53 protein-coding genes and 1 pseudogene (1 of these 54 only partly in view) are annotated in these 52396 nt (G+C 60.6%); 32 read left to right on the plus strand and 22 right to left on the minus strand.

Annotated elements, in window-relative coordinates:
• The 3 genes in view from AAEZ08_RS12965 to AAEZ08_RS12975 are tightly spaced (each overlapping or abutting the next) and all read right to left on the minus strand, a layout consistent with a single transcriptional unit that may run on beyond the window.
• Positions 1-1468: the 5' portion of a DUF4129 domain-containing protein gene (locus tag AAEZ08_RS12965; protein WP_500124429.1), read on the minus strand. It extends 86 nt beyond the left edge of the window; the window shows 1468 of its 1554 coding nt (coding positions 1-1468); the start codon lies at positions 1466-1468; its stop codon lies beyond the left edge, outside the window.
• Positions 1455-2435: a stage II sporulation protein M gene (locus tag AAEZ08_RS12970; protein WP_003285916.1), complete on the minus strand. Its 981-nt coding sequence runs from the start codon at positions 2433-2435 to the stop codon at positions 1455-1457. The genes AAEZ08_RS12965 and AAEZ08_RS12970 overlap by 14 nt, the downstream gene beginning before the upstream one ends.
• Positions 2432-3139: an RDD family protein gene (locus AAEZ08_RS12975; RefSeq protein WP_058063934.1), complete on the minus strand. Its 708-nt coding sequence runs from the start codon at positions 3137-3139 to the stop codon at positions 2432-2434. The genes AAEZ08_RS12970 and AAEZ08_RS12975 overlap by 4 nt, the downstream gene beginning before the upstream one ends.
• A 261-nt stretch (positions 3140-3400) precedes the next feature.
• Between AAEZ08_RS12975 and sbcB the strand changes: the two genes are divergently transcribed.
• Positions 3401-4837: an exodeoxyribonuclease I gene (gene sbcB, locus AAEZ08_RS12980; protein ID WP_003285919.1), complete on the plus strand. Its 1437-nt coding sequence runs from the start codon at positions 3401-3403 to the stop codon at positions 4835-4837.
• Between the two features lie 137 nt (positions 4838-4974).
• Here sbcB and mvaT read toward each other — a convergent pair whose 3' ends face one another.
• A complete protein-coding gene (mvaT, locus tag AAEZ08_RS12985) occupies positions 4975-5355 on the minus strand; it encodes a histone-like nucleoid-structuring protein MvaT (protein ID WP_003285920.1) in 381 nt (126 codons plus the stop codon).
• A 360-nt stretch (positions 5356-5715) separates the two neighbouring features.
• On the opposite strand from mvaT, the gene purU reads away from it, so the two are divergent.
• Genes purU through AAEZ08_RS13000 form a run of 3 tightly spaced genes read left to right on the plus strand, consistent with a single transcriptional unit; the run spans position 5716 to position 8300 of the window.
• On the plus strand, positions 5716-6567 hold the full coding sequence (gene purU / locus AAEZ08_RS12990; protein ID WP_500124431.1) for a formyltetrahydrofolate deformylase: 852 nt from the start codon (positions 5716-5718) through the stop codon (positions 6565-6567).
• Positions 6568-6582: 15 nt separating this feature from the next.
• A complete protein-coding gene (locus AAEZ08_RS12995; RefSeq protein ID WP_500124433.1) occupies positions 6583-6825 on the plus strand; it encodes a hypothetical protein in 243 nt (80 codons plus the stop codon).
• Positions 6825-8300, plus strand: coding sequence for a helicase HerA-like domain-containing protein (locus tag AAEZ08_RS13000; protein WP_003285924.1), 1476 nt, complete (start codon positions 6825-6827; stop codon positions 8298-8300). The genes AAEZ08_RS12995 and AAEZ08_RS13000 overlap by 1 nt, the downstream gene beginning before the upstream one ends.
• An 86-nt stretch (positions 8301-8386) precedes the next feature.
• Here AAEZ08_RS13000 and AAEZ08_RS13005 read toward each other — a convergent pair whose 3' ends face one another.
• From AAEZ08_RS13005 to yaaA, 3 genes are all read right to left on the minus strand, one after another.
• On the minus strand, positions 8387-8608 hold the full coding sequence (locus AAEZ08_RS13005) for a hypothetical protein (RefSeq protein WP_036992254.1): 222 nt from the start codon (positions 8606-8608) through the stop codon (positions 8387-8389).
• 317 nt (positions 8609-8925) lie between these two features.
• Positions 8926-10371 carry a mannose-1-phosphate guanylyltransferase/mannose-6-phosphate isomerase gene (locus AAEZ08_RS13010; protein WP_058063937.1) on the minus strand — a complete coding sequence of 482 codons (1446 nt, stop codon included), beginning with the start codon at positions 10369-10371 and terminating at the stop codon, positions 8926-8928.
• A gap of 794 nt (positions 10372-11165) precedes the next feature.
• Complete coding sequence (yaaA, locus tag AAEZ08_RS13015) at positions 11166-11945, minus strand: peroxide stress protein YaaA (RefSeq protein ID WP_003285927.1); 780 nt, start codon at positions 11943-11945, stop codon at positions 11166-11168.
• A 134-nt stretch (positions 11946-12079) separates the two neighbouring features.
• On the opposite strand from yaaA, the gene dmeF reads away from it, so the two are divergent.
• The 5 genes from dmeF to moaE all read left to right on the plus strand — a co-directional run bounded on the left by dmeF (position 12080) and on the right by moaE (position 15996).
• Entirely contained in the window at positions 12080-13072 is a 993-nt protein-coding gene (gene dmeF / locus AAEZ08_RS13020; RefSeq protein ID WP_427702775.1) for a CDF family Co(II)/Ni(II) efflux transporter DmeF, read from the plus strand.
• Between the two features lie 259 nt (positions 13073-13331).
• Entirely contained in the window at positions 13332-14720 is a 1389-nt protein-coding gene (locus tag AAEZ08_RS13025; RefSeq protein ID WP_102821204.1) for a PhoH family protein, read from the plus strand.
• Between the two features lie 99 nt (positions 14721-14819).
• On the plus strand, positions 14820-15290 hold the full coding sequence (moaC, locus tag AAEZ08_RS13030; RefSeq protein WP_427702774.1) for a cyclic pyranopterin monophosphate synthase MoaC: 471 nt from the start codon (positions 14820-14822) through the stop codon (positions 15288-15290).
• On the plus strand, positions 15287-15535 hold the full coding sequence (locus tag AAEZ08_RS13035) for a MoaD/ThiS family protein (RefSeq protein WP_003285933.1): 249 nt from the start codon (positions 15287-15289) through the stop codon (positions 15533-15535). The genes moaC and AAEZ08_RS13035 overlap by 4 nt, the downstream gene beginning before the upstream one ends.
• A 2-nt stretch (positions 15536-15537) precedes the next feature.
• Positions 15538-15996, plus strand: coding sequence for a molybdopterin synthase catalytic subunit MoaE (gene moaE / locus AAEZ08_RS13040; RefSeq protein ID WP_003285934.1), 459 nt, complete (start codon positions 15538-15540; stop codon positions 15994-15996).
• Positions 15997-16000: 4 nt separating this feature from the next.
• Here the strand turns inward: moaE and AAEZ08_RS13045 are convergent, their stop codons facing one another.
• From AAEZ08_RS13045 to AAEZ08_RS13055, 3 genes are all read right to left on the minus strand, one after another.
• Complete coding sequence (locus AAEZ08_RS13045) at positions 16001-16165, minus strand: hypothetical protein (protein WP_003285935.1); 165 nt, start codon at positions 16163-16165, stop codon at positions 16001-16003.
• Positions 16166-16301: 136 nt separating this feature from the next.
• Positions 16302-17738: an ATP-dependent RNA helicase RhlB gene (gene rhlB / locus AAEZ08_RS13050; RefSeq protein ID WP_003285936.1), complete on the minus strand. Its 1437-nt coding sequence runs from the start codon at positions 17736-17738 to the stop codon at positions 16302-16304.
• 292 nt (positions 17739-18030) lie between these two features.
• Positions 18031-18687, minus strand: a complete 657-nt coding sequence (locus tag AAEZ08_RS13055) for an alpha/beta hydrolase (protein ID WP_482695636.1) — start codon at positions 18685-18687, stop codon at positions 18031-18033.
• Between the two features lie 344 nt (positions 18688-19031).
• Here AAEZ08_RS13055 and AAEZ08_RS13060 point away from each other — a divergent pair, with 344 nt between their 5' ends.
• The 6 genes from AAEZ08_RS13060 to AAEZ08_RS13085 all read left to right on the plus strand — a co-directional run bounded on the left by AAEZ08_RS13060 (position 19032) and on the right by AAEZ08_RS13085 (position 27753).
• Positions 19032-20060 carry an amino acid ABC transporter substrate-binding protein gene (locus AAEZ08_RS13060; RefSeq protein WP_036992256.1) on the plus strand — a complete coding sequence of 343 codons (1029 nt, stop codon included), beginning with the start codon at positions 19032-19034 and terminating at the stop codon, positions 20058-20060.
• An 86-nt stretch (positions 20061-20146) separates the two neighbouring features.
• The gene (locus AAEZ08_RS13065; RefSeq protein WP_003285939.1) at positions 20147-21331 is read left to right on the plus strand and encodes an amino acid ABC transporter permease; all 1185 of its coding nucleotides are present in this window, start codon (positions 20147-20149) and stop codon (positions 21329-21331) included.
• A 4-nt stretch (positions 21332-21335) separates the two neighbouring features.
• Complete coding sequence (locus AAEZ08_RS13070) at positions 21336-22433, plus strand: amino acid ABC transporter permease (RefSeq protein ID WP_003285940.1); 1098 nt, start codon at positions 21336-21338, stop codon at positions 22431-22433.
• A 9-nt stretch (positions 22434-22442) separates the two neighbouring features.
• Positions 22443-23210 carry an amino acid ABC transporter ATP-binding protein gene (locus tag AAEZ08_RS13075; RefSeq protein ID WP_003285942.1) on the plus strand — a complete coding sequence of 256 codons (768 nt, stop codon included), beginning with the start codon at positions 22443-22445 and terminating at the stop codon, positions 23208-23210.
• 125 nt (positions 23211-23335) lie between these two features.
• Positions 23336-27232, plus strand: coding sequence for a phosphoribosylformylglycinamidine synthase (gene purL / locus AAEZ08_RS13080; protein WP_500124434.1), 3897 nt, complete (start codon positions 23336-23338; stop codon positions 27230-27232).
• A gap of 203 nt (positions 27233-27435) precedes the next feature.
• Positions 27436-27753: a YqfO family protein gene (locus tag AAEZ08_RS13085; protein WP_003282939.1), complete on the plus strand. Its 318-nt coding sequence runs from the start codon at positions 27436-27438 to the stop codon at positions 27751-27753.
• Between the two features lie 45 nt (positions 27754-27798).
• Here the strand turns inward: AAEZ08_RS13085 and AAEZ08_RS13090 are convergent, their stop codons facing one another.
• Both AAEZ08_RS13090 and AAEZ08_RS13095 read right to left on the minus strand, forming a co-directional pair.
• The gene (locus AAEZ08_RS13090; RefSeq protein WP_003282940.1) at positions 27799-28302 is read right to left on the minus strand and encodes a L,D-transpeptidase family protein; all 504 of its coding nucleotides are present in this window, start codon (positions 28300-28302) and stop codon (positions 27799-27801) included.
• A gap of 59 nt (positions 28303-28361) precedes the next feature.
• Complete coding sequence (locus tag AAEZ08_RS13095; protein ID WP_003282941.1) at positions 28362-28928, minus strand: NUDIX hydrolase; 567 nt, start codon at positions 28926-28928, stop codon at positions 28362-28364.
• Positions 28929-29143: 215 nt separating this feature from the next.
• Between AAEZ08_RS13095 and AAEZ08_RS13100 the strand changes: the two genes are divergently transcribed.
• From AAEZ08_RS13100 to purT, 4 genes are all read left to right on the plus strand, one after another.
• Positions 29144-29761: a CoA pyrophosphatase gene (locus AAEZ08_RS13100; RefSeq protein WP_003282943.1), complete on the plus strand. Its 618-nt coding sequence runs from the start codon at positions 29144-29146 to the stop codon at positions 29759-29761.
• A gap of 71 nt (positions 29762-29832) precedes the next feature.
• Complete coding sequence (locus AAEZ08_RS13105; protein WP_003282944.1) at positions 29833-30354, plus strand: gamma carbonic anhydrase family protein; 522 nt, start codon at positions 29833-29835, stop codon at positions 30352-30354.
• Positions 30351-30542 carry a DUF1289 domain-containing protein gene (locus AAEZ08_RS13110; protein ID WP_003282946.1) on the plus strand — a complete coding sequence of 64 codons (192 nt, stop codon included), beginning with the start codon at positions 30351-30353 and terminating at the stop codon, positions 30540-30542. The genes AAEZ08_RS13105 and AAEZ08_RS13110 overlap by 4 nt, the downstream gene beginning before the upstream one ends.
• Positions 30543-30586: 44 nt before the next feature.
• A complete protein-coding gene (gene purT / locus AAEZ08_RS13115) occupies positions 30587-31768 on the plus strand; it encodes a formate-dependent phosphoribosylglycinamide formyltransferase (RefSeq protein ID WP_003282947.1) in 1182 nt (393 codons plus the stop codon).
• A gap of 15 nt (positions 31769-31783) precedes the next feature.
• Here purT and AAEZ08_RS13120 read toward each other — a convergent pair whose 3' ends face one another.
• Together AAEZ08_RS13120 and AAEZ08_RS13125 are read right to left on the minus strand one after the other, a co-directional pair.
• Positions 31784-33070 carry an HlyC/CorC family transporter gene (locus AAEZ08_RS13120; RefSeq protein ID WP_003282949.1) on the minus strand — a complete coding sequence of 429 codons (1287 nt, stop codon included), beginning with the start codon at positions 33068-33070 and terminating at the stop codon, positions 31784-31786.
• Between the two features lie 17 nt (positions 33071-33087).
• Entirely contained in the window at positions 33088-33888 is an 801-nt protein-coding gene (locus AAEZ08_RS13125; RefSeq protein ID WP_003282950.1) for a cytochrome C assembly family protein, read from the minus strand.
• Between the two features lie 242 nt (positions 33889-34130).
• Between AAEZ08_RS13125 and ffh the strand changes: the two genes are divergently transcribed.
• From ffh to thrC, 10 genes are all read left to right on the plus strand, one after another.
• Entirely contained in the window at positions 34131-35507 is a 1377-nt protein-coding gene (ffh, locus tag AAEZ08_RS13130) for a signal recognition particle protein (protein WP_003282952.1), read from the plus strand.
• 210 nt (positions 35508-35717) lie between these two features.
• Entirely contained in the window at positions 35718-35969 is a 252-nt protein-coding gene (gene rpsP, locus AAEZ08_RS13135; protein ID WP_003282953.1) for a 30S ribosomal protein S16, read from the plus strand.
• 5 nt (positions 35970-35974) lie between these two features.
• Complete coding sequence (rimM, locus tag AAEZ08_RS13140; protein WP_058063949.1) at positions 35975-36511, plus strand: ribosome maturation factor RimM; 537 nt, start codon at positions 35975-35977, stop codon at positions 36509-36511.
• Positions 36512-36516: 5 nt separating this feature from the next.
• Positions 36517-37269: a tRNA (guanosine(37)-N1)-methyltransferase TrmD gene (gene trmD, locus AAEZ08_RS13145; RefSeq protein WP_181066252.1), complete on the plus strand. Its 753-nt coding sequence runs from the start codon at positions 36517-36519 to the stop codon at positions 37267-37269.
• Positions 37270-37311: 42 nt separating this feature from the next.
• Positions 37312-37662 (plus strand): 50S ribosomal protein L19, encoded by a 351-nt coding sequence (gene rplS, locus AAEZ08_RS13150; protein ID WP_003282957.1) that lies wholly within the window; start codon positions 37312-37314, stop codon positions 37660-37662.
• Positions 37663-37848: 186 nt separating this feature from the next.
• The gene (gene xerD, locus AAEZ08_RS13155) at positions 37849-38745 is read left to right on the plus strand and encodes a site-specific tyrosine recombinase XerD (RefSeq protein ID WP_500124440.1); all 897 of its coding nucleotides are present in this window, start codon (positions 37849-37851) and stop codon (positions 38743-38745) included.
• Positions 38746-38925: 180 nt separating this feature from the next.
• A complete protein-coding gene (locus AAEZ08_RS13160; protein ID WP_003282959.1) occupies positions 38926-39651 on the plus strand; it encodes a thioredoxin fold domain-containing protein in 726 nt (241 codons plus the stop codon).
• A gap of 101 nt (positions 39652-39752) precedes the next feature.
• Complete coding sequence (locus tag AAEZ08_RS13165; protein ID WP_181066171.1) at positions 39753-40253, plus strand: GFA family protein; 501 nt, start codon at positions 39753-39755, stop codon at positions 40251-40253.
• A gap of 103 nt (positions 40254-40356) precedes the next feature.
• Positions 40357-41661, plus strand: a complete 1305-nt coding sequence (locus AAEZ08_RS13170; RefSeq protein ID WP_003282962.1) for a homoserine dehydrogenase — start codon at positions 40357-40359, stop codon at positions 41659-41661.
• Positions 41662-41746: 85 nt separating this feature from the next.
• Entirely contained in the window at positions 41747-43156 is a 1410-nt protein-coding gene (thrC, locus tag AAEZ08_RS13175) for a threonine synthase (RefSeq protein ID WP_181066170.1), read from the plus strand.
• 109 nt (positions 43157-43265) lie between these two features.
• Here the strand turns inward: thrC and rnt are convergent, their stop codons facing one another.
• A complete protein-coding gene (gene rnt / locus AAEZ08_RS13180) occupies positions 43266-43946 on the minus strand; it encodes a ribonuclease T (RefSeq protein ID WP_058063954.1) in 681 nt (226 codons plus the stop codon).
• Positions 43943-44986 (minus strand): dihydroorotase, encoded by a 1044-nt coding sequence (pyrC, locus tag AAEZ08_RS13185; protein ID WP_500124444.1) that lies wholly within the window; start codon positions 44984-44986, stop codon positions 43943-43945. Before pyrC ends, rnt begins: the two co-directional genes overlap by 4 nt.
• 164 nt (positions 44987-45150) lie before the next feature.
• Between pyrC and AAEZ08_RS13190 the strand changes: the two genes are divergently transcribed.
• The 3 genes from AAEZ08_RS13190 (at position 45151) to gloA (ending at position 47837) form a co-directional block, all read left to right on the plus strand.
• Positions 45151-46044: a flagellar protein MotY gene (locus AAEZ08_RS13190; protein ID WP_500124446.1), complete on the plus strand. Its 894-nt coding sequence runs from the start codon at positions 45151-45153 to the stop codon at positions 46042-46044.
• An 87-nt stretch (positions 46045-46131) separates the two neighbouring features.
• Entirely contained in the window at positions 46132-47349 is a 1218-nt protein-coding gene (locus AAEZ08_RS13195) for an argininosuccinate synthase (RefSeq protein ID WP_003282967.1), read from the plus strand.
• 95 nt (positions 47350-47444) lie between these two features.
• Positions 47445-47837 carry a lactoylglutathione lyase gene (gloA, locus tag AAEZ08_RS13200; RefSeq protein ID WP_003282968.1) on the plus strand — a complete coding sequence of 131 codons (393 nt, stop codon included), beginning with the start codon at positions 47445-47447 and terminating at the stop codon, positions 47835-47837.
• A 40-nt stretch (positions 47838-47877) separates the two neighbouring features.
• On the opposite strand, the gene AAEZ08_RS13205 is transcribed toward gloA, so the two are convergent.
• The 6 genes and pseudogenes from AAEZ08_RS13205 to AAEZ08_RS13230 form a co-directional block, all read right to left on the minus strand.
• Positions 47878-48057, minus strand: a complete 180-nt coding sequence (locus AAEZ08_RS13205) for a PA3496 family putative envelope integrity protein (RefSeq protein WP_003282969.1) — start codon at positions 48055-48057, stop codon at positions 47878-47880.
• A gap of 108 nt (positions 48058-48165) precedes the next feature.
• A complete protein-coding gene (gene nth / locus AAEZ08_RS13210; protein ID WP_003282971.1) occupies positions 48166-48804 on the minus strand; it encodes an endonuclease III in 639 nt (212 codons plus the stop codon).
• A gap of 10 nt (positions 48805-48814) precedes the next feature.
• Positions 48815-49528 (minus strand): electron transport complex subunit E, encoded by a 714-nt coding sequence (locus AAEZ08_RS13215; RefSeq protein WP_058063958.1) that lies wholly within the window; start codon positions 49526-49528, stop codon positions 48815-48817.
• Complete coding sequence (gene rsxG / locus AAEZ08_RS13220; protein ID WP_058063959.1) at positions 49525-50298, minus strand: electron transport complex subunit RsxG; 774 nt, start codon at positions 50296-50298, stop codon at positions 49525-49527. Before rsxG ends, AAEZ08_RS13215 begins: the two co-directional genes overlap by 4 nt.
• 1 nt (position 50299) lies before the next feature.
• On the minus strand, positions 50300-51328 hold the full coding sequence (locus tag AAEZ08_RS13225) for an RnfABCDGE type electron transport complex subunit D (RefSeq protein WP_003282975.1): 1029 nt from the start codon (positions 51326-51328) through the stop codon (positions 50300-50302).
• Positions 51329-51445: 117 nt separating this feature from the next.
• Positions 51446-52396: pseudogene (locus tag AAEZ08_RS13230) on the minus strand (electron transport complex subunit RsxC); the annotation flags it as partial.

The raw sequence follows: 52396 nt of genomic DNA on the forward strand, positions 1-52396 counted from the left end.
AAGCTTGGGCCTGCCAGTGACGCGTGAGGTGCTCGGCAAAACGGGACAGCGCCTCATGCTGCAGCTGGTGTACGTGCTGAAGCACTTCGCCCTCGGTATACGCTGCTTTCAACGGCAGCTGGAAGTCATGCAGTAGGCGACTGAGCAAGCCGCGATAGAGCAGCGCCAGCGCTGCTCGTGGGTCGTGTTGCCAGAGTCGTTCGACCTCGCCGGGGATATCGGACGGCAGGCTTTCGGGCGCGACGTCGAGGCCGAATAGCTGTGTAGGTGATGGGCTGCGTCGCCTGCGCGGCAGCCGCACTCTGCCTCCGAAGGTCTGTAACCAATCGCGGTAACGCCACAGTACGAGCGCGACCAGCGCGGCCAGTACCGCCCACAGCAAGACTTCCAGTGCTTGCGCCAGGTTCTCCAAACCATGCCACAGCGACCCGCCTTGTAACAGGCGTTCGATCAGGCGCGCCAGCGCACCGGGTTGCTGAGCGTCGTCAGCGTCGCCAAGGCGCCAGCGGGTAACCGTTTCGCGGTGTTGAAAGGGTGGCTGGTCGAGCAGTTCCTTGATCTGTTGCCGCGACGCTTCGCTGGTCAGCGGCTGGAGGAGCAGACGTCCGTCATCTGGCCCAAGCTGCAGCTCATCGGGCTGCGATGTGGGTGCCGCCCAGGCAGCGTGGTCTGCAGGCCAAAGCAGCAGGCTGCATGCCAATAGCAACGCTGGTATTGCACCTAATAGACGCTGGCGCAATCTGCGGAAGGCCAGCTCGATGTCCCACGCTTCGAGATGAGTTCGGCGGTTGAGATAAAGGCTAAAGCCGCAGGCGACGTAGATCGGCTCCCAGACAATCAATACCAGTACATACAGCAGATTGGACAGGTGTTCGAACCAAAGCCATTCACCACTGAGACCGAGCAAATCTTCCCAGTTCCAGCGCTGCACCAATTGCGCCGGCAACAGGAAGTACAGCACTCCAAGCAGGCCGAGCCAGAGCGCCCCTTCGAGATGCACGCCAACTATGGTCAGCCAGCTTGCCGCGCGCCCGTTGCGCAGGTTCAGCGTTATCAGGCGTTGTCTGCGTGCCTTGCCGTCGAGCCCCTCGAGTTGCTGTACGGGCAGGTCGAAGCTGCGTGTCATGCTGAGACGGCGCCAGGTGAGGCTGGCGAACCACTGCGGACGCAGGAGTCTGGGAAAGGCCTTCAGGCTTTCCCGGAAGTCAGGTGTTTGGCCGAACAATGCCTTGGACAGAATGTGCAGCGGCATTCGCTCGTAAAGCGGCTTGAGCCACCAGAACAACAACAGGGCCAGGCTCGGGTGCTGCCAGAGCAGCAGGCTTATCAATCCGAAAACCGGCAGCGTGATGGCTGCCCAGCTGGCCATCAACAGCGGCGCATGGCGTCTGGCGAGCAGCGTACCAAGGTCCAGCGCCTCCCAGGGACTGCGCGGGCGGATAGAGACACTGGCATCACTCAGCTGCATGATGACCTCGCCCAGCCAGGGAGAAATAGGCTCCCACCAGCAGCCACAGAAAGGCGCCTACGACGTACTTGATTACGGGCGTGGTCAGGGTCATCGATGACCAATACGCCTCGACGAATGCCGCGATCAGCAGAAAAACGGTAGCACCGCAGACCAGTTGGATCCCACGCTTGGCTGCCTGGCGCAAGGCTTCAGTTCGGGGTAGCCGGCCTGGTGCCAATAACGCCGCGCCAAGCTGCAATCCTGCTGCGCCCGCGAGTGTGATGGCTGTCAGTTCGAAGGCGCCATGGCCGATGACGAACGACCAGAACGGCTGATGGTAGCCGATCCCGGTCAGGTGGCCTGCCACGGCGCCGATCATCAGACCGTTGAAGAGCAGAAAGAACAGGCTGCCAAGCCCCAGCAGCAGTCCGCTGGCAAATGTCTGGAAGGCGATGCCGATGTTGTTCATCACGTAATAGCCGAACATCAGCCAGTCGTCGCTGGCGCCTCGTTCGGCGAAGCGGCCCAGGCGGCGTGCCTCCGGGTCGTACATCTGTTCCATCTGCGTGACCTGATCGGGAGTCAGAAGGCTATAGACGAGATCCGGGAATGCGTACACCAGCACGCCCATGCCGATCAGGCTGCCGTAGAACAACAGGCTGGCGGCCAACACGTAGCGCCATTGAGCACGCACCGAGCTGGCGAAGCCGCCAATAACGAAACCCAGTAGCCGGCCGAGCAAGGGGCTGCGGTGCCGGTAGAACTGCTGATGGCCGCGCAGCGCCAGCAGATGTAGCTGTTCAATCAGCTGGCTGCTGTAACCGCGCGACTCGGCCAAGGCGAGCTGCTGACAGAGTCGTCGGTAGGCTGCGGGGAATGTTTCGGCTTGCCCCGGGCCTGGCTTGCCGCGCTCCAGTGCCTCCAGCTGGGCTGATAATGCCTGCCACTCGACGTGGTGTTGGCGCTCGAACAAGGCTTGCTTCATGGGGCGCCTACCAGAGTGCGCGCGATGCCGTGGATTTTCGCCTCGGCATGCTCGGCCGTGGTTGCCAGCGGCTCGGCGAGGATTGCCGCGAGTTCAAGACGCCGCTCGACGGAAAGACTGTCATGGCGCTCGGCAAACCCGATCAGCGCGCGTTGATCCTCGAGGGTCAGGCTGAGCGCGATCGCTGCGGCCTCCGCGTCGGGAAGCGCGGGGCGGGGTGTGGGCTTTTCCTGATAAACCACCAGGGTACCGGCAGCAAGGTCGCCTAGGCGTTTGAAGAGAGGGTGACCGAGGCAGCTCAGCGCGCCGAGAAAGTACCCGAACGGCAGCATATCGACGAACCGCAATAGGTTGCGGGTGAGCGAGGAGGTCCAGCCGACGGGTGTGCCGTCGTCGTGCACGACACGCAGTCCCAGCCAGTGCTTGCCGGGCGTACGGCCCTGATTAAACACCTCGAACAGCACCATATACCACCACTGCACGAGGAACAGCAGCAGAGCCCCCAAACCCATGCCGAACTTGCCCAGCAACCCGAAAGTAATGAACAGCGCCAGCAGGATAGCGGCGCGAATCGCCAGGTCGATGGCAAACGCGAGTGCGCGTGGCACCAGCCCGGCTGGGCGCAGCAGCAGGTCAATGCCTTCGGGCGTTTCTACGCGATGGCTATTGTCGAGCAGCGGTTGGCGATCGAGAGTGGAAGGCAAAGGTAAAATCGTCTGAGGCAGGCAAAGGTCGATGCTATGCGGCAACCCGCTGCTGCGGCAATGCATGAACGAGTCGAGCTGCACCTGATGGGCCGGTGGGGGCGCAATTATGGCGAAATGCCCGCTTCATTGCAGGATGTTGTTCGCAGACACGCCCGCTGGGTGGGTTGCGGCTGCAATGGTCAGGCCGTCGCCTGTCTGGAGACAACGGTTTCCCGGATCGGCTGATAGACTGCTGCGCTGATCGAGAAGGAATCTCCCGTGACTTCAAGCATCTTCTGGTATGACTTCGAAACCACAGGGGTGTCGCCCAGCCGTGATCGCCCATTGCAAGTTGCGGGTATCCGCACCAATGAGGCGCTCGAGGAAATCGGCGAACCGCTGAACATCTATTGCCGCCCTGGCGATGACATTCTTCCGCATCCAGCTGCTTGCCTGGTGACGGGGATCACCCCGGCAACCCTGCGGCAGAAGGGGCTATGCGAGGCTGAATTCATCCAACGGCTGCATCAGCAACTGTCGATGCCCGGCACGTGCGGGGCCGGCTACAACAGTCTGCGCTTCGATGACGAGGTGACCCGCTACAGTCTGTATCGCAATTTTTATGACCCTTACGCGCGTGAGTGGCAGGGCGGCAATAGCCGTTGGGATCTGATCGACCTCGTGCGCACGGCATACGCGTTGCGTCCGGAAGGATTGGTATGGCCGGAGGAGGAGGGGCGTGTCACGCTCAAACTCGAACGGCTGAGCGTAGCCAATGGACTGGAGCATCTGAATGCCCACGATGCGTTGTCCGACGTGCGTGCCACCATCGCCCTGGCTAGGCTCGTGCGCAGCTATCAGCCGAAGCTGTACGACTATCTATTCAATCTGCGCCGCAAGCAGGCGGTGCTTGAACAGATCAATTTGCTCGAGCCGCTGGTGCATGTGTCCGGTCGTTTTTCCGCCGCCCGGCATTTCCTCTCGGTTGTTCTGCCGCTGGCCTGGCATCCGCGCAATCGCAATGCGCTGATTGTCTGTGACTTGCAGGCCGAGACCGGGCCACTACTGCAGGAAAGCGCCGAAACGCTGCGCAGGCGTCTGTACACCCGTCATGACCAGCTTGCGGTGGGTGAGCTCCCGGTGCCCCTCAAGCTGATCCACGTCAATCGGTGCCCTGTAGTGGCGCCGCTCAAGGTGCTGCGCGCGCAGGATATCCAGCGTCTTGGCGTGGATATGTCGGTTTGCCTCGGGCGTGCAGCCGCTCTGCGTGATCAAAAGCACGTCTGGGGCGGTAAGCTCGATGATGTATATCGTGAGGAAGGTTTCGTCGGCAGCGATGATCCTGAGCAACAGCTATATGACGGTTTTCTTGGCGAACGGGATCGGCGCCTATGCGATCAGATTCGGAACTTGACCCCTGCCGAACTGGCGAGGCAGCAGTACCATTTCGATGATGCGCGCCTTGAAGAACTGCTATTTCGGTATCGTGCCCGTAACTTTCCCGAAGCGTTATCCGTCGAGGAAAAATCGCACTGGTACCGTTTCTGCCAGCAGCGCTTGAGCGAAGAGGCGTGTGGCGCGCCCAATACTCTTGGGCAGTTCGACACAGAGATACAACGGTTCATGGCCACTGCAACACCTGCTCAGCAACAACTGTTGCAGCAATGGCATGCGTATGGCAGCGAGATGCGTGAACGTTACGGATTAAACAACTAGTGCGTTGCAAGCGCGGCAGTCTATTCGTACGCGAAACCTGGTGCTGGGCTGGGCTGAGTGACCCACAATAAAAAACGCCGCGTCCCGACAAGGTTGTTAATGTCGGGACGCGGCGTTGGTTATAAAACCGGCGTTGCTTAGCCTAGAAGAGTGGCCCAGCTTTCAACGGTTTCAGAGCCCCACTGGGCTTTCCATTCTTTCAGCGTCTTGTGGTTGCCGCCCTTGGTTTCAATCACTTCGCCGCTGTGCGGGTTTTTGTACTGCTTGACGCGGCGAGCGCGCTTGCTGGTCGTCGGCGCTTTGGCAGTGCGCGGGCTCTTGCCGGCACGCGAGGCTTCCGGATCGAGCAGGGCGATGATGTCGCGCAGTGACTTCTGGTATTCGCCCATGAGTTCGCGCAGTTTGCCTTCGAACTCCAGTTCCTTTTTCAGTTTGTCATCTTCGGAGAGCGACTTCAGACGCTCCTGAAGTTCCTTGATGGCCTCTTCTGTGGCGCGATACTCATTGATCAGTGACATGTGACTTCCTTGGTATAGGTTTGAACGCAAGTGGCAGCAATCATAGTCCTGCGTAATGCGCAAGTAAATATGGAGGCGTAAAAAAGCGGGGCTACTATTTGAATGGATATTTCCTGAAGCGGCGAGTAGCTAATACCTGAACTGCACAAGCTTAAAACACCCGTGATCCTTGATTTATTGGACAGGTTTTTTCGATAGATTTTATGTGTTTGTTTACATGCATGCGCCGCGGGGCGACAGCCAGGCGGTCTGTCTGGATTTCTGGTAATTGGCTGAGGTGCTTCAGCGTTTATCGTGATGGCCGTGGTTTTGCCGGCTGAGCTAGAATGCCGCGTTTTCCTTTGAGTCGGAGTACCGTTAATGCGCACTTTCAGGCTGGTTATTGCCTGTCCCGATGGCGTTGGCATTGTTGCCAAGGTCAGTAACTTCCTCGCCACCTACAATGGCTGGATCACTGAAGCCAACCACCACTCCGACCATCAGAGCGGCTGGTTCTTCATGCGCCATGAGATTCGTGCGGACTCGCTGCCCTTCGATCTCGACGGATTCCGCCAAGCATTTGCGCCGATTGCTCGAGAGTTCTCAATGGAGTGGCGCATTACCGATTCGGAGCAGCGCAAGCGCGTGGTGCTGATGGCAAGTCGCGAGTCCCATTGCCTGGCTGACCTGTTGCACCGCTGGCACAGTGGGGAGCTGGATTGCGATATTCCGTGCGTGATCTCCAACCACAATGACCTGCGTAGCATGGTCGAGTGGCATGGCATTCCCTACGTACACGTGCCGGTCGATCCTGCCAACAAGCAGGAGGCCTTCGCCGAGGTGACTCGCCTTGTGCACGAACAGCGTGCCGACGTTATTGTGCTGGCCCGCTATATGCAGATTTTGCCCTCGGAGCTATGCGAAGAGTTCGCTCAGCGCGTGATCAATATCCATCACAGCTTTCTGCCGTCCTTCGTTGGTGCCAAGCCGTATCACCAGGCCTCGCTGCGCGGCGTGAAGCTGATCGGCGCCACCTGTCACTATGTCACCGAGGAGCTCGACGCCGGCCCAATTATCGAGCAGGACGTGGTGCGCGTCAGCCATCGCGACAGCATCGAGGACATGGTTCGGCTAGGCAAGGATGTGGAGAAGATGGTGCTTTCTCGCGGTCTGCGCTATCACTTGGAAGACCGCGTTCTGGTACACAGCAACAAGACCATGGTATTCAACTGACAGCCCGGAGTCACCGTGACCGACCCCCTCGAGCGAGCCGTAGCCAAGGCACCACCCATCATCGGTAGTGGCTGTACGCAGCGATACGACCCCGAAGCGCTGTCGTCCGAGCAGGGCGCCGACTTCGCTGAGGCTGCGGCGCTCTGGGTTCGCTTGCAGAGCGAGGAGGCCGGTCGGGATGCGGCACAGGCCAGGTCAGTGGCGGCGAGGGAGAACGGTCCATTCGGGCCGGGCGAACACGGCACGGAGGCGGGTTGATGAAGGCAGTGATTGATCGTCTGATACTGGGTGCAGATGCCTCGGGCGAGCCGAACGGTCAGTCCTTACGTCTGGCCAATAGGCACGGCTTGATCGCAGGAGCAACCGGCACTGGCAAGACAGTGACGTTGCAGCGCCTGGCTGAGCAGTTCAGTGACGCCGGGGTTGCGGTGTTCGCCGCTGACATCAAGGGGGATCTCAGCGGCCTGGGCGCAGCCGGCGTTCCGCAAGGCAAGATCGCCGAGCGGATCGCCAGCATGCCCTGGCTGGATCATCAGCCACAGGCATATCCGGTTACGCTGTGGGACGTGCATGGTCGAAGCGGGCTCCCTTTGCGCACCACTTTGAGCGAGATGGGCCCGCTATTGTTGGGCAATCTGCTGCAACTGACCGACAGCCAGCAGGCGGCGTTGTACGCCGCGTTCAAGGTAGCGGATCGCGAAGGTCTGCTATTGCTCGACTTGAAGGATCTCAAGGCGTTGCTCGCGCACCTCAAAGCTGAGCCTCAGGTGCTGGGCGAGGATAGTGCGCTGTTCACGGCAGCCTCGTCACAGGCCTTGCTCAGACGGCTAGCGACACTCGAGCAACAGGGTGTCGAGGCGTTGTTCGGTGAGCCAGCATTGCAGCTCGAGGATTTGCTGCGCCCGGCGCCGGATGGACGAGGCGTTATCCACTTACTCGATGCCAGCGTGCTGGTGCACGAAGCACCGAAAGTCTATGCAACGTTTCTGCTGTGGCTTCTCGCCGAATTGTTCGAGCAGCTGCCGGAGCGCGGCGATGCCGACAAGCCGATGCTGGCACTGTTCTTCGATGAGGCGCACCTGTTGTTTGGTGATACCCCAAAGGCGCTTCAGGAGCGGTTGGTGCAAGTAGTGCGGCTGATTCGTTCGAAGGGGGTGGGCGTCTATTTCGTTACCCAGTCCCCTGCCGACCTGCCTGATCAGGTGCTGGCGCAACTTGGCTTGCGTATTCAGCATGGCTTGCGGGCTTATACCGTCAAAGAGCAAAAAGCACTGCGCTCGGTGGCCGATGGTTTTCGCGCCAACCCAGACTTGGTGACGCTGGAGGTGCTCACTCAGCTGGGGATCGGCGAGGCGCTGGTTGGTGGGCTGGAAGAAAAGGGCACGCCGGCGATGGTGCAGCGGGTGGCGATTGCGCCGCCCCAGTCGCGTGTTGGGCCGCTGAGCGAGGCGGAGCGTGCGGGGCTTGTCGCTCAGTCTGGTCTGCGCAGTCGTTACGACAAGGTTTTTGATCGTGAATCGGCTTATGAGATGTTGAGTGCTCGCGCTATGCAGGCCCCTGAGCCACTCAGTGGTAAAGCCGAAAAGCCTCGGCGAGGTAAGAGCAATTCTGAAAGCGATATAGGCGATCTAGCTGGGCGAGTAGTCAAAAGCGCATTGAGTCAGGCCGCCAGTCAACTGGGGCGACAGTTGGCAAGAGGCTTATTAGGCTCTTTGTTGGGCGGTAAGCGCTAATATTTCGGCTTCGGGTCCAAGGCTGCTATCGCCAGTCAGCGTATAGGCTGCTCTGAAGGCTGTTTTCGACATGCCTGAAATCCGAATTACGCCTGTTCTGCCACATTACTCTCGTGGCCAGAACGTTTTTCCTGTTCAAGCTTCTGCAGCTCTTGCTGAAAAACCTGATCAAGAACAGTGGGTTTTTTTCGCCATGGCTTGCGCTCAGGTTCGCGTTCAGCAGCGTAAGTCGTAATTTCACCGCCGTAAACATTGGTAAAGCGCTGGGCCTGGCGCTCAAGTTCGGCGCGCAGTTCTTCTTTCGTCACGTAAGGATCCTATTGTTTAAATTTCAATTAAGACGCATCTGAAACGGAAAAGATGCAGCCTCGTTGTAACCGTAATTTTCCGGTGCGGGGGTGCGAGCTTATGTCTATGAGACCCAAGGGCAATAGAAAAGGTTTAAGTAACTACAGGCAAGCGACAGATTCGAGTAGTAGTTCAAAAAAGCGAGGCATACAGAGGCAGCAAAGTACGGCGCTGTGTTTTTGCTATGAGGGGAGTATGCCCGCGATGGAGTGTATAGAGCCAGAATTCGTAAAAGAAAAACCCGCCGAAGCGGGTTTTTCTTTTCTACCAGCAGGGATCAGCGGGCAACTTTTGCTTCACTGCTCTGCTCGGCGCGTCCATAAACGTCATCGAAGCGTTCGATGTCGTCTTCGCCCAGATAGCTACCGGACTGGACTTCGATGATCTCCAGTGGAATCTTTCCCGGGTTGGCGAGGCGGTGTACCGAGGTGATCGGAATGTAAGTCGACTGGTTCTCGGTCAACAGGAAAGTCTTGTCGTTACAGGTGACCTGAGCGGTACCGGAAACAACGATCCAATGCTCGGCACGGTGGTGGTGCATCTGCAGAGAAAGGCTGGCGCCGGGGTTCACGCAGATGCGCTTGACCTGGAAGCGGCCACCCATGTCCACCGAGTCGTACCAGCCCCACGGGCGGTAGACGGCGCAGTGGTTCTTGGTTTCGCTGCGGTCTTGGGCGTCGAGCTTGCTGACCAGCTTCTTGACGTCCTGCACCTTGTCCTTGTGGGCGACCATCATGGCGTCCTTGGTCTCCACTACCACGATGTTGTCCAAGCCCAGTACCGTGACCAGCTTGCCGTTGCCGTGAACCAGGCAGTTACGCGAATCCTCGGCAATCACATCGCCTTTGAGGACGTTGCCATTCTCGTCTTTCTGGTGCACATCCCAGATCGAGGACCACGAGCCGACATCGTTCCAACCGGCAGACATGGGGACCACGCACGCCAGTTGCGTTTTTTCCATCACTGCGTAGTCGATCGAGTTGTCCGGGCAGCAGGCAAAGGTGGCCGGATCGATCAATACTTCGTCGCCGTGCTTCACGCTGCGCTCGAGCGCCAGCGTGCAGGTGTCGTAGATGTCCGGGTCATGCTTCTTCAGCTCGTCCAGGAACACGCTGGCGCGGAACAGGAACATGCCGCTGTTCCAGAAGTAGTCACCCGACTCCAGATAGCTCTGGGCGCGCGCTTCATCAGGCTTTTCGACAAACTGAGCGACACGCTTGATGCCCTCTGGCAGGCCGTCGTTAGCATCCTGGCTACCTTTGATATAGCCAAAACCGGTTTCCGGGCGAGTCGGCGGAATGCCGAAAAGCACCATCTCGCCATTCTCGGCAGCATTGGTTGCCAGCGCCAGCGAGCGCTGGAATGCCTTCTGGTCTTCGATCACGTGGTCTGCCGGCAGGACCAGCAGCAGTTCGTCGCGGCCTTCCTCTACCAGCTTCATCGCTGCAATGCCGATAGCCGGAGCGGTGTTGCGGCCAAAGGGCTCAAGCAGCAAACCTTGTACGCCGAGTTTACGAGCAGCGAGCTGCTCCTTGACGATGAAGCGGTGATCTTTGTTGCACACCAGCAGGGGCTGCTGCATGCCTTCAAAGGCCAGGCGCTCAACGGTCTGTTGAAATAGCGTTTGTTCGCCTGTTAGCGCGAGGAATTGCTTGGGGAACGACTTGCGGGAAAGGGGCCACAGTCGGGAGCCGCTACCACCTGAAAGAATAACCGGGATCATATTGCTTCTCCTGAAAACGTTTCGAAGGTCGTTCTACTTGTCCGGTGACGCCAGCCTCATGGCAGCGCCTGGGGTTTCGTGTTCTTTAGCGCAAGCCCCCGGATGGCCGGAACGAGCCTCGCTGTATTCCAAGGCAATGCCTCAGGATCGGAAATCTGCTGTTTAGATAGATCGTCTATGGCCGCCAGGCCGACTATGTCTCATGCGAGGTGCCAGTCAGGGCGAACTGCGCAGGACGTGATGGCTGACCGATGGCGAGGTAATGAGCACCATCGTCGCGAGCAGAGCTGTGAATCCGCTGTTTTTCGGATTTGGATGGGGGCATTGCGTTTGCATGGCCGTAACCCTCTGTTCGTGCCTTGCTCGGCATATGTCGCAGCCAATGCCGTGCTGGCAATGGTCGACGCCTCGGCCGGTGGCCGTATGTTCAGCAGCTTTGCTGCCGGAGGTTGCGCTATCGCCGGAGCCGCGTCGCGGCTGGGGGCGTAGCGGTTTGCAAGACTAGTAACCCAATGCACGTTCATGTGCGACGTCCCTTTCCACCTGGAATTGTCGGTACGCGCTTATGATTGCCACCCGTGCTGGATAGTTCCCGAGCCAACTACCGTTGATCGGTGAGTTTTTTTGAACGGAATCACGGGTTCATCAGCAGCCTGGACGCTGCTCTTTGCGATTGGCTGGGGACAGAACAAGAGGTGCGCTAAGACAGGCCGAGTGCGCCACGCTGGACGTCGGCGTTCGTTTCACTGGTTCGGGACGGGCGGAACCGTAGTGGCTCCGCCGCTGGTTTCGCCTTACTCGTCGGCCGCATCGCGCAGGAATACCAGGCGATCGGCGGATGAATCAGCGGGACTGTATCGATACCCCTCGTAATCGAACCCGGACAGCTGGTTGGGGTCGCCAATACGCTCCTTGATCACCCAGCGGGCCATGAGCCCCCGAGCTTTCTTGGCGTAGAACGAGATGATCTTGTACTGGCCGTTCTTCATGTCCTTGAAGTCGACATTGATGACCCGTGCGTTCAACGCCTTGCGTTTGACCGCGCTGAAGTACTCGTTGGAGGCCAGGTTCAGCAAAACATCGTCACCCTGCTCGGCGAGCGCCTCGTTCAACCAGCCACTGATGCGCTCGCCCCAGAACGCGTAGAGATCCTTGCCGCGCGGATTGGTCAGTTTGGTGCCCATTTCCAGCCGATACGGCTGCATCAGGTCCAGCGGCCGTAACAGGCCGTAGAGCCCCGACAGCATGCGCAGATGCTCCTGTGCGAACAGCAGGTCGCTCTCGGTGAAATCCTCGACGCTCAGTCCGGTGTAGACATCGCCCTTGAAGGCGAGCAGGGCCTGTTTGGCATTCTCCGGCGTGAAGTCAGCCGACCAGCTGCCGTAGCGCGCGACGTTCAAGGCGGCCAGCTTGTCGGAAAGGTGCATGAGTTCGCTGATCTGCGCTGGTGAGTAATCGCGCAACTGGTCGATCAGCAGCTGCGAGTGCTCCAGGTATTGAGGCTGGGTGAAGCGTTCGGTTATCGGGGGTGTTTCGTAGTCGAGCGTCTTGGCGGGGGAAATCACCATCAGCATGTACGGGTCTCCTGTCTGATGGCGCGATTGTAGGGGTACGAGCGGAGCGGCTCCAGCTATAGCCGCCATAGGCAACGGTTGACCTTCCCTGCGTGGCAAGGCAAAAGCTAGAAGGCGTCAACCAAGGAGTTCGTATGTCTGGCTGCAATCATGCGCAATGGCAACCGCCCCACGACTACCGTCCGCTGGAGCGCAGCTCCGAGCGTCAGACCTGGGCGGTGGTTATTCTGACCGGCTTGACCATGGTGGTGGAAATCGTCGCCGGATACTGGTTCAACTCCATGGCCTTACTTGCGGACGGTTGGCATATGGCCTCGCACATGGTCGCCATCGGCCTGGCGGCGCTGGCGTATCTGCTGGCTCGGCGCTATGCGACGGACCAGCGTTTTGCGTTCGGAACCTGGAAGATCGAGGTCCTGGCCGGTTTCACCAGCGCCTTGCTGCTGGTCGTCGTGGCGCTGTTCATGATCGGCGAATCGCTGTCGCGGCTCTGGTCGCCGGTCGCGATCGGTTTCGATGCGGCGTTGATGGTCGCGGTGATCGGCTTGCTGGTGAATCTGCTGTCCGCCTGGTTGCTTCGGGATCAGCATGACCACGACCACGACCACGACCACGACCACGACCACGACCACGGTGACCACGGGCATGACCATTCGCATGAGCGCGCTTCGGGTGGCAAGGACCTGAATCGGCACGCCGCCTTCATCCATGTGCTGACCGATGCGCTGACGTCGGTGGCTGCGATCATCGCGCTGCTGGGCGGCAAGTTCTTCGGCTGGAGCTGGTTGGACCCGGTGATGGGTATCGTCGGTGCGCTGGTTATCCTTGTCTGGGCGCGCGGCCTGCTACGGGATACCGCCAAGGCACTGCTCGATCGGGAGATGGATGATCCGCTGGTGCACAGGGTTCGGGAGGCGCTGCAGGAGGTGCCGGATACCGAAGTCACCGATCTGCATCTGTGGCGGGTAGGGCGTGCGCAATACAGCTGCATCCTGAGCCTGGTGACGCATCAGGCGCACACCGCCGACCACTACAAGACTGTGCTGCACGACTTTCCACAGTTGGTGCACGTCACCGTGGAAGTGAATCGCTGCGACGAAAGCGCGCACCTTGATCATCGACAATAGCGCGGCCGAAACCCACGCGCCAAGGCCGTTTGGTCGATTGATAAAAAAAAGTCGAGTTCAACGGAAAAGACTTTTGTCTGTCATAACTTTTACGGTATTACCGAGTTCAGACCGCCGAACCCTGCGACACAGGTGGCGGCTCCTGGGCAGCCCCGAATCCACCGGCTTCCCTCGTCCGCTCACCTGAATCGCATGGCGGTCACTGTGCAGCGAAGCGCTTTCGGCTCTTCGTTTCTGGCCCCAGAAGAAGGTGATCGGTATGGATGACTACGGCAGATCTCGCGCGACCCAGCCCACGCTCTACGTCCTCGACACGAATGTACTGATCCACGATCCCAACGCTTTGCTGAACTTCCAGGAACATCAGGTCGCCATCCCGATGACCGTGCTGGAAGAGCTCGATCAACTCAAGGCCGGCAAGCACAGCGTGGCAGCCGAGTGCCGTCAGGCGATTCGTCTGATCGACAAGCTGCTCGGTGATGCAACGCCGGAAGAGGTCGAACTCGGCGTGCCGATCCAGCGTGGCAAGAGTGGGCCGTCCGGCAGCCTGTCGATTCTCATGAGCAAGCGTGGCGAGCCAAACGCATTACCGGAAGATCTGAATGACAACAAGATCATCAACCAGGTGGTCGAGCTGAGCAAACAGCGTCCCGGCGTGCCTGTAGTGCTGGTCACCAAGGACATCAACATGCGCCTGAAGGCGCGTGCCTGTGGCGTAGCGGCGGAGGATTACCATACCGATCAGCTAGTCGATGACGTCGGCCAGCTTTCTCCTGGCTATCACAGCGTCAGCGGCTCGTTTTGGGATCGCGTAAGCAAGGTCGAGACCCATCAGGGCCATGGGCGCACCTGGCACCGCGTACAGCTGACCGATAACCTGCCCGCGGTACACATCAACGAGTTCATCATCGACGAACAGGGCTTTGTCGGCTGGATCAAGGGCATCAAGGCCGATGAGCTACTGCTGCTTGACCTCCATCAGGAGCCGCTGCTGCATCAGGAAGCCTGGGGCTTGCGCCCGCGGGACATCCATCAGGCATTGGCGCTGTTCGCCTTGCTCGATCCGGACATCCATCTGGTCAACCTGTCCGGCGCGGCCGGTTCGGGCAAGACCATTCTCGCGCTGGCTGCCGCCATCGAGCAGACCGTGGTCAGCAAGCGCTACCGGCGCATCATCGCCACCCGCAGCGTCCAGGGGCTGGACGAGGATATCGGCTTTCTGCCCGGCACCGAGGCCGAGAAGATGGAGCCATGGCTGGGCGCGATTACCGATAACCTCGAAGCACTGCACATGGAGGACGAGAACACCCACGGCAGCATCGACTACATCCTGCAAAAGGTGCCGCTGCAGTTCAAATCGCTGAACTACATCCGCGGTCGCAGCTTCCAGCAGAGCCTGATCCTGATCGACGAATGCCAGAACCTCACGCCACACCAGATGAAAACCATCATCACCCGTGCGGGCAACGGCTCGAAGGTGGTCTGTCTGGGTAACCTGGCGCAGATCGACACGCCATATCTGTCGGCGACCAGTTCGGGGCTTACCTACCTGACCGAGCGCTTCAAGGACTTTTCCCACGGTGTTCACATCACCCTGCAGGGGGTGCCGCGTTCGGTGCTGGCCGAATACGCCGAAGCGCACATGTAGCGGAGAAGCGCGCGACGATGCCCGGTAGTACCTCTTACGGGGGCGGGTTCATCGTCGGCGGCTGCGGTAGACTCGTGATTTTCCGATCAGGAGCGCCGAATGCTCACCCATCTCGATTCCCAAGGCCGGGCCAGCATGGTCGACGTCACCGACAAGGCCGTGACCGCCCGTGAAGCGGTGGCCGAGGCCCGCGTCCGCATGCTGCCGGACACTCTGCAGATGATCCAGCAGGGTGGCCATCCCAAGGGCGACGTCTTCGCCGTGGCGCGCATCGCCGGCATCCAGGCGGCGAAGAAGACCTACGAACTGATTCCGCTGTGCCATCCACTACTGCTCACCAGTATCAAGGTCGAGCTGCAGGCGGATGGCGAAGACTGCGTGCTGATTCGCGCCGCCTGCAAGCTGGCCGGACAGACCGGTGTCGAGATGGAAGCCTTGACCGCTGCCAGCGTCGCTGCGCTGACGATCTACGACATGTGCAAGGCGGTGGATCGCGGCATGGTCATCGAAGGCGTGCGCCTGCTGGAAAAACTCGGCGGCAAGAGCGGTCACTGGCAGGTGCAGGCATGATTACGGTCCAGTTCTTTGCCCGCTATCGCGAAGCCCTTGGCAGTGATGGCGAGCGTCTGCAATGGGATGCCTCGCTTGCCTGCGTGGACGACCTGCGCCGGCAGCTGCTTGCGCGGGGCGGTGTCTGGGAGGTGCTTGCCGAGCAGAATCTGATGTGTGCCCGCAATCAGGAACTCTGCGGTCTCGACGAGCCAATCACCGATGGCGATGAAGTCGCTTTCTTTCCCACCGTGACCGGAGGCTGAGCATGGCGGTTCGTGTACAGACGGCAGCGTTCGACCCCGGTGCCGAACTCAATGCGCTGCATGCGGCCAACCTGGGGATTGGTGGGGTCGCCGGGTTCGTCGGGTACGTAAGGGATTTCAATGACGGCCAGGATGTGGCCGGGATGTTCCTCGAGCATGCGCCGGGGATGACCGAAAAGGCGCTGGAAAAGATCATCAGCGAGGCGGAGCAGCGCTGGCCCCTATTGCGGCTTGATGTACTGCACCGCGTTGGCGCGTTGGCGCCAGGCGAGCCAATCGTTTTCGTTGGTGCGGCGAGCGCCCATCGCGATGCCGCCTTCGATGCCTGTCGCTTCGTAATGGATTATCTGAAGACGCGGGCCCCATTCTGGAAAAAGGAAACTACGTCCTCCGGGCCGCGCTGGGTGGAAGGTCGCGCCAGCGATCAGGTTGCGGCCGAACGCTGGAGCGAGAAGGGCTGAGCTTTCAGTAAAAGGTGATGTACATCTTGAAGGCTAGGGTCGAAAACATGGCGAGCACTCCAAGCCCCAGCAAGCCCACGCCCCACTGCGTGTCCCGGTAAGCGAAGCCTACGCATAGCAGGATGAAGCCGATGACGATGAGCGTCAGAAGCCAGTGAATGCTGTCCATCGGTTATCTCCTTGCGTTCGGTGCTGTGTACAACTCTAGCCGCTGCGTAATGACTGAGGCTTGACTCAGGTCATCGCCAAGTCAGGGTAGGCATTGCAGGAGGAGGACGCGGTAACCGATACCGCGTCTGGCTGATTCAGCGAGAGTGGGGAACAGGGGCGAGCAGTTCTGCCGAGGGCATCTCGCACTGAATCTTGCGGCCGATCAACGCTTCGATGGGCGGCAGGGCAAAGGAGTCGTCTTCGCCAGCGAAGCTGATCGAGGTTCCGCTGGAGCCGGCACGACCGGTTCGTCCGATGCGGTGCACGTAGTCATCCGGATCCTCAGGCAGGGTGAAGTTGATCACGTGACTGATGCCATCGACATGAATGCCGCGACCAGCGACATCGGTCGCCACGAGCACGCGTATCTTGCCTTCACGGAAGCCTTCCAGTGTTCGGATGCGTTTGTGCTGCGGCACGTCGCCGGACATCTGCGCGGCGCTGATGCCGTCGCGGGTCAGGCGCTCTTCGATTCGCCGTACCTCGTCCTTGCGGTTGGCGAAGACCATCACCCGCGTCCAGTCATTCTGGGTGATCAGGTTGTACAGCAGCTTGTACTTGTCACTGCCGGCCACGGCGAATACGTGCTGTTCGACGGTGTCGCTGGCGACGTTCTCCGGCTCGATCTCGACCACGGCCGGGTTGGTCGTCCATTGCTGCGCCAGGTTCATTACGTCATCGGTGAACGTGGCGGAGAACAGCAGGGTCTGGCGCTCGCTCTTGGGTGGTGTCTGCCGGATGATCTGGCGAACCTGTGGGATGAAGCCCATGTCGAGCATGCGGTCGGCCTCGTCCAGCACCATCACCTCGACCATGTCCAGATGCACCTCGCCACGCTGGTTGAAGTCCAGCAGGCGACCGGGCGTGGCAACCAGGATGTCGCAGAACTTCGATTCCAGCAGCTTGAGCTGCTTGTCGAAATCCATGCCGCCAACGAAGCTCATCACGTTCAGGTTGGTGTACTTGGTCAGGTCCAGCGCGTCATTGGCAATCTGCACCACGAGCTCACGGGTCGGCGCGATGATCAGCGCGCGCGGCTCGCCCATGTAGCGATCTTTCGGCGGCGGTGTATCGAGCAGCTGCGTTATGGTGGAAATAAGGAAGGCGGCCGTCTTGCCGGTGCCGGTCTGGGCGCGGCCAATGGCGTCTCTTCCGGCGAGGGTGTAGCCGAGCACCTGGGCCTGGATCGGTGTGCAGTAAGGGAATCCCAGATCGTGAATCGCATGCATCAGCTCAGGCGCGAGCTTGAAGTCGTGGAAGCGGGTTTTGCCTTCGACGGCTTCGACGGCGAAATCTTCCAGCTTCCATGCAGGGGCGGCTGGCTTGGCTGGTTTGCTGCTGCGCTGACGTCGCGGTTTTTCCGCACTACGCTCCGGGGCCAGCTGCTTGGATGAAGTGTCGGTTGTTTCGACTGACTGCTGGGAGGGCGCGCTGTGCTGCTGCGCCTCGTTGCCGGCAGCCGGGGTGCTGTCGGCTACGCCGGCCCGCACATCCGGGGCCTTGCCAAAGATTTTCTTGAGTGCTTTGAGCACGGTCTTCTCGTCATTTATTAGGAAAGTGTCGCGCGCCAGTGTAATGCAAGACGCATTCGTGGCGAAGTCTCGCGCTCAGGATGGCCTGTCTTTCGACCAGCGCGCTGTTGCCAGCGTGGTCTTTGACGGTAGAGCGTCGATGGCTATCGGCCTTTCAGCGTATCGAGCGTGCTGATCAGTCTGGCCTTGGCCATTCCTGCAGGGGAGCGAGCTGATCGGATTGATGCAACCCTCTATCAACGACGCGTCCCTGCAGCGAAGTGCGCCTTAGTCTGAGCGCACGCTTTGTATATCAGGCGAGACGTGCAGCGAGCCATTCGCCAATGTCGCGGATCTCCTCGGGCAGCACCTCGTGCCCCATCGGATAGTCGCGCCAGGTTACTTTGATGCCTGCATCGTGCAGGCATTGATACGCGGCGCGGCCCATAGCCGAAGGCACCACATCGTCGCGACTGCCATGCAGGCATAGCACCGGGTAGTGCAGCGCTTCTGCGGAAAATGCCGGTGACTCGGTGAAAGTTGGCGCGTAGGTCGAAAGGGCAACGATGCCCCCCAGCGGCCCTCTCCAGCGTAGAAAGGCGGTATGCAGGACAACCGCGCCACCTTGGGAAAAGCCGGCCAGGACAATGCGCGCCGGGTCGATGCCCGCATCGCGCTGCGCTTCGATCAGCGTGATGATCTGCTGAGCTGAGGCTTCAAGTTCCTCGTGGTTGATAGCCCGAGCGGGGCTCATGGCAAGGATGTCGTACCAGCTCGGCATGCTCCAGCCGCCGTTGATGGTTACTGGACGCGTCGGTGCCTGGGGTAGAACGAAGCGCGTGCTGTGCAGGCGTTGCTGCAACGCCTCGGCCACCGGCAGAAAGTCATAGCGATCAGCGCCCAGGCCATGTAGCCAGATTACGCAGGCATCAGCTACTTCAGTGGGTTCGAGTATCAACGGTTCGCTCATGGATCGGCTCCAGTTGGGGGCAGGTCGCCTCGTCTTGGGGCAGTCAGGTGCTGCCGGCGAGGAAGTAACGCGAGGTTACCCGGTCCTGCGCGGCGATAGAACCGGTGCGAGAGCCTCTTGTTCACACCACGCAAAGAGCTGGTACGCGGCTTGCTTCGTCCTGCCCGCCCTGGCCGCAAGCGGCCTTTAAATACGGGGCGCGGCGATGAAATCAAACAACGTTGCCGATCATCCAAGGGCGACTAGACTCAGGTCAGGCTGCCGTCGCCTCGCTGTTGTCCGATAGGGGCGTCGAGGGACGTATGGCCGGAACCCGAGAATAAGAAAGCAAACTGGAGGTTTCGATGATTAGGGTGAAATCCACACTGGCTGCGCTGGGTGCAGCGTCGTTGCTGGGCGTCAGCGGGCTGGCGCAGGCAGGGGCGACCCTCGATGCGGTGCAGAAGAAAGGATTCGTGCAGTGCGGCATCAGTGACGGCCTTCCGGGCTTTTCTTACGCCGATGCCAAAGGGCAGTATCTGGGTATTGATGTCGATGTCTGTCGCGCAGTCGCTGCAGCAGTGTTCGGCGATGCCAGTAAGGTCAAGTACAGCCCGCTGACCGCCAAGGAGCGTTTCACTGCGCTGCAGTCGGGCGAAGTCGATGTGCTCTCGCGCAACACCACTTGGACCAGCTCGCGTGACGCAGCCATGGGGCTGAACTTTACCGGCGTGACCTACTACGATGGGCAAGGTTTTCTGGTGAACAAGGAGCTCGGCGTCAGCAGCGCCAAGGAGCTGGATGGCGCCACAGTGTGCATCCAGGCTGGAACCACCACCGAGCTGAACCTTTCCGACTATTTCCGCGCCAACAGCCTGAAATACACCCCCATTACCTACGACACGTCTGACGAAAGCGCCAAGTCGCTGGAGTCCGGTCGCTGCGACGTGCTGACCTCTGACCAGTCACAGCTCTATGCCCAGCGTATCAAGCTGGCCAATCCCGATCAGTATGTCGTGTTGCCCGAGGTGATCTCCAAGGAGCCGCTTGGCCCAGCAGTCCGCCAGGGTGATGAGGAGTGGTTCGATATCGTGCGCTGGACGCTGTTCGCCATGGTGAATGCCGAAGAGCTTGGCGTGACCGCTGCCAATGTCGAAGAGACCGCCAAAAGCACCAAGAACCCCGATGTGGCACGTCTGCTCGGCGCGGAAGGTGAGTACGGCAAGGATCTCAAATTGCCGAAAGACTGGGCGGTTCAGATCGTCAAGCAAGTGGGCAATTATGGTGAGATCTTCGATCGCAACGTAGGGGCTGGCAGCGAGCTGAAGATCGAGCGCGGCCTCAATGCCTTGTGGAACAACGGTGGCCTGCAATACGCACCGCCGGTGCGCTGAGCCCGCTGGCCGGCCTGGTGCCGGCCATGTTCATGGATGAGCACGGCCGGCCCGAAAGGGCCAGCCGTGCGGCATGAGGACTTTCAATGCGTTCGATCGCCAAAGGCACTGTGCCGCGACGTTCGTTGCTCACCGATCCACAAATACGCGCTTGGGTGTTCCAGGTATTAGCGGTTTTGGCGGTGGTAGCGTTCGGCTGGTACCTGTTTCATAACACGCAGACCAATCTTTCCCATCGCGGTATCACCTCCGGGTTCGGCTTCCTGAACAACGCCGCCGGCTTCGGTATCTCACAGCACCTGATCGATTACAGAGAGAGCGACACCTATGGTCGTGTCTTCTGGGTCGGATTGCTCAATACCCTGCTGGTCAGCGTCATAGGGATAATCCTGGCCACGGTCATGGGTTTCGTCCTCGGAGTGGGGCGACTCTCAAGCAACTGGCTGATGCGCCAGTTGGCAACGCTCTATATAGAGATCTTCCGCAACGTCCCGCCGTTGCTGCTGATCTTCTTCGTCTACTTCGCAGTGATCAGCCCGTTGCCTGGGCCACGTAACAGCCTGAGCTTGTGGGATGCGGTATTTATCAACAACCGCGGCGTGCAGATGCCGGCACCCAGCGCTGCGGATGGCTTCTGGGCGTTCTGGCTGGCACTGCTGGTCGCGCTGGTTGCGGTGGTCCTGCTCAATCGTTGGGCGCGCGCGCGGCGGCATGCCACCGGGAAAATGTTTCCGGTGTTCTGGACCAGCCTGGGGCTTTTCCTGGCGATTCCGTGGCTGGGGACATTCATTGCGGGCGCCCCTTTCACTTGGGAGGTACCCGAGCTACAGCGCTTCAATATCCGTGGTGGGTGGGTCGTGATACCCGAGCTGGTGTCGATTGTGGTGGCGTTGTCGGTGTACACCGCGGCGTTCATCGGCGAGACGGTGCGTTCGGGCATTCAGGCGGTCAGCCATGGCCAGAACGAAGCGGCGGCATCTCTTGGCTTGCGGCCGGGCCAGGTATTGCGGCTGGTGATCGTGCCACAAGCGTTGCGAGTAATCGTGCCGCCGCTGACCAGCCAGTACCTCAATCTGGCGAAGAACTCGTCCCTGGCGGCGGCCATCGGCTATCCGGACATGGTGTCGTTGTTCGCCGGTACGGTGCTCAACCAGACCGGGCAGGCCATCGAAACCATGGCCATCACCATGAGCGTCTATCTGGCCATCAGCATCAGCATTTCGCTGCTGATGAACTGGTACAACAAGCGCATTGCGCTGATCGAGCGGTGAGCGCATGACTATTCATACCTTCAAGCCCGACCTGCCACCACCGACGATCAGCATCGGTGCGCTCGGCTGGCTACGGGCCAATCTGTTCTCCAGCTGGATCAACACCCTGCTGACCCTCGTGGGGCTGTACCTCGTCTGGCTGATCGTGCCGCCGGTACTTGAGTGGGCCATCTTCAAGGCGGACTGGACCGGCGACACCCGCGCCGATTGCAGTCGCGAAGGTGCCTGCTGGGTGTTCATTCAGACCCGCTTTGGTCAGTTCATGTACGGCTTCTATCCCACGGAGCTGCGCTGGCGTGTCGATGCGGCAGCCTGGCTGGCTATCATCGGTGCGGCACCGCTGTTCCTGCGGCAGATGCCACACAAGTTGCGCTACGGGCTGGGCTATCTGCTGGTTTACCCGCTGCTGGCCTACTGGCTGCTGCATGGTGGCTTCCTCGGCCTGCAGACGGTGCCGACCAGCCAGTGGGGCGGGCTCATGCTAACGGTAGTGATCGCTGCAGTGGGCATTGCCGGTGCGTTGCCACTGGGCATTCTGCTGGCATTGGGACGGCGCTCGGATATGCCGGCTATTCGCGTGCTCTGCGTAACCTTCATCGAGTTCTGGCGCGGCGTGCCGTTGATCACCGTGCTGTTCATGTCCTCGGTCATGCTGCCGCTGTTCCTGCCCGAAGGCATGAGCCTCGACAAGCTGCTGCGGGCGATGCTGATGGTGGTGTTCTTCGAGGCCGCCTATATCGCCGAGGTGGTGCGCGGCGGCCTGCAGGCGATCCCCAAGGGGCAGTACGAGGCCGCGGCGGCCATGGGCCTTGGCTACTGGCGCAGCACGCTGCTGGTGATCCTGCCGCAGGCGCTGAAGCTGGTGATACCGGGCATCGTCAACACCTTCATTGCCCTGTTCAAGGACACCAGTCTGGTGATCATCATCGGCCTGTTCGACTTCCTCAACAGCATCAAGCGCGCCACCTCGGACCCGGCATGGCTGGGCATGTCCACCGAGGGCTACGTGTTCGCCGCGCTGGTGTACTGGATGTTCTGTTTCGGCATGTCCCGCTATTCGATGCGCCTGGAGCGCAAGCTGGACACTGGCCACAAGCATTAGGAGTGATATATGAGTGATTCAAACGCACAGGCCGAGCAGAGCAGCGAGCCGGTCATCCGCATGCAGGGCGTGCACAAATGGTTCGGTCAGTTCCATGTGCTCAAGGACATCAATCTCTCTGTGCGCCAGGGCGAGCGCATCGTGCTATGTGGTCCGTCCGGATCCGGCAAGTCCACCACCATCCGCTGCCTCAATCGCCTGGAAGAGCACCAGCAGGGGCGCATCGTCATCAATGGCGTGGAGCTAACCAGCGACCTCAAACAGATCGAGGCGATCCGCAGCGAAGTCGGCATGGTCTTTCAGCACTTCAACCTGTTCCCACACCTGACCGTGTTGCAGAACTGCACTCTGGCGCCAATGTGGGTGCGCAAGCTGCCACGCCGGCAGGCCGAGGAAATCGCCATGCATTATCTGGAGCGCGTGCGCATCCCGGAGCAGGCCAACAAATTTCCCGGCCAGCTCTCCGGAGGCCAGCAGCAGCGCGTGGCGATCGCTCGCGCGCTGTGCATGAAGCCGAAGATCATGCTGTTCGATGAGCCGACCTCGGCGCTCGATCCGGAAATGGTCAAGGAGGTGCTGGATACCATGGTCAGCCTCGCTGAAAGCGGCATGACTATGCTCTGCGTGACCCATGAGATGGGCTTCGCCCGCACCGTGGCGGACCGGGTGATCTTCATGGACAAGGGTGAGATAGTCGAACAGGCCGAGCCAGAGGTGTTCTTCACCAGTCCGGTCAATGACAGGACTAAGCTGTTTCTCAGCCAGATCCTGCACTGATCCGAGCCAGGCGGGGCGCGCCGTCGGAACACGCGGCGCCTGGCTGTGTTCAGCCTTAGCCTCGGCCGCCGTCATGGGCTAGAATACGCGCCCCGACTGCTCCCCCCTCCGAGGCTGTTCCGACGATGTTGATCCTGCGCGGCGCTCCCGCTCTTTCCGCCTTCCGTCATGGCAAGCTCCTGGCACAACTGACCGATAAGGTCCCCGCCGTCAGCGGGCTGTATGCCGAGTTCGCCCATTTCGCCGAGGTTTCCGGCACGCTTGGCGCGGATGAGCAGAACGTACTGACCCGCCTGCTGAAGTACGGCCCCAGCGTGCCGGTGCAGGAACCTGCCGGTCAGCTGTTTCTTGTGGTGCCGCGCTTCGGCACCATCTCGCCGTGGTCGAGCAAGGCGAGCGATATCGCCCACAACTGCGGCCTGGAGAAGATCCAGCGGCTGGAGCGGGGCATCGCCTATTACGTGCAGGGCGAGTTTTCCGATAGCGATACACAGCTGATTGCCGCGGCACTGCACGACCGCATGACGCAACTGGTGCTCGATCGCTTCGAAGAAGCCACCAACCTGTTCAGCCATGCCGAGCCTAAGCCGCTGACTGCAGTAGATATCCTCGGTGGCGGCCGCGCCGCGCTGGAAAAGGCCAATATCGAACTGGGCCTGGCCCTGGCCGAAGACGAAATCGATTATCTGGTCAGCGCCTTCCAGGGCCTCAAGCGCAACCCGCACGACATCGAGCTAATGATGTTCGCGCAGGCCAATTCCGAGCATTGCCGCCACAAGATCTTCAATGCCAGCTGGGACATCGACGGCGAAAGCCAGGACAAGTCGCTGTTCGGCATGATCAAGAACACCTACCAGATGCACAGCGAGAACGTGCTGTCCGCTTACAAGGACAACGCGTCGGTCATCGTTGGCCACACCGCAGGGCGTTTCTTCCCCAATCCTGAAACCCGCCAGTACGGCGCGGTGCAGGAGCCGGTGCACATCCTGATGAAGGTGGAAACCCACAACCACCCGACCGCCATCTCGCCGTTCTCCGGTGCTTCCACCGGTTCCGGTGGCGAAATTCGCGACGAGGGCGCCACCGGCCGCGGAGCCAAGCCCAAGGCAGGTCTGACTGGCTTCACCGTCTCCAACCTGAACATTCCCGGCTTCGAACAGCCGTGGGAACAGGCCTATGGCAAGCCGGAACGCATCGTCACGCCGCTGGACATCATGATCGAAGGCCCGCTGGGCGGCGCCGCGTTCAACAACGAGTTCGGCCGCCCGGCGCTGACCGGTTACTTCCGTACATTCGAGCAGTCGATCAACACGCCGCGCGGCGACGAGGTGCGTGGTTATCACAAGCCGATCATGCTCGCCGGTGGCATGGGCAACATCCGTGAAGATCACGTACAGAAAGCCGAGATTACCGTTGGCGCCAAGCTGATCGTGCTCGGCGGCCCGGCCATGCTGATCGGCCTGGGCGGAGGCGCCGCTTCCTCGGTCGCGACCGGTGCCAGCTCTGCCGATCTGGATTTCGCCTCGGTGCAGCGTGAGAACCCGGAAATGGAACGCCGTTGTCAGGAGGTCATCGACCGTTGCTGGCAGCTGGGCGACCAGAACCCCATCGCCTTCATCCATGACGTCGGCGCCGGTGGCATCTCCAACGCCTTCCCGGAGCTGGTCAACGATGGCGGCCGCGGTGGCCGCTTCGAACTGCGCAACGTGCCCAACGACGAGCCGGGCATGGCCCCGCACGAGATCTGGAGCAACGAGTCCCAGGAGCGCTACGTACTGGCCGTCAGCGCCGTCGATTTCGAGCGTTTCCAGGCCATCTGCGAACGAGAGCGCTGCCCGTTCGCCGTCGTCGGCGAGGCGACCGAAGAGCCACAACTGACCGTCACCGACAGCCATTTCGGCAACACCCCGGTGGATATGCCGCTCGAAGTGCTGCTCGGCAAGCCGCCGCGCATGCATCGCAGCGCCAGCCGCGAAGCGGAACTGGGCGATGACTTCGATGCGGCTACGGTTGATCTGAGCGAGGCGGTCACACGGGTGCTGCGCCACCCTGCGGTCGCCAGCAAGAGCTTCCTCATCACCATCGGTGACCGCAGCATCACCGGCCAGGTCGCTCGCGATCAGATGGTCGGCCCTTGGCAGGTGCCGGTCGCTGACTGCGCCGTCACGGCTACCAGCTACGATGTTTACACTGGCGAAGCCATGGCAATGGGCGAGCGCACGCCGCTGGCATTGCTGAACGCGCCGGCGTCAGGCCGCATGGCCATTGGCGAAACGCTGACCAACCTGGCAGCGGCGCGCATCGAGAAGATCTCCGACATCAAATTGTCCGCCAACTGGATGGCCGCCGCCGGCCATCCGGGCGAAGACGCACGGTTGTACGACACCGTTCGCGCCGTCGGCATGGAGCTGTGCCCGCAGCTGGGCCTGACCATTCCAGTGGGCAAGGACTCGATGTCGATGAAGACCCGCTGGAGCGAGGAGGGCGCCGAGAAAAGCGTGACCTCGCCGATGTCGCTGATCGTTTCCGGCTTTGCCCCGGTCACTGATATCCGCCAGACCCTGACCCCGCAGTTGCGCCTGGACAAGGGTGCTACGGACCTGATTCTGATCGATCTGGGGCGCGGGCAGAACCGCATGGGCGCTTCGATCCTCGCGCAGGTGTACGGGCAGCTTGGTCGTCAGGCACCTGACGTCGATGATGCCGAAGACCTGCAGGCGTTCTTCGCTGTGGTTCAGGGACTGAATGCCGACGGTCTGTTGCTTGCCTACCATGACCGTTCCGACGGTGGCCTGCTGACCACCGTGCTGGAAATGGCGTTTGCCGGTCACTGCGGCCTGAACCTCAATCTCGACGGTCTGCTGGAAAGCGCCGCAGATGTAGCACCCATGCTCTTCAACGAAGAGCTCGGTGCGGTGATCCAGGTGCGTCAGGGCGATACCGAAATCGTGCTGGCGCAGTTCAGTGCAGCCGGTCTGGGTGACTGCGTCGCTGTCATTGGTCAACCGGTCAACAATGGCCATGTGTCGATCAAGCACGGCGAGAGCGAAGTCTTCGCCGGTGAGCGCCGCCTGCTGCATCGGCAGTGGGCGGAAACCAGTTACCAGATCCAGCGTCTGCGCGATAACGCCGAGTGTGCCGATCAGGAGTTCGACGCGCTGCTCGAAGAGGACAGCCCAGGCCTTAGCGCCAAGCTGAGCTTCGACGTGAACGAAGACATCGCTGCGCCCTACATCAAGCGTGGCATTCGTCCGCAGATTGCGGTGCTGCGCGAGCAAGGCGTCAACGGCCAGGTAGAGATGGCGGCGGCGTTCGACCGTGCCGGTTTCGCCGCGGTCGACGTGCATATGAGTGACATCCTTTCCGGTCGTGTCAGCCTTGAGGAGTTCAAGGGCCTGGTCGCCTGCGGTGGCTTCTCCTACGGCGACGTGCTCGGCGCCGGTGAAGGCTGGGCCAAGTCGATTCTGTTCAACGCGCGTGCACGGGATGGCTTCCAGGCTTTCTTCGAGCGCAGGGACAGCTTCGCTCTGGGCGTGTGCAACGGTTGCCAGATGATGAGCAACCTGCACGAACTGATTCCGGGCACCGAGAACTGGCCGCACTTCGTGCGCAACCGCTCGGAGCAGTTCGAAGCGCGGGTGGCGATGGTTCAGATTCAGGATTCGCCGTCGATCTTCCTGCAGGGCATGGCCGGTTCACGCCTGCCGATCGCCATCGCTCACGGCGAAGGCCATGCGGAGTTCGAAAGCGAAGAGGCCATGCTGCAGGCCGATCTCTCCGGCACCGTTGCGCTGCGCTATGTAGACAGCCACGGCAAGGTCACCGAGCGCTATCCGGCCAACCCGAACGGTTCACCACGCGGTATCACCGGTCTTAGCAGCCGCGACGGCCGCGTGACCATCATGATGCCGCACCCTGAGCGAGTGTTCCGCGCAGTGACCAACTCCTGGCGTCCTGACGAGTGGCAGGAGGACGGTGGCTGGATGCGCATGTTCCGTAACGCACGGGTCTGGGTCGACTGACCGGTTGGGTCAATCCAGCCGCTCTCAAAAAGCCCGCCGATAACACATCGGCGGGCTTTTTCATTTGTGACGAAGGTCTATGAACCGGCAGCGCAAAGCGTCGTCTGAGCTATGACGCGACGCACTATTCTGCGTGCACACGGATGGCAGAATGCCAGTTCGCTCGGCCGGTCGAGGTTGGGCTCATCTACACGGAGAGGTCGATGTACAAGCTGTGTTTCTATGTTCCAGACAGTCATCTGGAGGCGGTCAAGAAAGCAGTATTCGCCGCGGGCGCGGGTCGCGTCGGTGCGTATGACAGCTGCTGCTGGCAAATGCTGGGGCAGGGGCAGTATCGGCCGCTGGACGGCAGCCAGCCATTTATCGGGCAGGTCGGCCAGGTGCAGCATGTGCCCGAGTGGAAGGTCGAAATGGTCGTGGCGGACGAGCTCATTCACGAAACAGTCAAAGCAATGAAGAAAGCCCATCCTTACGAGACGCCAGCCTTCGATGTCTGGCGCTTGTCCGATATGCAGTTCTGAGGCGGGCAACCCAGCCAGAATTGCCTTGATCTGGCCTGCCGGCTACTAGGGGCGAATCTCGATCAGCGTGCCATCCTTGACCAGCCCCCAGATCTCTCGCATGTCGCTGTTACTCAGCGCGATGCAGCCCTCGGTCCAGTCGAGGGTATGGAAGAACCACTCCGGATACTCCTCATCCAGCGGCGTGCCGTGAAGCATGATCATGCTTCCAGGCGGTACCCCCTCCTGTTGCGCGCGGGCCAGATCGCGGGCGTTGGGGTAGGAAATGTGCATCGACAGGTTGTACTTGTCGCTGGTCTTGCGCCAGTCGATCCAGTAGAAGCCTTCGGGTGTGCGCTTGTCGCCTTCGCGGACCTTCGCTCCGCTGGGCTGCTTGCCGAGCGAAACGCGATAGCTCTTGAGGGTCTGGCCAGCACTGACCAGATGGAGTTTGCGTTCCGACTTGATCACAAGGACCTTGTCGATGCGCGAGCCGTCCAGGCTGGGCGTCGCATTGGCGTGAGCGAGCGCGGTAAAAGTGAGGCAGAGCAAAGCGAGCAGCCAACGCATCGAGGCATTCCTGTCGAACTACATCAGACCTGTAAATGCGAGTCGGACCGGTAGGCCATTCAGTCTGATCTGGCCTGGTCCTGCTGGCGGTTGCGATAGCCTGTCACGGCTTCGTTGCGCACCGGGAAGGTCTGCTGAACCCGGTCGGCGAAATAGCATTCTAGGGTACGGCCTATGGTGGGAAAAGCCAGCTCGGACCAAGGGATGTCCTGTTGATGGAAGAGCCTGACTTCCAGGCTCTCATCCCCGGCGCAGAACTCCAGATCGACCAGTTGAGCGCGGAAGAACATGTACACCTGATTGATATGCGGCAGGTCGAACAGCGTATATAGCTGCAGGTCCCGAACCCTGGCGCAAGCTTCCTCTAACGTCTCGCGTTCTGCGGCCTGCTGCAGCGTTTCACCGTTTTCCATGAAGCCCGCCGGTAAAGTCCAGTAACCCCGCCTTGGCTCGATCGCGCGACGGCAGAGCAGCACACGGTCATCCCATACAGGCACGCAGCCGGCGACGATGCGCGGGTTCTGGTAGTGGACGGTCTGGCAGGCGTCGCAGACGAAGCGTGGGCGGTTGTCGCCATCGGGGATACGGACCAGCACCGGGTTGCCGCACTGGTTGCAGTACTTCATTGGTAAATTCCTGTTGGTTGCGGCAAATCTTGTTTCTTCCGCGCCGTTTGGACAAGGTAGTAACGTTGCGATCAGGTACGAAGATCGATCACGTTTCGCCGTTCAAACATTGACATCGCGGCGAGGCATTTGACGGCTGTGATTGGCGTCCCCAGGCCTTGGGCCGTTGCGCCTTTCATGCCATGATGCCGATCAAAGACGAAATGAGAAAATTCATGCTGGACACAATACTCCACCGGGTGCGCGCTCATTCCCCGCATCTCCTGGAGCCGGAAGGCCGCCTGCCCGAAGCGGCTGTATTGATGCCTATCACCCGCAGCGAATCGCCGGAGCTGGTGCTGACCCTTCGCGCCGCCGGTCTTTCCACCCATGGTGGAGAAGTGGCTTTCCCCGGCGGTCGCCGCGATCCGGAAGACCGCGATCTACTGCACACCGCGTTGCGTGAGGCCGAGGAAGAGGTTGGCCTGGCGCCAGGCATGGTCGAGGTTGTCGGTCCGCTCAGCAGCCTGGTGTCGGTGCATGGCATTCACGTCACGCCTTATGTTGGCTTGGTGCCGGATTACGTCGAATACCGCGCCAACGATGCGGAGATCGCCTCGGTCTTCTCGGTGCCGCTGGAATTCTTCTGCGAGGACCCTCGCGAGGTTACGCACCGCATCGATTACCAGGGACAGAGCTGGTACATCCCGTCCTACCGCTACGGCGAATACCAGATCTGGGGCCTCACGGCGATCATGATCGTCGAGCTGGTCAATGTGGTGTACGACGCCGGTATTGAAATGCGCCGCGCGCCTGCCGCATTCATCGACTTGTCCGGGCGCAGCGAACCCTGAGCGACGCCGACTCGGCGCCATATAGGAGCCCGGCCGGCGATCCATTCAAACTGATAAGAAAGAGGTGTGTCGTGAAATACCGTCTGGGAGAGTCGCGGGTCGATGCGCATCCGCAAAGCTGGGTAGCCCCCAATGCCACCTTGGTTGGGAAAATTCGGCTGGATGCCGGCGCCAGTGTCTGGTTCGGTGCCGTTCTGCGCGGCGATAACGAGCTGATCCATATCGGCGAAAACAGCAACGTCCAGGACGGCAGCGTCATGCACACCGATATGGGGCATCCGTTGACCCTGGGTACCGGTGTCACGGTTGGCCACAACGCCATGCTGCACGGCTGCACGGTGGGCGACTACAGCCTGATCGGCATCAATGCGGTGGTGCTCAACGGCGCCAAGATCGGCAGGCACTGCATCATCGGCGCCAACACGCTGATCGCCGAGGGCAAGGAAATTCCCGATGGCTCACTGGTGGTAGGCTCGCCGGGCAAGGTAGTGCGCGAGCTGAGCGACGAGCAGAAGAAGATGCTCGAAGCGAGCGCGGCCCATTACGTGCACAACGCTCAGCGCTATGCGCGTGAGTTGGAGCTCGATGAGTGAACACGCAGGAAAAGCCGGTTGCATCTCCCTGTGTCAGCCTTTGCGCACTGGATGAAGATGACTTGTGCGTCGGTTGCCAGCGCAGTGCAGACGAAATTCGCCGCTGGGGGTTGATGGGCAACGAGGAGCGCCGCGAGGTGCTTCAACGCTGCAGCGAGCGGCTTCGTCTCAGTGGGCAGCTGATGTAGGCGCGTGCCGGGTTCGTTTGTATTTCTAGAGTCGCGAGGATTCCATGCCAAGAATAGGCACACCATTGTCTTCCAGCGCTACGCGCGTCCTGCTGTGTGGCTGCGGCGAGCTTGGCAAGGAGCTGGTTATTGAGCTGCAACGCCTCGGCGTCGAAGTGATAGCCGTAGACCGCTACGCCAATGCGCCAGCGATGCAGGTCGCGCACCGCAGCCATGTGGTCGACATGCTCGACGGCGCCGCATTGCGCGCTGTGATCAAGCAGGAGCGTCCGCACTACATCGTGCCGGAGATCGAAGCCATCGCTACCGCCACGCTGGTTGAGCTGGAGCACGAAGGTTACACCGTGATTCCGACGGCCCGAGCCGCGCAACTGACGATGAATCGCGAAGGCATTCGTCGCCTGGCCGCAGAGGAGCTGGGACTGCCGACTTCACCCTACCGATTCGCGGATTCGCTGGAAGAGTGTCGCTCGGCGGCGATGGCTTTGGGCTTTCCCTGCCTGGTGAAGCCGGTTATGAGCTCGTCCGGCAAGGGGCAGTCGGTGTTGCGCAGCGAAGCTGATATCGATGCCGCCTGGGATTATGCGCAGGCAGGTGGTCGCGCAGGTCGCGGCCGGGTCATCGTCGAAGGCTTCATCGACTTCGATTACGAAATCACCTTGCTGACGGTGCGCCACGAGGGTGGCACTAGCTTCTGTGAGCCGGTCGGCCATCGCCAGGAGAAGGGTGACTATCAGGAGTCGTGGCAGCCACAGCCGATGGCGCCGGCGGCGCTGGCCGAGGCGAAGCGCATCGCACTGGCAGTAACCGAGGCGCTGGGCGGACGCGGCATCTTCGGCGTCGAGCTGTTCGTCAAAGGTGAACAGGTGTGGTTCTGCGAAATCTCTCCACGCCCTCACGATACCGGCCTTGTGACACTGGTTTCGCAGGATCTGTCCGAATTCGCGCTGCATGCGCGGGCCATTCTTGGGCTGCCGATTCCAAGTATCCGCCAGATGGGCCCTGCGGCTTCTGCAGTGATTTTGGTAGAGGGTGAATCCACCGAGGTGAGCTTCGGTAATCTCTCTGCCGTGCTCGCCGAGCCGGATACCGCGCTGCGCCTGTTTGGCAAGCCGGGCGTGAGTGGTCAGCGTCGTATGGGGGTGGCGCTGGCGCGTGATACGTCCATCGAAGCAGCGCGCGAAAAGGCGCTGCGAGCGGCAGGTGCGGTGAACGTCCAGTTATAAGCGTGGCGAGTGCTGCTATGCAGGTTCCTGCTCTGACGATGGCGAGGCGCTGATCGTCCAGGCCCTTACGCTCTTCACGCGATTATCTGCCGCCTGGAGGATTTCCAGGCGGTAGTCGCCAATCTGTAGGCAGATGCCGCTGTCGGGGATATGCTCCAGTGCTTCGGTGATCAGGCCGTTGAGCGTCTTGGGGCCGTCGCAGGGCAGCTGCCACTCCAGCGCTCGGTTCACCTCGCGGATATAGGCCGCGCCATCAATAACCAGGGTTCCGTCATCCTGCGGATGAATATCCGGGCTGCGCAGTACGTCCTGATTGCTGAATTCACCGACGATCTCTTCGAGGATGTCTTCTAGCGTGACGACGCCGCGTACATCGCCGTATTCGTCGACCACAATTCCGATTCGGCGCTTCTGCTTCTGGAAGTTCAGCAGCTGGGTGGACAGCGGCGTGTTCTCCGGTACGAAATAAGGCTCGTTGCAGGCTTCCAGCAGGCTTTCCTTGGTCAACTGGTCATGACTGAGTAGTCGGGCGATCTGTCGCATATGGACGATGCCTTCGATCTGGTTGATGTCGTTGCGAAAGACCGGCAGACGCGTGTGTGGCGTGGTGCGCAACAGTCCTATGATCGACTCCAGGTCATCGTCGAGATCAATGCCGGTGACCTCGTTGCGCGGGATCATGATGTCGTCGACGGTTACCCGTTCGAGGTCGAGGATGCCCAGCAGCATGCTTTGCCGATTCAGTGGCAGGTCGGCACCGGATTCACGTACGACACTGCGCAGTTCCTCGGTAGACAAGCTGTCGTTGCCCTTGTTGGATACGTCGACACCAAGCAGCTTGAGCAGCCCGTTGCTTACCCAGCCGAGCAACGCAACCAGCGGATACAGCACCTTTTGCAGCATCTTCAACGGCAGGCTGACCGGATAGGCGACGATCTCCGGGCGTAATGCGGCCAGCGTCTTGGGCGTGATTTCGCCGAAAATCAGCAGGATGATGGTCAGGCCGATGGTCGCGATGGCGATACCGGCCTCTCCCCAGAGCTGCATGGCCAGCACGGTGGCAATGGAGGAAGCGAGGATATTGACGAAGTTGTTGCCGACCAGAATCGTGCCAAGTAGGCGGTCGGGATGTGCGAGCAGTTCGCTGGCACGCAGTGCGCCTCGATGCCCCTCTTTGGCCTGATGCCTGAGGCGGTAGCGATTGAGGCTGAGCATGCCGGTTTCGGAGCTGGAGAAAAATGCCGAGCACAGCAACAGAAAGACCAGCAGTCCGACTAGAAAGCCAGGATGTAGATTTTCCACGAGTTAGCCTGTTTGCGTCAGATATGCAGGATGAATTCGCGGACCAGCTTGCTGCCGAAATACGCCAGCATCAGCAGGCAGAAACCGACCAGCGTCCAGCGGATGGCTTTGTAGCCGCGCCAGCCAAGTTGGTGGCGGCCCCACAGTAGCAAGCCAAAGACGACCCAGGCGACCACCGAGAGGAGTGTCTTATGGACCAGGTGCTGAGCTAAAAGGTCATCGAGAAACAGCCATCCGGATAGTAGTGAAGCGGACAGCAATACCCAGCCCGCCCAGAGAAAGCCGAACAGTAGGCTTTCCATTGTCTGCAACGGTGGAAAGTTGCGGATTAGACCGGAGGGGTGCTTGTGCTTGAGATGATGATCCTGCAGCAGCAACAGCAAGGACTGGAACACAGCAATGGTCAGCATGCCGTAGGCCAGAATCGACAGCAGGATGTGCGCGAGTATGCCGGGTTCCTCGGCGATCGCCGGTGCCGTGCCCGACGGCGCGAACTGTGCGAAGAGCACGGTCAAACAGCCCAGCGGAAAAAGCAATAGCAGCAGATTCTCTACCGGCATTCGGTACAGTGCCAGCAAGATCAGCAAGATGACTGCCGCAGCAATCAGGCTCGACGCGGTGAAAAAGTCGAGGTGCAAGCCACTCGGTGAGAGCAGTTGCATAAACAGGCTGGTGCCGTGGGCGAGCAGGGCGAGCAAGCCAATGGCAAGCAGCAGGCGTTTGTCCGGCGCGGCGCGTTGTGCCAGGCGCAAACTTTGATAACCCGTGACGCCGGCGTAAAGCGCAGCGGCGGCAAGGCTGGGTAGCAGAGGGTGCATAAGTTCCGGTAACGGGCTCGAAAGGTCGTGAGTGTGGCACAAAGACCCGAGGCGCAAAAGCCGGCGGCAGTGTACTGATCGTCACATCGGGCCCGGGTGCTAAGCGAGATTGGCTCTCAACGCCGTTATGCAAAAGCAAGTCAAGCCTTGGTAAAACCGAAAAGCGATGCAGTCGGGGTACCGGCCCGGCGCTTCCACCTTCTATAATCGCGCCCTTCAGCACATCCAGCGTGGAATGGCTCATGTTCGAAAACCTAACCGATCGCCTCTCACAAACGCTTCGCCATGTCACCGGCAAGGCCAAGCTGACTGAGGACAACATCAAGGACACACTGCGTGAAGTGCGGATGGCCCTACTTGAGGCCGACGTTGCACTGCCGGTGGTCAAGGAGTTCGTCAATCGGGTCAAGGAGCGCGCAGTCGGCACTGAGGTGTCGAAGAGTCTGACGCCGGGGCAGGCGTTCGTGAAAATCGTTCGTGCCGAGCTGGAAGAGTTGATGGGCGCGGCGAACGAGGATCTGGCGCTTCAGGTAACGCCGCCGGCAGTGGTGCTCATGGCTGGTCTGCAGGGGGCGGGTAAGACCACCACCGTGGGCAAGCTGGCGCGCTTTCTCAAGGAGCGTAAGAAGAAGACGGTGCTGGTGGTGTCTGCGGACGTGTATCGCCCGGCAGCCATCAAGCAGCTCGAGACGCTGGCGGCTGAAGTTGGTGTCACCTTCTTCCCGTCCGATATCAGCCAGAAGCCAGTGGATATCGCCCAGGCAGCGATTCGCGAAGCTAAGCTCAAATTCATCGATGTGGTGCTGGTGGATACCGCTGGGCGATTGGCGATCGACGCCGAGATGATGGCTGAGATCCAGGCAGTTCATGCCGCGATCAATCCAGCCGAGACGCTATTCGTCGTAGATGCCATGACCGGCCAGGACGCGGCGAATACCGCACGTGCGTTCGGCGAGGCGTTGCCGCTGACTGGTGTCGTGCTCACCAAGGTCGACGGTGACGCCCGTGGCGGCGCGGCGCTGTCGGTGCGCCATGTGACTGGCAAGCCGATCAAGTTCCTTGGTATGGGCGAAAAGAGCGACGCCCTGGAGCCTTTCCATCCGGATCGTATTGCGTCGCGCATCCTCGGTATGGGCGATGTCCTCAGCCTCATCGAGCAGGCCGAGCAAACCCTTGATCGTGAAAAGGCCGAGAAGCTCACCAAGAAGCTCAAGAAGGGCAAGGGCTTCGACCTTGAAGACTTCCGCGACCAGCTGCAGCAAATGAAGAACATGGGTGGTCTTGGCGGACTGATGGACAAGTTGCCATCGATCGGTGGCGTCAATCTGTCGCAGATGGGGCATGCCCAGGGTGCGGCGGAGAAGCAGTTCAAGCAGATGGAGGCGATCATCAACTCGATGACCCCCGCCGAGCGGCGTAATCCCGATATCATCAGCGGCTCGCGCAAGCGTCGAATTGCTATGGGCTCCGGCACTCAGGTGCAGGACATCGGTCGTCTCATCAAGCAGCACAAGCAGATGCAGAAGATGATGAAGAAAGTCACCGGCAAGGGCGGCATGGCCAAGATGATGCGCGGCATGGGCGGAATGCTACCAGGCGGTGGTATGCCGAAATTCTAGAGTGCCGCAGCGAATGGTCATGGGCCTGGGTAGGGGTGAAAAGACTTCCTCTTGCCTGCGGTCCGGTGTTGCGCTGGTCTGCCTGACGCCATTAGTAAAAGAGTTTGCAAAATCCCCGGCATTCCTTAAAATGTGCGGCCTTTCGGGCCTAGGCCCATTTTAAGTAAGTGTGTGCCTTAAGTTAGCACCGACTACAGGAACGATGTTCACATGGTAACTATTCGTCTCGCCCGTGGCGGCTCCAAGAAGCGCCCTTTCTACCACCTGACCGTGACCAACAGCCGCAACCCGCGCGATGGTCGCTTCGTCGAGCGCATCGGTTTCTTCAACCCGATCGCTTCCGGTGCGGAAGTGAAGCTTTCTGTAAACCAGGAGCGCGCTACTTACTGGCTGAGCCAGGGCGCACAGCCGTCTGAGCGCGTTGCTCAGCTGCTGAAGGAAGCTGCTAAGGCCGCTGCCTGAATCACATGAATGCAACGTCTGCTCCGGCCGATGACCTGGTCGTCATAGGCAAGATCGTTTCGGTGCATGGCGTGCGCGGTGACGTAAAGGTCTATTCCTTTACCGATCCGATCGACAATCTGCTGGGCTATCGCCGCTGGACGCTGAGGCGAGGTGACGAGGTCAAGCAGATCGAGTTGATCAAGGGGCGCCTCCAGGGAAAGATTCTGGTGGCAACGCTCAAGGGCTTGGATGACCGCGAAGTTGCGCGTACCTACGCTGACTTCGAGATCTGTGTCCCGCGTAGCGAACTGCCCGACTTGGACGACGGTGAGTACTACTGGTATCAGCTCTTGGGTTTGAAGGTGTTTAACCAGGCCGCGCAATTGCTCGGTGTGGTAGACCACCTGCTCGAAACTGGAGCTAACGACGTTCTTGTCGTCCAGCCTTGTGCTGGCAGCCTGGATGATCGTGAGCGACTGCTGCCTTACACCGATCAGTGTGTGTTGAAGATCGATTTGGAAGCAGGCGAGATGCAGGTCGATTGGGACGCGGATTTCTGAACGGCATGGCCGCTTTGCGCGTTGAAGTCATCAGCCTGTTCCCTGAAATGTTCGCAGCTATATGCGACTACGGGATTACCAGTCGTGCAGTAAAGCAGGGGTTGTTGCAGCTGAGCTGCTGGAACCCTAGAAGCTACACCGAAGACCGCCACCAGACCGTGGACGACCGACCATTTGGCGGCGGCCCGGGCATGGTGATGAAGATCAAGCCGCTCGAGCTTGCGTTGGCTGATGCCAAACAAGCCGCGGGCGAGACGGCGAGGGTGATTTACCTTTCGCCGCAGGGGCGCCAGCTGAAGCAGGCTGATGTCCGCGAAATGGCGAACGAGGATGCACTCATCCTTATAGCTGGTCGTTACGAAGGTATCGACGAGCGCTTCATCGAAGCGCACGTGGATGAGGAATGGTCGATCGGTGATTACGTATTGTCCGGTGGCGAGCTGCCGGCAATGGTGCTGATCGATGCGGTGACCAGGTTGCTTCCGGGCGCCCTTGGTCATGCTGGTTCCGCCGAGGAGGATTCGTTTACCGACGGCCTGCTCGACTGTCCGCACTACACGCGACCTGAGGTGTATGCGGATAAATGTGTTCCTGAGGTGCTGCTTAGCGGCAACCATGAACACATCCGGCGTTGGCGCTTGCAGCAGTCCCTTGGAAGGACCTGGGAGCGACGCGCTGATCTTCTGGATAGCCGCTCGCTTTCTGGAGAAGAACAGAAGCTGCTGGCGGAATACATCCGCCAGCGGGACGATAGTTAACGTATCGATGGCAGCCCACCGGGTTGACCTTAGGAGCACAGCATGACCAACAAGATCATTCAGCAGCTCGAAGCCGAGCAGATGACCAAAGAAATCCCGCCGTTCGCGCCGGGTGACACCGTGATCGTTCAGGTGAAGGTGAAGGAAGGCGACCGTCAGCGTCTGCAGGCTTTCGAAGGCGTAGTGATTGGCAAGCGTAACCGCGGCCTGAACAGTGCTTTCACCGTTCGTAAGATCTCCAACGGTGTGGGCGTCGAGCGTACCTTCCAGAGCTACAGCCCGATGGTCGAAAGCATCAGCGTCAAGCGCCGCGGTGACGTGCGCAAAGCCAAGCTGTACTACCTCCGCGCGCTGTCCGGCAAGGCCGCACGCATCAAGGAAAAGCTGGTTTAATACCGCTTCTTCCAATAAAAAGCAGCCTACGGGCTGCTTTTTTCGTTTATGCCCTTTCGTTAATGAGGCGCTTATCCCGGTCAGCTGGGCGGAGGTGCCCGGTGGTATGGATGCGCGCGGGCTGTGCTCTGGCAGTGGCGAGCCGCGTATGGAAAACTGTCACGCCTTACTTTCATTGAAGCTTTCATGCCCGCTCTCGACGATCCCATTATCGACCGTTACCTCGATGCCCTCTGGTTGGAAAAAGGCCTGGCGGACAATAGTCGCGAGGCCTATCGCAGTGACCTCGCGCTATTCAATGGGTGGCTGAGTGAGCGCGGTGTGAAGTTGGCGGTGGCTGAGCGCGAGATCATTCTTGATCACCTCGCGTGGCGGTTGAACAATGGTTACAAGGCGCGATCTACCGCGCGGTTCCTGTCGGGGTTGCGAGGTTTCTACCGCTACCTGTTGCGCGAGGGGGATGTCGCCGTGGACCCGACCTTGCGAGTTGACCTGCCGCGGCTTGGGCGGCCCTTGCCTAAGGCGTTGTCTGAATCCGATGTGGAAGCGCTGCTAGCGGCGCCGGATATTGGTGACCCGCTTGGTTTGCGTGATCGAGCGATGCTTGAGGTGCTCTACGCCTGCGGTTTGCGAGTGACTGAGCTGATCAGCCTGACGCTGGAGCAGGTCAGTGTGCGGCAGGGCGTGCTGCGTACTTTCGGCAAGGGCAGCAAGGAGCGGCTCGTGCCCCTCGGTGATGAGGCTCTGCACTGGCTGGAGCGTTACCAGCGCGACGCACGCGATCAGCTGCTCGCCGGCAAGCCGAGTGACGTGATGTTCCCCAGTCTGCGTGGTGTACAGATGACCCGCCAGACGTTCTGGCATCGGATAAAGCTGCACGCCAAGGTCGCCGGGGTCGCGGCCTCGATTTCACCGCATACGCTGCGTCATGCGTTCGCTACGCATTTGCTCAACCATGGTGCGGATCTACGCACCGTGCAGATGCTGCTCGGCCATAGTGATCTGTCGACTACTCAGATTTACACCCATATCGCCCGTGCGCGCTTGCAAGAGCTGCATGCGACGCATCATCCGCGAGGCTAAGCTGGCGTCGGCTGCTGCTCGCAGCGGCGTGCCGGCATGTTCGGTGGGTGCATGTAACTCCTTCGCCCGTTCCGTCGCTGGCTGAGCTCAGGCAGACGTTGGCGACGCAGCCAGCAGTTTGTGGTGCACTGCTATGTTAGGCTTTGCGTCTTTCCTTGATCGTCGCTGCCAGGAGTTCCCATGGGCGTGATTCGTTTGTTCGCTGCCGCCGCTTTCGGTCTGGCCAGCACCGTTGTAATGGCCGCCGATCCGGATCAGGCAATTCGGCAGTCGTTGCAGAAGATCCAGCCGGACATGCCTATTGAGGCGATTGCCGAGAGCCCGATGCCAGGGGTCTATCAAGTCCAGCTGCAGGGCGGCCGGCAGCTGTATGCCAGTGCCGATGGGCAGTTCCTGATCCAGGGCTATCTTTACCAGTTCAAGGACGGTCAGGCTGTCAATCTGACCGAGCAGGCGCAGAGCAAGTCGGTTGCCAAACAGATCAATTCAATTCCGGCCGGTGAGATGGTGGTATTTGCACCCAAGAACCCCAAGACCCATATCACCGTGTTTACCGATACCGATTGTGGCTACTGTCAGAAGCTGCACAGTGAAGTGCCGCAGCTGAACCGTTTGGGCGTGGAAGTCCGCTACGTGGCCTTCCCGCGGCAAGGAATGGGTAGTCATGGGGCCAATACCCTGACCAGCGTGTGGTGTGCCAAGGATCGTCAGGACGCCATGAACAAGGCCAAGGCTCGTGAGGACCTGGCTGCGGCTAGTTGTGAGACGCCGATCGCCAAGCAGTACGAGCTGGGTCAGATGATCGGTGTGCAGGGCACGCCGGCCATCATCCTTGCAAATGGGCAGATGATTCCCGGCTATCAGCCGGCGGCGCAGCTGGCCGAGGTCGCGCTCGCGGCCGAGTGAGGGGCTGGCCATTGGTCCGATTACCCCGGGCCGAAGGGTGGCCTTGGAACTGCGTGGCCTGTCGCGTTCAAACCCTTTAGGTCTGAACGAGGTAGGTCGCGATGAAGCTCGAAGGTTCCTGTCACTGTCAGGCGGTGCGATTCAGTCTTGAGTCTGCACAGCCCTATCCTTTTATGCGCTGTTACTGCTCGATTTGTCGCAAGACGGCGGGCGGTGGTGGCTACGCCATCAATCTCGGCGGCGACTATAGAACCCTGCAGGTTGAAGGTCGTGAGCATCTCGGTGTCTATCAGGCGCGGCTAACCGATCCGCAAACGGGTGAGGTGAGCGTCAGCGAGGGGCGCCGTAATTTCTGCAGGCTTTGCGCCAGTGCACTGTGGTTGTGGGATCCGACCTGGCCCGATTTGATGCACCCGTTTGCTAGCGCAATCGACACCGATCTGCCCATACCGCCGGAGCATACGCATCTGATGCTCGACTCCAAGGCAAGCTGGGTCGAGCCGCACGTGCAGGCGGCGGATGATCGCTGCTTTGCCGAGTATCCTGATGAGTCGCTCGCGCAATGGCATCAGCGCTTGGGTCTTGGCGGCTCATCTCGCTAGCCGCGGGCCGCGGCCGATTGACTAAAAGCTGCTCCCTTCGTAATGTGCGACTCTTTTGTCGATCGGCAAGTCCGATCGCTTCGCTGTGAATGGGGAGTTCAGCTTGAAACCGGTGAAAGTTGGCATCTGTGGGCTGGGAACCGTCGGTGGCGGTACCTTTAATGTGCTCAAACGCAACGCCGAGGAGATTGCCCGCCGTGCCGGGCGCGGAATCGAGGTTGCGCAGATTGCCACTCGGCATCCGAACCCCAAGTGCGATACCGGTGCGACGCCCGTTACGGCGAACCTCTTCGATGTGGTGAACAACCCTGAGATCGATATCATCGTCGAGTTGATCGGTGGCTACACCGTGGCCAAGGAGCTGGTGCTCAAGGCTATCGAGAACGGTAAGCACGTGGTCACTGCCAACAAGGCGCTGATCGCTGTGCACGGTAACGAGATCTTCGCCAAGGCGCGCGAGAAGGGCGTAATCGTTGCCTTCGAGGCCTCGGTCGCGGGTGGCATCCCTGTTATCAAGGCGATTCGTGAAGGGCTGGCCGGCAACCGCATCAACTGGCTGGCTGGCATTATCAATGGTACCGGTAACTTCATTCTCACTGAGATGCGCGAGAAAGGGCGTACTTTCGAGGACGTGCTCAAGGAAGCCCAGGAGCTGGGCTATGCCGAGGCTGACCCGACTTTCGATGTCGAGGGTATCGACGCTGCGCACAAGTTGACCATCCTGGCCTCGATCGCTTTCGGTATTCCGCTGCAGTTCGACAAGGCCTACACCGAAGGTATCGCGCGGCTGACCACGGCTGACGTGAACTACGCCGAGGCGCTGGGTTATCGCATCAAGCACCTGGGTGTCGCTCGGCGCACCGATGCCGGTATCGAGTTGCGCGTCCATCCCACGTTGATTCCAGCCGACCGCTTGATCGCCAACGTCAATGGCGTGATGAATGCCGTTATGGTCAATGGCGATGCTGTCGGCAGCACGCTCTACTACGGCGCGGGTGCTGGCATGGATCCGACCGCCTCGGCAGTGGTTGCCGACCTGGTAGATGTCACCCGCGCGTTGACCACCGACCCGAATAACCGTGTGCCGCATCTGGCGTTTCAGCCGGACTCGTTGTCCGACCATCCGATTCTGCCCATCAGCGCCTGCGAAAGCGCTTACTACTTGCGGATCCAGGCCAAGGATCATCCGGGCGTGCTGGCTCAGGTTGCGAGCATCCTTTCTGAGCGCGGGATCAACATCGAATCGATCATGCAAAAAGAGGCTGAGGAGCAGGACGGCCTGGTGCCGGTCATTCTGGTTACCCATCGAGTGGTCGAGCAGCGCATCGACGATGCCATCGCTGCGCTGGAAGCGCTCGACGATGTAGTGGACAAGGTCGTGCGCATCCGCGTCGAACAGCTCAATTAACCATGCTGCAGGCCGCAAGCTGCAGGCATGGAACAGCCTGACGCCTGCAGTGTGAGCCTGCCGCGCAAACCGAAGGTTTGATGAAATGCGCTACATCAGCACTCGTGGCCAGGCGCCAGCCCTGAATTTTGAAGACGTTCTGCTTACTGGTCTGGCCAGCGATGGCGGCCTTTTCGTGCCGGAGAACCTGCCCCGTTTTACCGTGGAAGAAATCGCTTCCTGGGCCGGTCTGCCGTATCACGAGCTTGCCTTCCGGGTCATGCGGCCGTTCGTTGCCGGTAGTATTCCTGATGCCGACTTCAAGAAAATTCTGGAAGAGACCTACGGTGTCTTCGCCCACAGCGCCATCGCCCCGCTGCGCCAGCTGAATGGCAACGAGTGGGTGCTCGAGCTGTTCCACGGTCCGACCCTGGCGTTCAAGGATTTCGCCCTGCAGCTGCTCGGCCGCCTGCTCGATTACGTGTTGGCCAAGCGTGGCGAGCGCGTCGTGATCATGGGCGCGACCTCCGGCGATACCGGTTCGGCCGCCATCGAAGGCTGCCGTCGTTGCGAGAACGTCGACATCTTCATCTTGCATCCGCACCAGCGCGTATCCGAAGTGCAGCGTCGGCAGATGACCACGATTTTCGGTGAGAACATCCACAACATCGCCATCGAAGGCAATTTCGATGACTGTCAAGAGATGGTCAAGGCCAGCTTCGCTGACCAGGGCTTCCTCAAGGGCACTCGCCTGGTGGCGGTCAACTCGATCAACTGGGCGCGAATCATGGCCCAGATCGTCTACTACTTCCATGCTGCGCTGCAGCTCGGCGGCCCAGCGCGTTCAGTGGCGTTCTCGGTGCCAACCGGCAATTTCGGCGACATTTTCGCCGGCTACCTGGCGCGTAACATGGGCCTGCCGATCAATCAGCTGATCGTCGCCACCAACCGCAACGATATCCTGCACCGCTTCATGTCCGGCAATCGCTACGACAAGGACACCCTGCACGCATCGCTGTCGCCGTCGATGGACATCATGGTGTCGTCGAATTTCGAGCGTCTGCTGTTCGACCTGCACGGTCGCAATGGCAAGGCGGTGGCTGAGCTGCTGGATGGCTTCAGGGCCAGCGGCAAGCTATCGGTGGAAGAGGAGCGCTGGACCGAAGCACGCAAGCTGTTCGATTCGCTGGCAGTGGATGATGAGCAGACTTGCGCCACCATCGCCCAGGTTTTCAAGGAAACAGGCGAGGTGCTCGATCCGCACACTGCCATCGGCGTGCATGCCGCACGCGAATGCCGTCGCAGCCTGAGCATCCCGATGGTGACGTTGGGTACCGCCCACCCAGTGAAATTCCCGGATGCGGTAGAAAAGGCGGGTATTGGCCAGGCACTTGCCCTGCCGGCGCACCTGGCTGACCTGTTCGAACGCAACGAGCGTTGCACGGTGCTGCCGAACGAACTGAAGGCTGTTCAGGCCTTCGTTGGCCAGCACGGCAACCGAGGCAAGCCGCTCTAACGTCGCGGTTATACGAAAAAGGCCAGTCGCGTGACTGGCCTTTTTCGTTTCTGGCGTCGATCTCGACAGCTGGCATTCAGAGCCGCGCTGCCGCCCTGGACCCCAGACGTTACTCGTCAAACTCCTCCCAACCGCCCATTTCTCGCCAGCGATTGACGATGCCGCAGAACAGCTCGGCGGTCTTTTCGGTGTCGTAGCGGGCCGAGTGAGCTTCGCGGCCGTCAAAGTCGATCCCGGCAGTCTGGCAAGCCTTTGCCAGTACGGTCTGGCCGTAGGCGAGGCCGGCAAGGGTAGCCGTATCAAAGCTGGAGAACGGGTGAAACGGGTTGCGCTTGATCTCACAGCGCGCGATTGCGGCGTTGAGGAAGCCGAGATCGAAGCTGCTGTTATGGCCTACCAGAATCGCGCGCTTGCAGCCGGCAGATTTAACCGCCTTGCGAACGCTGCGGAAGATATCGGTCAGCGCCTGCGATTCCGGCACGGCCATGCGCAGCGGATGGTCGAGCTTGATGCCGGTGAACTCCAGCGCGGCTGGCTCGATGTTGGCACCAGCGAAAGGCTCCACGCGGTAGAACAGCGTGTCCTGCGGATACAGCAGGCCTTGTTCGTCCATCCCTATAGTCACGGCAGCGATTTCCAGCAACGCGTCTGTCGCGCTGTTGAAGCCGCCACATTCCACGTCGATCACCACAGGCAGGAAACCACGGAAACGCCGCGCCATGGGCGAGCGGGGTTTGCCAGGCAGGTGCTCCTCGAGTTCGTCTTCGAAGTGTTCTTCACTTTCACTCATGCGTTTGCCTCCAGACGCCAGTGCAGCCGCTCTCCGGCTCGCAGTGGTACAACGATCTGCTCGCCGAACGGCAGACTGGCCGGCACATGCCATTCCTCGCGTACCAAGGTGATCTGCGTGGTGTTGCGTGGCAGACCATAGAAATCCGGACCGAAATGACTGGCGAACGGTTCCAGCTTGTCCAGCGCCTGGCGCTGTTCGAAGGCTTCAGCGTACAGCTCGATGGCGGCATGGGCGGTGTAGCAGCCAGCGCAACCGCAGGCCGCTTCCTTGGCATGCTGTGCGTGGGGGGCAGAGTCGGTGCCGAGGAAGAACTTGGGGCTGCCGCTGGTGGCAGCATCCAGCAACGCTTCTTGATGGACGTTGCGCTTGAGAACCGGCAGGCAGAATAGATGCGGGCGAATACCGCCCACTAGCATATGGTTGCGGTTGTACAGCAAATGATGCGCAGTGATGGTGGCACCGACGTTGGCGCTGGCTGCTTCGACGAACTGCACGGCGTCGCGCGTGGTGATGTGCTCGAACACCACCTTCAACGTTGGGAAGCGTGCGGTAACGCGGCTCAACTGCTCGTCGATGAAGTACTTCTCGCGGTCGAATATATCGATCTCGCTGCGCGTGACTTCGCCGTGGACCAGCAATGGCAGACCGACTTCGGCCATGGTTTCCAGCACGCCAAAGATGTTGTCGATTGCCGTCACACCTGACGCCGAGTTGGTGGTTGCGCCGGCTGGATAGAGCTTGGCCGCATGCACGAGGCCGCTGGCCTTGGCCGTACGGATATCGTCGGGGCTGGTACTGTCGGTGAGGTACAACACCATCAATGGCTCGAAACCACTGCCGGCTGGGCGAGCCGCCAGGATGCGCTGGCGATAGGCCTCAGCCTCGTCGGCATTGCGTACCGGAGGCACCAGATTCGGCATGATGATGGCGCGGGCGAACTGGCGAGCAGCATCCGCGACGGTGTGAGGCAGGACAGCGCCATCGCGCAGGTGAATGTGCCAGTCGTCGGGGCGCAGCAGTGTGATTCGGTCGGACATGCAGGGTTTCCAGGCGGGTGAAACGTGCGCGAATGCTACCGGAAAAGCCCGGGCGCGGCATCTTGCCTTCGTCTGCCGGAATAGGGTCGCTGACGCCGCAGTGCTCAAGTTTGCGGGTCGGGCACCGATACCTAGAAGGAATACGCATCCTCTCGGAGTTCATCGTGCGCCTGCGCCCTCTCGTACTGTTGTGCCTGCTCGCTTCACCGGCCAACGCCCTGACATTCCAGACCCGACTGGAGCGGGTGCAATGGCAGGTGGAAGGCGATCAGTTCGAATGCCGGCTGACGCAGCCTATCGCCGGCTTCGGCAGTGGTGAGTTCGTGCGCCGTGCCGGCGAGCAAGCGGTGTTCCGTCTACACTCGCCGGAGCGCTGGCTAGGCGCGGGGTCGGCCACCCTTCTCGCCGCTGCAGCACCGTGGCAACCCTCACGCAGCGATATCAATCTTGGCGTCGTCTCCGTAGGCGGCGGCGATATTCCGTTCAATAGCACCCAACTACAGGCTGGACGGCTGCTCAGCGGCCTGCTCGAAGGACGCAGTCCGGTGGTACGGCATCGCACGCTGCACGGCGGCGATACACTGGAGATTCGTCTGTTGCCGGCGCGTTTTGGTAAAGCCTACGAGGACTATCGCGCCTGCACGGCCAAGCTGCTGCCAGTCAACTTTGAACAGGTGCGCCAGTCGCAGATCGGATTTCCGAGCAGCGACGTGGTACTGGATGCGCAGGGGCGCGCCAGACTCGATATCGTCCTGCAATACATGCGCGCCGATCCCAGTGTGAATCGCATCGAGCTGGACGGGCACTCGGACAATAGCGGCAACCGCCTGCTCAATCGCGACCTGTCCCGCCGCCGCGCACTGGCGGTACAGGATTACCTGATCGCCAACGGTGTGCCGGAAGAGCAGATCACGCTGCGCTTCCATGGCGAGCGCTATCCAGTAGTTGCCAACAGTAGCGAGGCCAATCGTGCCAAGAATCGGCGGGTCACGTTGCGCCTGGAACGTGGCGCAGCGCCCCCGGCGGCGTCCAATGCCGCTGCCACTCCTTCATCCTGAGTGCGCGCGCAATGGCGCGCCCCTGTAAAAGCCAGCCCATGACCGGTAGAATCCCAGGCTTTCCGTACAACCCGTGGAGCTGATGGCATGGCGGACGTTAAGAAGGTAGTTCTGGCCTATTCCGGTGGCCTGGACACCTCGGTGATTCTCAAGTGGCTGCAAGACACCTATAACTGTGAAGTGGTGACCTTCACCGCCGACCTCGGCCAGGGCGAAGAAGTGGAGCCGGCGCGCACCAAGGCGCAGGCTCTGGGCGTCAAGGAGATCTACATCGATGACCTGCGCGAAGAGTTCGTTCGCGACTTCGTCTTCCCCATGTTCCGCGCCAACACCGTGTACGAAGGCGAATACCTGCTGGGCACCTCGATTGCCCGTCCGCTGATCGCCAAGCGCCTGATTGAAATCGCCAATGAAACCGGCGCTGACGCCATCTCCCACGGCGCCACCGGCAAGGGTAACGACCAGGTGCGTTTCGAGCTGGGTGCTTATGCGCTCAAGCCTGGCGTCAAAGTGATCGCCCCTTGGCGCGAATGGGATCTGCTGTCGCGTGAGAAACTGATGGATTACGCCGAGAAGCACGCCATCCCGATCGAGCGCCACGGCAAGAAGAAATCGCCGTATTCCATGGATGCCAACCTGCTGCACATTTCCTACGAGGGCGGTGTGCTGGAAGACACCTGGACCGAGCATGAAGAGGACATGTGGAAGTGGACTGTCTCTCCTGAAGCAGCTCCAGACGCACCGACCTATATCGAGCTGACCTACCGCAAGGGCGACATCGTTGCCATCGACGGCAAGGACATGACTCCGGCTCAGGTCCTGGCCGAGCTGAATCGCATCGGCGGTGAAAATGGCATCGGCCGCCTCGACATCGTCGAGAACCGTTATGTCGGCATGAAGTCCCGCGGTTGCTACGAGACGCCCGGCGGCACCATCATGCTCAAGGCCCACCGCGCCATCGAGTCGATCACTCTGGACCGCGAAGTCGCTCATCTGAAAGACGAGCTGATGCCCAAGTACGCCAGCCTGATCTACAACGGCTACTGGTGGAGCCCGGAACGCAGCATGCTGCAGCAGATGATCGACGCGTCCCAGGTCAATGTAAACGGCGTTGTGCGCCTGAAGCTGTACAAGGGCAACGTCATCGTCGTCGGTCGCAAGTCTGACGATTCGCTGTTCGACGCTAATATCGCAACCTTCGAAGAGGATGGCGGCGCCTACAACCAGGCGGACGCTGGCGGCTTCATCAAGCTTAATGCGCTGCGCATGCGCATCGCTGCTGGAAAGGGCCGCACCCAGTTCTGATAAGCTGGCGCGCCTGAGCCAACCGACCCCGGCCACGTGCCGGGGTTGTACTTTCTGCACTGCCACAAGCGCTGCCGAACGAGGAGACCTGAATCATGAGACTGCTGCATACCATGCTGCGTGTCGGCGATATGGAAAAGTCCATCGCCTTCTATACCGAAGTGTTGGGCATGACCCTGCTGCGCCGCAAAGACTATCCGGACGGAAAATTCACCCTGGCCTTCGTCGGCTACGGCGACGAGGCACATAACAGTGTGATCGAATTGACCCATAACTGGGGTGTCGAGACGTACGAACTGGGCAATGGCTACGGCCATATCGCCCTGGAAGTGGAAGATGTCTACAAGGCCTGCGAGGACATTCGTGCCCGTGGCGGCAAGATCACCCGCGAGCCGGGACCGATGATGCACGGCTCCAGCATCCTGGCGTTCGTCGAGGACCCGGATGGCTACAAGATCGAACTCTTGTCGCCGAAGCGCGCCGACTGACCGACGAATATGAAAAAGCCCCTTTCGGGGCTTTTTTCGTTTATAGATCGAAGTCGAAGTCGTTCAACTGCTTCTGCAGGCGGCGTTCCTCCAGCAGGTTGTCGATGATTCGACGCTTGGTCAGATTGGTCTTGGCGACCTCGACGGGAGCTTCACTGCTCTCATCGTCATCTTCGGCGATGAAATCGTCTTCGATCTGAATGTCTTCTTTCTCGGCCACTTGTTCACTCCAAGGCTACGGGGCGCTCTTGGCGCACCTTATAGCCGCAAAATCGAAGCCGGTAAAAAAGTTTTTTTCAATCGTGTTGCAAGCTTTTCACTAGCGCGCTCAATCGTCCGACGTCTTATGCTTGTATTCGCACAGGTCCTCGATCCGGCAGCTGCCACATTGGGGTTTGCGTGCCTTGCAGACATAGCGTCCGTGCAGGATCAACCAATGGTGAGCATCGAGCAGGTAATCCTTGGGCACGAAGCGGATCAACTTTCGCTCGACCTCCAAGACATTCTTGCCTGGGGCGATGCCTGTGCGGTTGCTGACCCGAAAGATGTGCGTGTCCACCGCCATGGTGAATTGGCGGAACGCCGTGTTCAGTACCACGTTGGCAGTTTTGCGGCCCACACCGGGCAGGGCTTCCAGGGCTTCGCGATTGTCCGGTACCTGGCTGCCGTGCTTCTCGATCAGGATGCGGCAGGTCTCGATGACGTTCTTCGCCTTGCTCGGATACAAGCCGATGGTGCGGATATACTCGCATAGGCCGTCGTAGCCGAGCGCGTAGATCGCCTCCGGGGTGTTGGCCACGGGGTAGAGCCTGGCCGTGGCCTTGTTGACTCCGACGTCGGTGGCCTGGGCTGAAAGGATCACAGCAATGAGCAATTCGAAGGGGGTGCTGTAGGCCAGCTCTGTCTTCGGCTCGGGATTGTCTTCATGCAGGCGGCGGAAGATCTCCCGACGTTTTTCGGCATTCATCGCGCCAAGCTCACTCGATCACGCCGGTCACGCGCACGCGGCGGCTGGCAGCCGGAGCGGCGGGTTGTGCAGCGCGGGCGCGTTCTGCGAGTTGCTGGTCGATACGGTTCTTCAGGGCGATCAACAGGCCGAGCACGATGAATGCACCCGGCGGCAGGATCGCCAGCAGAAAGCCCTTGTAGTCGCTGAACAGAGTGATCTGCCAGTCAGCGGCGACCGGGCCGAACAGCAAGTGCATGTTCGCAAACAGCGCGCCGGTCCCGAACAGTTCGCGCAGGCCGCCGAGTACCACCAGAACCAGACAGAAGCCCACGCCCATGACCAGACCATCGAAGCCCGCGATCAGCGGGTTGTGCTTGGCGGCGAAACCGTCGGCGCGTCCAAGGATCACGCAGTTGGTGGTGATCAGCGGGATGAAAATGCCGAGGATCTGATACAGCTCGTAGGTAAAGGCCTGCATCAGCAGCTCGATGCAGGTGGTCAGCGCAGCGATGATCATCACGAATGCCGGCAGACGTACCGCGGTATTGACCACCCCGCGCACCAGTGAGACGCCGATGTTCGAACAGGTCAGCACCAGCATTGTCGCCAGGCCGAGTCCGAGGGCGTTGACCGCCGAGTTGCTGACGCCGAGCAGCGGGCAGAGCCCGAGCAGCTGCACCAGTGCCGGGTTGTTCTTCCACAGACCGTTGACGGTCAATTCGCTATAGCTGGGTGTGCTCATGGCTGATCCCCTTGCGGCTCGGCTTCAGGCTCGGTGGTGCGCAGTTCGTCGCGCGTGCCGGCACTGCCGGCCCGGGAATGCACGGTGGTTTCCTCAGGTTCGCTGCGGCGTTCCAGGGCCGCGCCAGTGTCCTCGATCGCTTCGCCGCCGGTTGTCAGCAGCTCAGCCTTGTGCGCATCGAAGTACTGCAAGGCGCGGTGCACGGCGCCGACGACGGCACGGGGGGTGATGGTGGCGCCAGCGAATTGGTCGAACTCGCCGCGGTCCTTCTTCACTGCCCAGCCTTCAGCCGCCGGACTGCTCAGCGACTTGCCATCGAAACTGCGAATCCACGGACTCTTCGCCAATTCGATCTTGTCGCCCAGGCCTGGCGTTTCACGATGGCCGATGACCCGGACACCGGCGACCCTGCCGTCGGCGTGAATGCCCACCAACAGATGAATCGCGCCGCTGTAGCCGTCGGGCGCGATGGCCTGGAGGATTACGGCGCTCGGGCGACCATCCTTGATCGCGACATAAGCGGGCAGCGGACTTCTATTGCCGAGCAGGCGGTCCTGAATCAGCACACTGTCGTCGAGCAGGTGATTGTCATAACTGCCAGCGGGCAGAATTTCGCCCAGTGCGCGAACCTGCGCGGCGCGTTCGGCGGCCTGGATGCGTTCGGCAGTGCCTTGCTGGAGCAGTGTCACCGCGCCCACCGTGACGACTGCGAACAGGCCCAGCACCGCGGCGTTCTTCAGCATGGAACGGCTGATTTCCGGAAGCATCATGTCATTCGCCCAGCTTGAAGCCGCGCTCAGCCTTACGGTGGCCGTAGGTGCGCGGGCGGGTGTAGTAGTCGATGGTAGGTGCCGCCAGGTTCATCAGCAGTACCCCGAAGGCCACGCCGTCCGGATAACCACCCCAGGCGCGGATGACATAGACCAGAATTCCGACACCGGCACCGAAGATAAGGCGCCCACGCGGGCTGGTGGCGCTGCTGACCGGATCTGTAACGATGAAGAATGCGCCGAGCATGGTGGCGCCGCTGAGCAGATGGAACAACGGCGAGCCGTTGCTATCGGAGCCTGAGCCGTTCCAGAACACCAGACTCATTAACACCAGGGCAGCGAGCATGCCGACCGGCGCGTGCCAGCTGAACAGCCTTTTGTGCAGCAAGAACAGGCCGCCGGCCAGGAATGCCAGATTCACCACTTCCGAACCGATGCCGCCGAAGTGGCCGAACGCCGGGTTGCTCCACAACTCGTCGATGGTCAGGCTTTTGTTCACCTTCAGTACGTCGAGCGCCGTGGCCTGGGTCCAGCCATCGGGCAGCGAGGCGATGCCGAGGATGTGCTGCAGGCCGGCGCCCAATCCAACGCTGTGCGGCACAGGCCAGGTGGTCATTTCCACCGGGAAGGAAATCAGCACCACCACGTAGCCGATCATTGCCGGGTTAAAGGGGTTCTGGCCGAGGCCGCCATACAGCTGTTTGCCGAAGACCACCGCGCAGCCGGTTGCAATCAGCGTCAGCCACCAGGGTGAGTAGGGTGGCAACGCGAGGGCCAGCAGCACCGCGGTAACCAGCACGCTGCCATCGCGGAGAAAAAAACCTACAGGGCGCTGGCGCAGCTTCAGAATGGCTGCTTCGAAACCGAGTGCGGCCAGGCAAGCCCAGGCGAGGTTGATCAACGTACCTGCACCGTAAAGCCAGGTCAGCACGACCACGCCGGGTAGGGTGGCCGCGAGCACCAGCAGCATGACGCGCTGGGTACGGCTGGGGCCCTTGGCATGGGGCGAAGTGATGCGGGGCAGGGCCATTGGCTCTCCGGTTCTAAAGCGTTGGCTGGGTGTAGGCCAGGCAGCCTACGCCTTGTATCCGATCTTGTTGGTATCTCACCCAGGCGACGAAGGCTGGTGCCGTTTCGAACCGTGGGTTCATGAGTCCTGATATTCCGCCATCTGGCGTTCCGCTTCGCTCAACCGTGCGCGGGCAGCGTCCATAACGGAGGGCTCTGCGCTCTCGTCGCGCTCGAGTTTGCGCAGATCGGCTCGGGCAAAAGCGAGCTCAGTCTTGAGCGCGCGCTGGCGCTCATCGACTCCCGGCTTGCTGGTTCGCACCAGCTCGGGCGCAGGTTTTTGCGCAGCATCCTCGGCGGCGTGCAGGGCCTGCTCCGCTGCGCTCAGCGCATCACGCAGGCGACTGAGCTCCGGCTCTTCGGCGCCAGCTTTCTCGGCTTTCTTGAGCTCGGAGCGCTTCATCGCCAGTTCGATCTTGGCTTTCTTTAGCGCATCGTCAGCGGCTGGCTTGGCGGCTGGTGTTGACGCGGTAGTCTGCGCGGCGCTGAGGACCTGCTCGGCTTCGTGTAGTTGCTGACGCAGGTGGGCGAGCTCGGCCTGCTGATCGTCATCCGGCGTCTCGACTTTCTCTAGTTTGCGGATCTGCGCCTTGAGCATGGCGGCTTCGATCTTGGCCTTTTTCAGTGCCTCGTCGTCCGCTGGCTTGGCGGCGGGTGCCGGCGCTGCACTCTGCGCGGCGCTCAGCGCCTGTTCGGCTTCGTTCAGTTGCTGACGCAGGCGGGCGAGCTCAGTCTGCTGATCGTCATCTAGTGCTTCGAGCTTCTCCAGCTTGCGGATCTGCGCCTTGAGCATGGCGGCTTCGATCTTGGCCTTCTTCAGAGTCTCGTCGTCCGCTGGCTTGGCGGCGGGTGCGGGCGCGGCACTCTGCGCGGCGCTCAACGCCTGCTCGGCTTCGCTCAGTTGCTGACGCAGGCGGGCGAGCTCAGTCTGCTGACCGTCATCCGGTGCTTCAAGCTTCTCCAGCTTGCGGATCTGCGCCTTGAGCATGGCGGCTTCGATCTTGGCCTTCTTCAGAGTCTCGTCGTCCGC

The sequence above is a fragment of the Pseudomonas sp. E45-MNA-CIBAN-0222 genome, assembly GCF_040310405.1.
GTDB lineage: Bacteria > Pseudomonadota > Gammaproteobacteria > Pseudomonadales > Pseudomonadaceae > Stutzerimonas > Stutzerimonas stutzeri_AC.

Coding starts and splice junctions, on each gene's coding strand:
- AAEZ08_RS12970 (WP_003285916.1), bottom strand. CDS start 2,435: ATGAAGCAAGCCTTGTTCGAGCGCCAACACCACGTCGAGTGGCAGGCA.
- mvaT (WP_003285920.1), bottom strand. CDS start 5,355: ATGTCACTGATCAATGAGTATCGCGCCACAGAAGAGGCCATCAAGGAA.
- purU (WP_500124431.1), top strand. CDS start 5,716: ATGCGCACTTTCAGGCTGGTTATTGCCTGTCCCGATGGCGTTGGCATT.
- AAEZ08_RS13000 (WP_003285924.1), top strand. CDS start 6,825: ATGAAGGCAGTGATTGATCGTCTGATACTGGGTGCAGATGCCTCGGGC.
- AAEZ08_RS13010 (WP_058063937.1), bottom strand. CDS start 10,371: ATGATCCCGGTTATTCTTTCAGGTGGTAGCGGCTCCCGACTGTGGCCC.
- yaaA (WP_003285927.1), bottom strand. CDS start 11,945: ATGCTGATGGTGATTTCCCCCGCCAAGACGCTCGACTACGAAACACCC.
- dmeF (WP_427702775.1), top strand. CDS start 12,080: ATGTCTGGCTGCAATCATGCGCAATGGCAACCGCCCCACGACTACCGT.
- AAEZ08_RS13025 (WP_102821204.1), top strand. CDS start 13,332: ATGGATGACTACGGCAGATCTCGCGCGACCCAGCCCACGCTCTACGTC.
- moaC (WP_427702774.1), top strand. CDS start 14,820: ATGCTCACCCATCTCGATTCCCAAGGCCGGGCCAGCATGGTCGACGTC.
- AAEZ08_RS13035 (WP_003285933.1), top strand. CDS start 15,287: ATGATTACGGTCCAGTTCTTTGCCCGCTATCGCGAAGCCCTTGGCAGT.
- moaE (WP_003285934.1), top strand. CDS start 15,538: ATGGCGGTTCGTGTACAGACGGCAGCGTTCGACCCCGGTGCCGAACTC.
- AAEZ08_RS13045 (WP_003285935.1), bottom strand. CDS start 16,165: ATGGACAGCATTCACTGGCTTCTGACGCTCATCGTCATCGGCTTCATC.
- AAEZ08_RS13055 (WP_482695636.1), bottom strand. CDS start 18,687: ATGAGCGAACCGTTGATACTCGAACCCACTGAAGTAGCTGATGCCTGC.
- AAEZ08_RS13060 (WP_036992256.1), top strand. CDS start 19,032: ATGATTAGGGTGAAATCCACACTGGCTGCGCTGGGTGCAGCGTCGTTG.
- AAEZ08_RS13065 (WP_003285939.1), top strand. CDS start 20,147: ATGCGTTCGATCGCCAAAGGCACTGTGCCGCGACGTTCGTTGCTCACC.
- AAEZ08_RS13070 (WP_003285940.1), top strand. CDS start 21,336: ATGACTATTCATACCTTCAAGCCCGACCTGCCACCACCGACGATCAGC.
- AAEZ08_RS13075 (WP_003285942.1), top strand. CDS start 22,443: ATGAGTGATTCAAACGCACAGGCCGAGCAGAGCAGCGAGCCGGTCATC.
- purL (WP_500124434.1), top strand. CDS start 23,336: ATGTTGATCCTGCGCGGCGCTCCCGCTCTTTCCGCCTTCCGTCATGGC.
- AAEZ08_RS13085 (WP_003282939.1), top strand. CDS start 27,436: ATGTACAAGCTGTGTTTCTATGTTCCAGACAGTCATCTGGAGGCGGTC.
- AAEZ08_RS13090 (WP_003282940.1), bottom strand. CDS start 28,302: ATGCGTTGGCTGCTCGCTTTGCTCTGCCTCACTTTTACCGCGCTCGCT.
- AAEZ08_RS13095 (WP_003282941.1), bottom strand. CDS start 28,928: ATGAAGTACTGCAACCAGTGCGGCAACCCGGTGCTGGTCCGTATCCCC.
- AAEZ08_RS13100 (WP_003282943.1), top strand. CDS start 29,144: ATGCTGGACACAATACTCCACCGGGTGCGCGCTCATTCCCCGCATCTC.
- purT (WP_003282947.1), top strand. CDS start 30,587: ATGCCAAGAATAGGCACACCATTGTCTTCCAGCGCTACGCGCGTCCTG.
- AAEZ08_RS13125 (WP_003282950.1), bottom strand. CDS start 33,888: ATGCACCCTCTGCTACCCAGCCTTGCCGCCGCTGCGCTTTACGCCGGC.
- ffh (WP_003282952.1), top strand. CDS start 34,131: ATGTTCGAAAACCTAACCGATCGCCTCTCACAAACGCTTCGCCATGTC.
- rpsP (WP_003282953.1), top strand. CDS start 35,718: ATGGTAACTATTCGTCTCGCCCGTGGCGGCTCCAAGAAGCGCCCTTTC.
- rimM (WP_058063949.1), top strand. CDS start 35,975: ATGAATGCAACGTCTGCTCCGGCCGATGACCTGGTCGTCATAGGCAAG.
- trmD (WP_181066252.1), top strand. CDS start 36,517: ATGGCCGCTTTGCGCGTTGAAGTCATCAGCCTGTTCCCTGAAATGTTC.
- rplS (WP_003282957.1), top strand. CDS start 37,312: ATGACCAACAAGATCATTCAGCAGCTCGAAGCCGAGCAGATGACCAAA.
- xerD (WP_500124440.1), top strand. CDS start 37,849: ATGCCCGCTCTCGACGATCCCATTATCGACCGTTACCTCGATGCCCTC.
- AAEZ08_RS13160 (WP_003282959.1), top strand. CDS start 38,926: ATGGGCGTGATTCGTTTGTTCGCTGCCGCCGCTTTCGGTCTGGCCAGC.
- AAEZ08_RS13165 (WP_181066171.1), top strand. CDS start 39,753: ATGAAGCTCGAAGGTTCCTGTCACTGTCAGGCGGTGCGATTCAGTCTT.
- thrC (WP_181066170.1), top strand. CDS start 41,747: ATGCGCTACATCAGCACTCGTGGCCAGGCGCCAGCCCTGAATTTTGAA.
- rnt (WP_058063954.1), bottom strand. CDS start 43,946: ATGAGTGAAAGTGAAGAACACTTCGAAGACGAACTCGAGGAGCACCTG.
- pyrC (WP_500124444.1), bottom strand. CDS start 44,986: ATGTCCGACCGAATCACACTGCTGCGCCCCGACGACTGGCACATTCAC.
- AAEZ08_RS13195 (WP_003282967.1), top strand. CDS start 46,132: ATGGCGGACGTTAAGAAGGTAGTTCTGGCCTATTCCGGTGGCCTGGAC.
- gloA (WP_003282968.1), top strand. CDS start 47,445: ATGAGACTGCTGCATACCATGCTGCGTGTCGGCGATATGGAAAAGTCC.
- nth (WP_003282971.1), bottom strand. CDS start 48,804: ATGAATGCCGAAAAACGTCGGGAGATCTTCCGCCGCCTGCATGAAGAC.
- AAEZ08_RS13215 (WP_058063958.1), bottom strand. CDS start 49,528: ATGAGCACACCCAGCTATAGCGAATTGACCGTCAACGGTCTGTGGAAG.
- rsxG (WP_058063959.1), bottom strand. CDS start 50,298: ATGATGCTTCCGGAAATCAGCCGTTCCATGCTGAAGAACGCCGCGGTG.
- AAEZ08_RS13225 (WP_003282975.1), bottom strand. CDS start 51,328: ATGGCCCTGCCCCGCATCACTTCGCCCCATGCCAAGGGCCCCAGCCGT.